This is a genomic window from Lysobacter daejeonensis GH1-9, assembly GCF_000768355.1.
Lineage (GTDB): Bacteria > Pseudomonadota > Gammaproteobacteria > Xanthomonadales > Xanthomonadaceae > Aerolutibacter > Aerolutibacter daejeonensis.
This window is the reverse complement of sequence record NZ_AVPU01000020.1, coordinates 1-57,130: the sequence shown is the minus strand read 5'-3', so window position 1 is coordinate 57,130 and position 57,130 is coordinate 1. Positions and strand designations below refer to the sequence as shown.

The window sequence follows — 57,130 nt, the reverse complement described above, 5'->3', positions numbered from 1 at the left end:
CCAATGAAGAAGAACATGCAAGGCTTCACCCTGATCGAACTGATGATCGTCATCGCGATCCTGGGCATCCTGCTGGCCATCGCGATCCCGGCCTACCAGGACTATTCGATCCGCGCTAAGGTCTCCGAGTGCGCCAATCTGCTCGCCCCCTCGAAGACTGCCTTTGCTGAGTACCGCTCGGCCAAGACTGCATTCCCGACCTCGATGGCGGCTGCTGGCGTCGACACCCAAGCCAGCACTTACTGCGATGCGCCGACTCTGGCTAGCAGCAGCGCAACCAGCGCCGTGCTGAACATCGTTGCCCCGGCCACCAAGACCGGCGGCAGCGGCGACGTGACCCTGGTCCTCACCGGCAACCGCAACGCCACCTCGGGCGACATCCAGTGGGTCTGCACCTCGACCGGTACCACCAAGTACGCGCCGGGCTCCTGCCGCTAATGCTTGATCGCAGTACCGCTGCACAAGGAGCCCCGCATTCGCGGGGCTCCTTTTTGATAGCACGCAGCCCACTGCTTGCGGCCCTGATCCTGACCATTCTTTGCGCGGCCCCGTTCGCTCCAGGACTGACGGGGCCGTTCCTGCTGGATGACTGGGGCAACCTCGAGCCCCTGCTCAATGTAAATCCGAGCCTCGAGTCGATCTACGCCGCAGTGTTCAACAACGCTTCCGGTGTGTTGCTGCGACCAGTATCCAACCTGTCGTTCGCCATGAACCTGCTGCTGGCAGGACCTTATCCCCTCCCTTTCAAGCTTACCAACCTCGCGATTCATCTCATCACGGGCGGACTCGCGTTCTTTGTCAGCCAGAGCCTGCTGCGCATACTCGCGCCTGCCGCCAGTGAACGCCGCGTCCTGCTGTCGGCGCTCTTCGCCGCCATCATCTGGGCCGTGCACCCCTTGCAGGTCAGCACGGTGCTTTATGTCGTGCAACGGATGACGATGCTATCCGCGCTGTTCATGCTCATCGCCATACTTGTTGCCACGAGATTTCTGACGGACACCACCAAGCATGGGGCCCGTCATTGGCTCAAGTCGTTCGTGTTGTATGCCGCGGCTACTTTCCTTGCGGTGCTGAGCAAGGAAAACGGTGCACTGGTCCCGTTGATCCTGTTGGCCATCTTCCTGGCTGCACCGCCGGAAGCACGCGCCACATTATTCGGTACACGCGAGAAAAAGCTGTTCTGGCTCGGGGGCGTCGTCGCCCCAATGATGGTCGCTGTCGTCTGCCTGCTTATCGGGTGGAACTCCCTCATGGGTTTCAGCGGACGCAGCTTCACCTTGGTTGAGCGGCTGCTTACCGAGCCCTTCGTACTGATGGGTTACGTCCGGACGATCCTCATTCCGGCCCCGAGCGTGATGGGCCTGTTTCTCGACGACACCCCCATCAGGAGCGCGGCCGATCCACTGGCATGGGCAACTCTGGTGGCCTTCCTTGCCATCCCGGTGATTGCAGTCCGCCTTCACAAGCGGTTCCCGATGTTTGCATTCGCAATCCTTTGGTTCCTAGCTTGCCACGCCATGGAATCTACGGTACTCCCGCTTGAATTGGCGTTCGAGCACCGCAACTATCTGGCGTTGCTAGGTCCCGCGATTGCCACGGCCTACGGTTTACTCGGACTCTTCGAGCACTACAGCCCCCGACTCACCGGTGCCGCGGTGCTGGCCACCGTCGCAGCCTTGGGATTCACCACCTTCCACCGTGCAAGTCAGTGGTCCTCTGAAGAGACATTCGCGCTAACGGAGGCAAGGAACCATCCAGATTCGATCCGAGCGCAGAACCTTGCAGGCATCGTCGAAAGGCGGCGGGGAAACATGACCAGTGCCATCGCGCGCATGGACGCGATGAAGAAGGCTCATCCGAATGAGTTCTTCCCGTTCGCAATGGACATGGATTTCGCCTGCGATAGCACCGGACACGAGGTTGACTGGGCCGGGATCCACAGGACTGCCGCCCGCGACATCGGCGGTAGCGAAGTGCTTGGCTACTTCAACCATATCTCCATCGTCGTGGCCAACGGAAGTTGCCAGGGGATTTCGTGGCGTCAGTTGGACGCGCACTTGGTCAGGCTGGCGGATGAGGCCAAGCGCCAACGCTCCACGTGGGCACAGCAGTACTTCACCGTACTTCGCGCTTCGCTGCGCGAAAACATCGACCCACCGGCTGCCAGCGAACTGTTTTATCAAGCCGCCGACCTCGACCCGAAGGCAAAGGACATCTGGACGAGGATCGCCATGTTCGAGATTGCGCAGAACAACCGTGCGCAGGCGCTGGTCGCCCTGAATACTGCCGAGTCCCAAACGCCGACATGGAGCCCCTCCGCCAAAAGGCTAGCGCAACTGCGAGCCACCGCAGAGTCGTTACAGCGGTAGAACCGCGACCGCTTTTTCGGATTCACAAAGTCGCTGGGGTGCGCGACCTTAACCCGCCCCTGCGACCAAGCTCTACGAGTATTCGATTTGGCATACTTCTGACTCTAATAGCTCCCTTCCAGACGGGCATAAAGCGCGCAGCCATCACCGGCATTGCTGCAAAGGACGGCACCGATCTCGCCGAATCTCTACCACCCGAACCATGCCGCCACACAGAACGCGCGCTCTAGATGCGATATACACCCCGTCAACTGAGTACATTGATTGCACGCAGCCCTGATTTTCTCGCCGCCCTGAGAAATATCAGTTGGCTCGCTACCGACCGGGTGGTGCAGATGGCACTCGGCTTAACGGTCGGAGCCTGGGTGGCGCGCTATTTGGGGCCCGAGCAGTTCGGATTACTCAGTTTTGCTACTGCGGTCGTCGCAATATTCAGCTCCGTATCAACGGCTGGACTCGAAGGAGTCGCCGTTCGTGAAATTGTCCGACGACCACACGACGCCAACACTGTTCTGGGCTCAGCCTTCTCAGCACAACTCATTGGAGGCTTGGCCGCCTACATTCTGGCTGTCACATTTACGATCGCACTAAGGCCAGGCGACAGTGAAGCCCGGTTGGTAGTAGCCATCATAGGGTTTGGCTCGATCCTCAGGGCTACGGAGGTAATGACATATTGGTTCGAATCGCATACGCGCTCGAAGCGCCCCGTACTTGCGAAGAACGCAAACTATGTTGCGATGGCGATACTCAAGATCTGGTTGATCCTAATCGAAGCGCCATTGCTCGCCTTCGTCTGGCTGACCCTACTCGGGACCGTGAGCACCGGGTTCTCGTTGTGGTTTGTCTACCGCCAGAGTGGCCAGAAAATCAGCAAATGGCATGCCAGCGTCAGAACAACCTGCTCGTTACTATCCCAAAGCTGGCCACTTGCGCTTTCCGGCGTGACGGTGATGATCCAGGCACGATTGGATCAAGTTATGCTCGGAAGCATTATCGGAGACGGTGAAGTCGGTCAATATTCCGTGGCCATGCAACTGATTGATGCAGTTACATTCATTCCCGCCATCATAGTAAGCACATTTGCCCCTCACATCGTAAGGGCCAAGGCCGTCGATAGAGACCTCTATCATTCGTGGCTCCTTAACGTATACAGACTGATGGTTCTGCTCTTTCTCGCCATCGCCGCGCCGACACTCCTGTTTGGAGAATATTTCGTCCTGGTGCTATTTGGCCCAGATTACGCCAGGGCCGGCGCTTTGCTGCCGCTGTTTGTACTTCGACTCTTCTTTGCCTACTTCGGAATAGCCCGGACACTGTTCATAATGAACGAAGGGCTTTTCAAGCATGCACTGGTTACCACGTCGGCCGGCACGATCGTCAATGCACTGCTTAACTACATGCTCATTCCAGCATTCCAATCTGAAGGCGCCATAGTTGCAGCAATCGTTTCATTTGCAATAACGATATTTATCATGGACGCATTTCGCCCGGACACCAGGATCAACTTCAAATTGATGCTCCATGCAGTTCTTACGCCCAACAAGACTGGATTCATGCGACTCTTGGGCGCCACCCCACCACCGCCGACCACGCCTGCCGGGACATGAAACAGCATGGCTGACCACCATCACCACAATTAATTTCAAAGCAATCATGTCAGCGCTGTGGTTTCATGACCGCGCCGGACGGCAAGCAGCCAAACACTATCACCAGAACAAGTAGATGCCTCGAAATACCTCCATCGCAAGGAAGATCAAGCGCTGGGCCTCGCTACTGCTGGTCCTGATTCGGCCGTCCACGATAAGGAATACGGCATGGTTCGTTCTGGATTACGCTGAACTCAAGCGCCAATGCCGCACTCAGGCGAATGGTGGCCAACAGTTCCTGCTTTACCCGTGCTTGAATGACAGAACAACTTTCACCCCAGTGGAACCGACCTACTTTTTTCAAGACACGTGGGCTGCCCGAAAGATATTCCTCAAAAAGCCCACCGAGCACTACGACATCGGATCGTCGGCCAAGACGATTGGCATCATTTCTCAGTTTGTACCCACTACCATGATCGACATCCGCCCGATCGACCTTCATCTGGATGGACTGAACTTCCTTGAAGGGTCGATTCTTGCAATACCCGCGGAAAATGACAGCTTGAAGAGCATTTCATCTCTATGCGTCGTAGAGCACATTGGCTTGGGCCGCTATGGCGATCCCATAGATGCGACGGGAAGCGAGAAAGCTGCGAAGGAGTTGCAGCGCGTGCTGGCAGTTGGCGGCGACCTGTACTTCTCCGTGCCGGTCGATGATGCCTGCAAGATCTACTTCAACGCTCATCGGGCGTTTACTCGGGATTACATCATCTCGTTGTTTGACAAGCTAACCCTGGTTGACGAGAAGTATCACTATGGTCGCGAAATGCTTAGCGGGTATGACGCTGGAAGAGGATTTGGAACCGGCTTGTTTCATTTTACAAAGACGAAAGCCTGCGGCCCCCGATAGGCAGCCCATGACAACCCGCGCTTCCTTCAAGGCTCCGACTTGCTCAGCGGACATCCTCCCAAGGATGGATGAGCAGCGACCGCGGAAGAGTCAGCAAGCGGCATGATCATTTTTTTTGAAAGCGGGCGCCTAGGCAATCAACTTTTCCAGTATTCGGCACTGAAGACAGTGGCGAAGGACGAACGCCTGTTCTTGGTCGGTTTTGATGACATAAGAGCCGTTTTTGACGGATTGGAAGCCTGTTTCCCTGCTCCAAGAGGCTCCGCAATGTATCAAATCTGCCAGCGACTGAGACCTGCCGCTAACCGCCGCCTGCCGATGTCAAGATTGGTCGGCATCGTCCGAGAGAATAGCGCCCCAGGCGGCATTGCAGTCGATGCATCATCGGGCCTGATCAATAGAATCAAATACGCGCCGACCGCCTACTTTCAGTCAGAACAAGCCTTTGACCCAGCGGCCATAAGTGGCCTAATGATGAAGGATCAACTGATCAACCGCGCGAAAGCATTAATCGACGAGGTATGCCATGCCAACCAGCAGCCCATCTTCGTGCACGTTCGCCGGCGCGATTATCTCGAGTTTCCCTCGCGCGAAAACCCTGCAGTGCTCCCTGCCACTTGGTATCGCCGGCGACTTGATGAATTCAGAAGCGAGTACAGCAACCCGATTTTTCTTTTCCTAACCGACGACCTGCATTATGCACACGACGTGTTCGGTGAAACTCTCGACGGACATATTCTTGACACAGATCCGCCAACGGCGCTCGCCACGATGAGCCTTTGTGAAGGAGGCATTTTGTCGGCCAGCTCTTTTGCTTGGTGGGGTGCTTACTTTGCGCGCCAGCGTAGCCATGAGGGCTTGTTCACAGCGCCGCTGCACTGGGTTGGACATCGGACAGGAGAATGGCATCCGCCATTCATCGAGTCAAGCTTCTTGAAGTATGCCTAAAGTGCAGCCCAGTCAATCGCCTCGTTACTTGAGCACCGTTATGGACGAGACTCAGCAATTGCAGGATCAGGAGTATTGCTTCCCTTATCATTATGTCACTCGCTTCAGGGGCAACTTCAGCCAGAGCTTCACCGATTCTTGGGGCGCAAACTATGCCACTACCATCGAGTATGTGTTGAGTCAACTTGACGGGCTTGACTTCAATTCCATCGTAGACATCGGCTGTGGCGATGGTCGACTAACTCGCGAGATGGCAATTCGCTATCCGGACAGGCTTGTTCTCGGCATTGATTATTCGCCGCGAGCCATTCGCCTCGCCGAGGCAATGAATCAGGACGTCGAATCAGCCAACTTTATGTGCTGCGACATTGCGCAAGACAAGATCGAGAAGCGCTTCGACGTCGCAGTCCTCATGGAAGTCTTTGAGCACGTACCCTGCGAACGGGCGGCGTCATTCCTGGACGGAGTGAGAATGCTTCTGCGGCCTGGCGCCGACCTTTTGCTGACCGTGCCTCATGTAAACAAGCCCGTCGAGCCGAAGCATTTCAGACACTTCAATGTCGCCACTCTTCGCGAGCAACTAGAGGATCATTTCGACATCCTGAGTGTTGTCCCATTCGAGCGCATCTCAATCATGCGAACCATCCTGGCCAAGACGCTCCACAACGGCCTATTTAGCCTGACCAGCAGACGCGCCCTAAACTGGATATACAGCTACCAGAAAGACCATCTTTTCCGGTGCTCCGATGAAAGCGAATGCCAACGGATCTTCGTCCACGCAAGGGCCCGATGAACGTTACCGCATCCATTGTTATTCCAACAAGAAACAGAGCTGAGACGCTTTACGCGTGCCTCAACTCTCTGGTCAATCAAACAATCCCTACAGAACAATTTGAGGTCATCGTCGTAGACAATGGCTCCAATGACCACACATCGGATGTCGTCAGTGAATATGCCAACGCGCTGAATCTTTCCTACGTATATACGCGGGTGCTCGGCTTGCACGTTGGTCGGCATGAGGGCATGCGTCGGGCAAAGGCCGACATCCTCATATTCGCAGACGACGACATTGAGGCCAACCCGAACTGGATTCGAACCATTGTAGACAGCTTTGATGCGCCGGAAGTTGCCCTTGTCGGTGGAAACAATCACCCAATGTTCGAGTGCGCCCCCCCCGATTGGCTTATGCGCTGGTGGCAGCGTCCCGTACACAAAGGGCGTGCCTTGGGATATCTCAGCATTCTGGATTTCGGCCGGGGCCAATTCGAGATTGACCCTGGTTATATATGGGGCTGCAATTTCTCCATTCGCCGCGACGTATTGCTGGCGGCAGGCGGCTTCCATCCCGACGCGCTACCTAGCGATCGCCTGCGCTTTCGTGGTGATGGCGAAACCCATGTCTCGAACTATATTCGGAAGTCCAAACATCTAGCCCTGTTCAATTCCGACGCGAGTGTTCGACACCGCGTACCCGCAGCACGCATGAGACCCGATTACATCGCCCAGCGCGCCTATGCACAGGGAATTTCTGATTCATACACCCACGCCAGATCATCCGGCGGGCCCGAATCAGGGCCCTCGCAGGTGGCAAGACGCTTGACACGCCTACGCTCGCACCTGCAACAACGTCTGAAGGGTCTACTGCCCAACGATGAGGTGGGCCGCGTGCTTTGGGCCACCCAGCTGACAGCTCGATCGGCCTATCATCAAGGCTACAACTTCCATCAGCGTGAGTTGAGGCGCGATCCAGCCCTGCTCGAATGGGTGCTGAGGAAGGACTATCTGTGATGCACGAGTTCGCCCGCCGAATCATCAAGCCCGGAAAGGCCACCTTGGCACGCTCCGCCTTAAGGTGGGTCGTACGCCGCTACTTTCAATTGCGCTGGGCCTTTGCCCCCACTTATCGATCGCCGACAGACGAAGAACTGGCACAGATTGAACGGGACTTGGTCGCGAACGGAATCCATTGCCAGGATTTCGCGGTGGACGCCGCCGAGTTCCGGCGTTTCAAGGAAACGGCCGGATTCCAGCACGTCTACCACGGCGGCAAGGTTGGGGGCGTGTTCAACGAAAAGAATCTTGAGCACTTCGTGGCGTGGAAGCTTATCGGCCTTGAGCGGCTCCAAGCCGCGCCATATCTAGACATTGCGGCCTGTGCCAGCCCATGGGCGCGCCTATTACGCGAGCGGGGAATAGAGGCTTTCGCCATTGACCTTGAGTTGCCGGAGCCCCAGGCCCACCTGACCTACTACCGTCAGGAAGACGCCACCCGTACTAGTTTCGAAGATGCCTCCATCGGGGGAGCCTCTTTGCAATGTGCATATGAGATGTTTGTTGGCAATCATGATATTGCGCTGGTCCATGAATTATCCCGCATCATGAAGCCTGGCGGGCGAGTGGTTATCTCACCGCTATATACCCACACTCATCCGTGCTATTACCAGACTCCAGACTACTTCGGCCGCTCCCTCGGCGACACTGGTGCGACAGGCTACATACGTCGCGACTGTTGGGGAGTTGCCGCATCGCGCAAGTACAGCGTGGATACATTGCAACGTAGAGTCTGGGACACCGCCATAGCCGTTGGCCTCACGCCATCCTTGTTGGTGTTGCGCAACAAAAAGGAGATCGGCAGTGACATCTACCTGCATTTCATCCTACTGCTGGACAAGCCCGACCATGCCATCCACTGACACCCCAAGCCACGCGTTGATCGAGCGCGTCCAGCACGAAGGACGTGAACTTGCCTTGGTTGTTCGCCATTCCTTTCGAAAGGATGGCATTGAGTTTTTCACTCCAGGCAGTTATTCGCAGCAGATCGGCTATATGAATCGTCCAACTGGATACGTTATCGAGCCCCACGTGCACAATCCCGTTCCGCGTGAAGTGCACTACACGAACGAAGTGTTGTTTATTCGAAGCGGCCGGCTTCGGGTAGATTTCTATTCTGACCGGAAGGAATATTTGGAGAGTGCGATTCTTGAAGCAGGAGACCTTATCCTCCTTGCACATGGAGGGCATGGCTTTGAAATGTTGGAGCCCACCGAGATCATTGAAGTGAAACAGGGCCCATATGCCGGCGATCAGGACAAGACGCGCTTCGAGCCGACCCTCCCGGACCGCATAAAGCTCAAGGGGATGCGGCGATGATTCCGGTCAACCAGCCACTTTTGGACGGCAACGAAAAAAAATACTTGCTTGAATGCATCGATACTGGGTGGATTTCCTCTGAAGGCCCGTTCGTCAAACAGTTCGAAGATGGCTTCGCGGCGCGCGTTCGGCGACGACACGGCGTCGCCGTATGCAACGGCACTGCTGCGCTGGATGCGGCGATTGAAGCGCTGGGCATTGGCCCCGGGGACGAAGTTATCCTGCCGACGTTCACGATCATCTCCTGCATCATCCAGATCGTCCGCGCGGGAGCCACGCCCGTCTTGGTGGATAGCGACCCGGCCACCTGGAACATGGACACGGACCAGATCGAAGCGAAGATATCGTCACGTACCAAGGCCATCATGGTGGTTCATACCTATGGCCTGCCCGTGGACATGGACCCCGTGCTGGATATCGCCCGCAGGTACGGACTTAGAGTGATCGAGGATGCGGCCGAAATGCACGGCCAAACCTACAAGGGTCGGCCATGCGGCAGTTTTGGCGACGTAAGCACGTTTAGCTTCTACCCCAACAAGCATGTAACCACGGGGGAAGGGGGTATGGTGCTTGTCGACGATGACAGCCTGGCAGACGACTGCCGAAGCCTTCGCAATCTTTGCTTCCAACCGCACAAACGGTTCGTCCATGAACGCTTGGGCTGGAATCTCCGCATGACAAACATGCAGGCCGCCCTAGGGTTAGCCCAATTGGAACGTCTTGACGAGTTTGTGGCGCGGAAGCGGCACATCGGCGCCCGCTACAGTGCCGGTCTCGCTGACCTGCCGAGCGCTCGGTTGCCGCTGGCCGGCACTCATTACGCTGACAACATCTATTGGGTCTTCGGCCTGGTGATCGACGAAGAAAAAGGCATGGATGCGGAAGATGTCATGAAACGCCTTGCTTCCGAGGGCGTCGGAACACGTCCATTTTTCTGTCCCATGCATCAGCAGCCTGTGCTGCGGCGGATGGGGCTGTTTGAAAACGATCGGCATCCTGTCGCCGAGCTCATGTATCGCCAAGGATTCTACTTGCCGAGCGGCATGGCTTTGTCCGACGGCGATATCGACCGCACGATCGAAGCGGTGTGGAAGGTACTTGGATGAACCCCATTTTCGATGCATACGCCGCGTACTACGATCTCTTGTATCAGGGCAAGGACTATACCGGCGAAGCCTCTTATGTACTCGAACTGCTGGCCGAGCAGGGGCTCACTACCGGGAGCATATTGGAACTAGGTTGCGGCACGGGAAAACATTCAACGGCGTTTGCCCATGCCGGGTTCGACGTCGAGGGCATCGACCTGAGCCAGCAGATGATTGACCGGGCCATTCAGCTCAACGGTGGCAGCACACCCAATGCCATATTTTCCGTAGGCGACGCACGAACCCTGCGAACCGGCAAAAAATATGATGCGGTCCTGGCTTTGTTTCACGTAGCAAGCTATCAGACCAGCAATCGCGATATCTCGCAGATGTTCGACACAGCCGCAGCCCATCTGGATGAGGGCGGGATATTCATATTCGACTACTGGCACGGTCCAGGCGTATTGACAGACTTACCCGAAATCCGAAAGAAAGTCCTGGAAGACGCCACGTGCGAAATTGTGCGAATCGCCACACCAACGATGCATCCGTCGAAAAACGTGGTCGATGTTGACTATCATATCGAGGCGAGAAGAAAAGGCGAGTCAAGAGTAGACTCCGCAGCAGAGCGCCACAGCATGCGATATTTCTTCGAACCTGAACTTGAAGTCCTGCTTGAATTGTCAGGCCTATGCAAGATAGGTACGTTCGAGTTCCTGACAAAGAGTGCGCCAAGCCTGAAAACCTGGCAAGCCATCACGATCTCCTCGCTACTCAAGCGCGACAGCACTCAGCATACGTGACCAAGAAGCGCGTACTGATAATTCATGATGAGGGGAATTATCAAAACAACCCTTCACTGAAGGCGATTATCGACCTGCTTGTCGATGAAGGCCATTGCTGCACGATAAGATGTCGTGATCGCCATCTCTCGTCATCGCGTCCCGTGCCAGGGGTCTCGCTCCTGACCTACGGAAAGCTCTTCAGGACGCTCAAGCGGATCGTTTACGACGTCGCATGCATCAAGGCGGCAGTGAGATTGTTGACGTCGCTGGAGCGGCTCCTTGTTTACCGCAATTACGATCTCATTCTCGGCGTGGACCGTATGGGGCTCATCGAGGCCGCCGCGCTTCATGACGCCACGGGCACACCCTACATTTTCCTGTCCTTCGAGATAATGTTCGAAGAGGAAACTTCCCCGAGGTTCAAACGTCTTGAAATCGACGCATCGAAAAATTGCCGCTTGTGGGTCGTACAGGACCCCATGAGGTCGGAAAAGCTGGTGGCGCAGAACCAGCTTGACATTCACAAACAATTCATCCTGCCCCTCGCATCACCTGGACTGGCACCGCCATCAGGCCACAGGTTACGCGACGCGCTTGGAATACCAACCTCCAAGAAGGTTGCCATTTCCATCGGCTCAATTGCTCCTTGGACAATGACCAAGGACATCATTGAAGGTGTTCGACTCTGGCCATCCGACTGGGCCTTGATCATCCATGACCGCTACGGGAAAACTAGGTCCGAACTGTCCAGACTCGGAGTAGACACTTCAGGGCTGGAAGAACGGCTTTACTTCAGCGAACACGCTCCGTCGATGATCGATCACCTTGAGTCTGTACTGGGCGGCATATCATTGGGCATTGCGTTCTATCAACCCACGTACGACTCGCCTTACACGGGCAGAAACCTTCGTTTTGTGGGGCACTCATCTGGAAAAATCAGCACCTACCTTCGGCATGGCGTTCCCGTGGCAATGAACGAAAATGGAGTATTTTCCTATGACGCCTTGGAGTACGGTTTTGGGATTGTTCTCGAACATCCATCGCAGATCGGGCGCGCGTTGAAGGTCATAAGCGCCACACACGCGACCCGGGCCAGTGACTATTTTGCCAATAGACTTGACTTCAATATCTGGAAGGAACCGCTACTGAGGGAACTGTACAAACACATGAGCTGAGCACGCGAAGCATTCGGACATCCACAGCAGCCATTGGGCGCTTCTTCCTTCGCCGCAGGCACGATCGAAACGAACCGCATCTCTTGGCTTCGACACGTCCACAAGAACTCTCTCGAACAATGATGCAACGCCAAGCACACCCAATGTTCTCCATTATTTCTGTCGTGTTAAACGGCGCGGAACACTTGGAGACATGCTTGGAGAGCGTGGCATGTCAGCGAGACGTGTTGGTGGAGCACATCGTAATAGACGGCGGATCCACTGATGGCTCAGTCGACATTCTTCGCCAGTGGTCCAACCGGCTCGCCTTCTGGTGCTCTGAGCCCGACGATGGCATTTCCGCCGCCATGAACAAAGGCGTCATTCACGCCAAAGGCGATTGGATCATCTTTGTCCATGCTGACGACTATCTGACGGGACCAAATATCCTTGCACAAGTGCGAGGGGCGCTTGACGAGCGCTGTGACATCGCGGCCTTTCCTGTGTTGTTCGGAAGCCCGCCTCAACTGCAGCTACTGCAACCTCGCAAAGCGGGCATTTTGCTCAATCTAAAGATGGGCATGTGCCATCAGGGCATGGCGACCAGACGAGCATTGTTTGATCGCATTGGCCTGTTCGACGGTAGCTATCGGATAGGCATGGACTATGACTTTCTACTCAGAGCATATCGATGCGAAACCCGCATCAAAACATGCTCCGCGCCTGTATTGTCTACAATGCGCGACACCGGAATCAGCAGCCAACGCGGTTGGCCAGTATTGCAAAGGCGACTCTCCGAGGAGCGTCGCATTCACTTCCAACACACCAGCAACGCGTTACAGCGCCTTGGCTACTCTGTGTATTGGCATGTCTACCTCATGTATCGTCGATGGCTGAGCAGCCTCCGGAAGTAATTGCCGACACATGCGGCCAGCCGTCGAATCAGAGCACCCTCTCGTATACGTCGATATACGATGCAATCGCGCGCTCTTCCGTGTAATTTTCGACAACTCGTTGACGCCCCATCTCGCCATACCGCGCCACTAGGCTGCGATCCATCGCCATCGCGTAAATTGCTTCTTGTATGGCAGGAACATCGTTCAAGGGAGCAAGCAACTCCGCATTGGCTTCTCCACATACTTCTTTCAAAGCACCGCAATCGAATCCAATCACCGGACGAGCGCACGCCATCGCCTCAGCCGCAACATATCCAAATCCCTCGTATCGCGACGGCATAAGCACCACATCACATTCCGCATAGAGCGCGGGCATCTGGACAGCAGATTGCTTGGCGAAAAATTTCATGTCCGAGCGATAGTGTCCCAATCCATTGCGGAAGTCGCTGCGGCACCAGAACTCAATGCCCGGGTGTTCTTCCGCGACCAACGCCCGAAGCACATCGAACCCTTTGCGGAAGGATCTGGTGCCTGCATAGAGGACGCGGAGACGTCCATTCCGCCGCGCGCGCGTCGATGGCTTGAATTGCGTTATATCGACCCAGTTAGGGATGACCGCCACGGTCCGCGAACAGAACGGCCGCATCTGGCGCGCCAAGTAGTGGCTGACCGCAGTTACCGCAGTACAGCCTTCAAGCGACGCACGCACGTACCTGCCGATCAACAGGTTGTGGTAAATGCGTTGCGGTCTGGACTTGATTCTTACGAAGGCCGGGTCGTGGACAAATCCGTGGTCGGTGGCCACAGTCGGCAACCCATGGTCGGTGTACGCGAAGGCAGACCAAGAATTGGCGTGGATGAGTGTGGTGCCCGCAGGGGGACGAAGACGGGCAGCGGGGGGATAGAGCTCAAACCCGTGCTTTAGCCAGGAAACAATCACCTCGCAACCATGACGTCGTAGTCCTTGTGCAAGACGTTCAGCAAACACATCCGTGCCACTGCCTGCACGAACGGTCGGCAACCAGACCCTCATACGAGATTGGCCCTTAGCTGCTTACCAAACCTTTCCCAACTGAACAGGCGAGCTGCTTCGATGCATGCAGAGGCGACCCTACGGTCCTCGCGTCGGGAAATCCACTCCACCACCTTGTCCGCGAACCGAAGGTAGTCTCCCTCTGCCACCAAACTGCCGCTGCGGCCCTCTACCACGGCGTCGGCTACGCCGCCAACGGCAAATGCGACGGTCGGCAGTCCATGCGCCGCAGCCTCGATCGCGACCATCCCAAATCCCTCCACGTCGCCGGGGACCGAACGGATCGGGAACACATGTACGTCCGCCGAACAATAAGCCATTGCCAGCGTCGCGTCGCTGCACGGAGGCAGCATGTGCAATGCATGATCGATGCCTGCGCGGACTGCGGCGTCCCGTATCCGTTGACACTGTGAACCAGGGACGCTGCTCAATGCGTCATGGGCATCAGCACCGATCACCACTAGCAATGCATCGGGCTGCGCCTTCAGCACCTCAGGGAACACATCAAGCACAAACTCGACAAGCCCCTTGCGCGGCGTCAGGCGTCCAACGGACAGAAGGATGGGGCGATCACCGAATCCATGGATGGCGCGGAATTCACTGGACAGCGCCGAATCGTGGCCCGGCACTTTGGTTCCCGGGTGTAATACCGAAACCCTGGAGCTCGTCACCCCGCACCTCATCGCGAGTTGTGCGGTGTTCACGCTGTTCGCTAGCACCATGTCGGCATGCCTGATGAACGGGAGCCAAAACACCCTGTACACCGGATGGGTCGCGACCAGATCAAGGCCGTGCACATATACGATGCAGCGAGCGCCCGCCAGACGGGCTACGAGCCAGGCGATGGGCGCTGTCAGTCCGCTGCCGGCGAGCACGATGAGTGGACGGGCGCGCCACGCCAGACGAAACGAAGCCCAAAGTGCGCCCAACATGAATCGCAGCAACGGTCTGTGCGGCACTTCGCTGCAATCACGACGCGCAGCCGGCAGGTGCGCTGCGCAACCGGTCGGACCAACGATGGCAACCTCGTATTCCCCGACCAAGGACGACACAAGATGGAGATTCAACCGCTCCATGCCACCGCGCAAGGGCGGCAGATTGCGGGTGATCAACAGCACGCGATTACGCATGCACACCATTCACTCATGACGCCGATAAGTCAACGAGGTAATCTGCTCGGAGACCAGTCCGACCAAGAAAATTATCACGGAGGCGCTGAGAAGCAAGGCGCTCATGTTGGTAAAGCGCCCCATAGTGGCAAACGTCCAACCGTAATACCCTGCTCCGAGCAGGAAAAAGAACAACGATGCTGGGGCAAAAAGCTTCACCGGTGAATACAGTGTTGCAATTTTGAATATGATCAACAGAAAGCGCACTCCGTCTTTTACCGGACGGATATGGCTGGCAGAGCCTACTCGTTTGTTAACCGAAACTGGCACGTAAGCAACCGGATATGCGCTGCGGAAGAAGGCCATCGTGCTGGTTGTCGGGTAGCTGAACCCATTGGGTAGAAGATATAGGAACTCGCGGAAGCGTTCCGCCCGCACGGCGCGAAACCCTGAAGTCAGGTCCAGCACATCGTGCCCGGTAACCCAAGTGGCCAAGCAGTTGTAGAAACGATTGGCCATGCCCCGGTGCATATTGGCTTGACCGCACATGTCACGCGCGGCAACCACCATGTCATACCCTTCGCCCAATCTGTCGAGCAGCAAGCAGATGTGTTCAGGATCGTGCTGTCCATCGGCATCCATGAAGACGATCACGTCACCGGAAGCCAATCTGGCACCCCGTTTTATGGAGGCGCCATTCCCCATCGAATACGGGGAGGACGCCACGGTCACCCCGTGCTCCCGTGCGAGGCTGGCAGTTGAATCCGTCGACCCGTCATCCACCACAATGATTTCGGCATCGGGCCAAAGAGCATTCAGTCTTGGCAATGTCCTGGCCAAGCCCTCAGCTTCGTTTTTTGCCGGTAGTACGACAGATAAGCGCATGACCCCTCCCCATTCACCAAGAGTAGGCGATGATGAGCGCACCCGGAAGGGCAGCCAGTCGCATAATCTGGGGGCGGGAATGCGCTAAAGTCACACTAGGGGACAACTCGGATCTACCATGAATACCGCAGCCACGGCCAACCTGGTTGGCATCACCGGCATCGCTCGACGCTTGGTTTTGGACGGAGCTTTGGATGAACATCACGCCCGTGATGCCATGGTGGCTGCAACAGCGGACCGTAAGCCGCTGGCCCTGTATCTGACCGAGAACAGGCTAGTTACACCCAGCCAGCTGGCTGCGGCGAATTCTATAGAATTTGGCACCCCACTATTTGACGTCACCGCCTTGGATCCGGCTCAAGCCGCAGTCAAGCTGGTGGACGAAGAACTGGTGCGAAAGCACAGCGTACTGCCCCTGTTCAGACGAGGCAATCGTTTGTTCATGGGAGTATCTGACCCCACCAACACTGCGGCACTGGACGCCATCAAGTTCCAGACCAATTTGGCGGTTGAAGCTGTGCTGGTGGACGAGGACCGCATCCGCCGCACATTGGACCAGTGGGTGGCCGCCGCCGACGCCCTGGCCGGCGACATGGACGAAAGCGAAGGCTTGGACAAGCTGGACATCTCCAGCGGTGACGACGACCTTGCTGGCGGCGACTCTGGGGTGGACGCCAAGATTGACGACACTCCCGTCGTCAAGTTCGTCAACAAGGTCCTGGTCGACGCCATCCGCCGGGGCGCGTCTGACATTCACTTTGAGCCCTACGAGACCGAATACCGGGTCCGCCTGCGCATCGACGGTTTGCTCAAACAGGTGGCCAAAGTCCCGCCCAAGCTGTCCCCTCGCATTTCCGCCCGCCTCAAGGTCATGGCCCAGCTGGACATTGCCGAAAAGCGGGTGCCGCAGGACGGCCGCATCAAGCTGAACCTGAGCAAGTCCAAGCAGATCGACTTCCGCGTCAGCACCCTCCCCACCCTGTTCGGCGAGAAGGTGGTGCTGCGTATCCTGGACGGCGGTGCTGCCAAACTGGGCATCGACAAGCTGGGCTACGAGGAGGAGCAGAAGGCCGCCTTTCTGGAGGCCATCCACAAGCCCTATGGCATGGTGCTGGTCACCGGCCCCACCGGCTCAGGCAAGACCGTGTCGTTGTATACAGCCCTGAATATCCTGAACGACGAGCACCGCAACATCTCCACGGTGGAGGACCCTGTGGAGATTCGGGTGCCGGGGATCAACCAGGTACAGATGAACCTGAAGCGCGGAATGACCTTTGCCGCGGCCCTGCGCAGCTTCCTGCGTCAGGACCCGGATGTGATCATGGTCGGCGAAATCCGCGACCTGGAGACCGCCGAAATTGGCATCAAGGCCGCCCAGACCGGCCACATGGTGCTGTCCACCCTGCACACCAACGATGCCCCCCAGACCATTGCCCGCCTGATGAACATGGGTGTGGCCCCGTTCAACATCACCAGTTCGGTCACCCTGGTCATTGCCCAGCGCCTGGCCCGCCGCCTGCACGACTGCAAGCGCAAGGTGGACCTGCCCGAACATGCCCTGCACGCCGAAGGCTACAGCCACGAGGAAATCGCGGCCGGACTCACGGTTTACGAGGCGGTGGGTTGCCCTGACTGCACGGAAGGGTATAAAGGGCGAACGGGCATTTACCAGGTGATGCCCATGACCGAGGAGATCCAGGAGATCATCCTCGCGGGGGGGAACGCAATGCAGATCGCCCAAGCCGCCGAGCGGTCAGGGGTCAGCGACCTGCGTCGGTCCGCCCTGCGCAAGGTCAAGGATGGCATCACCAGCCTCACCGAAATCAACCGTGTGACCAAGGATTAAGCCATGGCCGTGTCTCGAACCGCTGCCAAGCAGACCACAACGGTGCGTCGCAAGGACGCCCAGCCAATCTTTGTCTGGGAAGGCAAGGACAAGCGCGGCATCACCATGAAGGGCGAGCAGGTTGGCAAGAGTGCCAACGTCATCCGTGCGGAATTACGACGTCAGGGCATTACCCCCACGGTGGTGAAACCCAAGCCCAAGCCTCTATTCGGAAGTGCGGGGAAGCGGATCACGCAAGCCGAGATCGCGATCTTTAGCCGCCAAATTGCCACCATGATGAAGTCCGGCGTGCCGATCGTGACGTCGCTTGAAATCATGGCAGGCGGCCAGAAGAATCCCAAGATGAAGGAGATGCTCAACGGCATCCGGGCCGACATCGAAAGCGGTAGCGCCTTCAGCGAAGCTCTTGCCAAGCACCCGGTGCAGTTTGACCAGTTGTACCGTAACTTGGTGAAAGCCGGCGAGTCGGCGGGTGTGTTGGAAACCGTGCTGGATACTGTGGCCAGCTACAAGGAGAACATCGAAGCGCTGAAAGGCAAGATCAAGAAGGCGCTGTTCTACCCGGCCACGGTTATCGCGGTGGCCATTCTGGTAAGTGCGGTGTTGCTGATCTTTGTCGTGCCCCAGTTTCAAATGGTGTTCAAGAGTTTTGGCGCTGATCTGCCGGCATTCACCATGATGATCATCGGTGCCAGTGACTTCTTGATTGCCTATTGGTGGGCCGTGCTCCTGGTTGTAGTAGGCACGATCACGGCGCTTGTCATGATCAAGAACCGTTCGCCGGCATTCGCCAACTTTATTGATCGAATGATGTTGAAATTGCCGATCGTAGGCAAAATCCTTCACGAGTCGTCGATTGCCCGCTTTGCCCGCACCTTGGCCGTTACCTTCAAGGCCGGCGTTCCGCTGGTGGAGGCGCTTGACACGGTCGCTGGCGCGACCGGCAATCAGGTGTACGAGAACGCAGTGCACCGCATTCGCGACGACGTATCAGTGGGTTATCAGGTCAATATGGCCATGAAGCAGGTCAACCTGTTCCCACACATGGTCATCCAGATGGTGGCTATCGGCGAAGAGGCCGGTGCACTGGACGCGATGCTGTTCAAGGTTGCGGAGTTCTACGAGCAGGAGGTCAACAACGCAGTGGATGCGTTGTCCAGCCTTCTTGAGCCGATGATCATGATCATTCTCGGCGGTATCGTCGGCTCAATGGTCATCGGCATGTACCTCCCGATCTTCAAGCTCGCCGCGGCGATGTAACCAGTAGGGCACAACAACGCAATGGCCTTCCTCGACCAGAATCCCGCCATCGGTTTTCCGCTGGCGGCCGGCCTCGGCCTGCTTGTCGGCAGCTTCCTGAACGTGGTCATCCTGCGGCTGCCGCGCCGCATGGAATGGCAGTGGAAGCGCGACAGCCGCGAGATCCTCGGCGAACCCGACACCTATGACCCGCCTCCGCCCGGCATCGTGGTGGAGCGCTCGCACTGCCCGCAGTGCAAGGCGCAACTGAGCTGGTACGAGAACATCCCGGTGTTCAGCTGGCTGGCGCTGGGCGGCAAGTGCCGGCACTGCAAAGCGCCCATCTCCGCCCAGTACCCGCTGGTGGAGCTGCTGACCATGCTGCTGTTCGTGGCCTGCGCCTGGCGCTTCGGGTTCGGCTGGCAGGGCTTCGGGGCGATGGTGTTCACCGGGTTCCTGATTTCCATGTCAGGCATCGACCTGCGCACCCAACTGCTACCCGACCAGCTCACCCTGCCCCTGATGTGGCTGGGGCTCATCGCGGCGTCGGACAACCTGTACATGTCGGCCAAGCCGGCGTTGCTGGGCGCGGTGGCCGGCTACGTGAGCCTCTGGAGCGTGTGGTGGGTGTTCAAGCAACTCACCGGCAAAGAGGGCATGGGCCACGGCGACTTCAAGTTGCTGGCGGCCATCGGTGCGTGGACGGGGCTGAAGGGCATCCTGCCGACGATCCTGTTGTCGTCGCTGGTCGGTGCCATCATCGGGTCGATCTGGCTGGCAGCCAAGGGCCGCGACCGGGCCACGCCGATTCCATTCGGCCCCTACCTGGCCATCGCAGGGTGGATTACCTTCGTTTGGGGCGATCAACTGGTGGACGGTTACCTCAGGCTGGCCGGCCTCGCCTGAGGCCCTACGCCGTCGCCAGCCGCCGGTACAACCGATCCAGCGCTTCCACGTGCGCCTGGAGCGTCTGCAGGGGGCCATCGTTGACGATGATGTCGTCGGCCAAGCCCAATCGCTGCTCACGCGTGGCCTGCGCGGCGATCATGCGCTGGGCGAGCGCCGCATCAGCCCCATCGCGCTGCATGAGCCGGGATTGCTGGACCTCCGCCGGCACGTCGACGACCAGGATCCGGTCCGCCCACGGGTAGGACTCACGGCCACCGCCCTCGGCCAACAGGGGGATGGCGGCAATCGCATAGGGGCCGGGCGCCGCGGCGCACATGGCGCGTAGTTGCGCGCGCACCCGGGGATGGATGATGGCCTCGAGTTGGCGCCGGGCGGCTTCGTCGCCAAACACGCGCTGGCGCATGGCGGCGCGGTCCAAAGTGCCATCGGCGGCCAGCACGCCGCTCCCGAAGGCCGCGACCACTTCCGCCAGGCCCGCGGAGCCGCGGGCGACCGCGTCGCGGGCCGCGACGTCGGCATCGGCCACGGCCACGCCCAAGGCTTCGAAACGCCGGGTGACTTCGCTCTTGCCCGAGGCGATGCCGCCGGTGACGGCCACGATGTAGTCGCTCATGCGCCGATGATAGGTCAGCGCCACCACGCACGGATGGCAGCAACGCCCTGCGCGCCGTGGCGGCGCGCTTCCGGCAGGTCGGCAGAGTCGAGGCCACCGATGGCATACAGGGGCAGCGAGACCGTCTCGCGCAGGCGGGCGAAGCCATCCCAGCCGATGCCGGGTTCCCCCGGGTGGCTGGGAGTGGGCAGGAGGGTGCCGACCACGGCGAAGTCACAGCCCAGATCCTGCGCGCGACGCAGCTCGTCCGCCGTGTGGCAGGACGCCGCGACGAGCACCTCGTCGGCCATGGGCCGTTGCGTCAACTGGGACAGCTGTGCGGCGCGCAGATGCAGGCCCACACCCAATTGGGCGGCCAGGGCGGCATCGCCGTTGAGCAGCACCTCGGCCTTGGCCGTGCGGCAGCGCATGACCGCGGCGGCGGCGAGCACGGGCCAGCGGGCGGGGTCATGGCCATGCGCCCGCAGTTGGATGCGGCGGATGCCACCGGCCAGCGCCCGATCCAGGGCCTGCAGCCAACGCTGCTCGGTCGGATTGAGCGGCACGCTGTCGCGGCGCAGGCGCTGGCCGATGGGCTCCAGCAGGGGGTCGAGGGAGCCGAACACGCGATCCACGGCCGTGCGCATGCTCGCGGCGGCGGACCGGCCGAGGTCGAAGGCGCTGCCCACCGGCCCCGACAGGCGGTTGGCAACGGAACCCTCTTCGACGGCCCCGGCGGCGGACGCACTGGCCACTGATTGGCCCACCGTCGCCATCGCCGTGGGTTCGGGCGTCACCAGATAACGATCCGGCTGCCCGAGCGCGGCCACCACCGGCACGTCCGCCGGCGGCATCTGGTAGGCGGGCAGCTTGTGTGGCGGCACCCACACCAGCGCCTGGCCCTCCCGGCCGCGAGCGGTGCCGCTGAACGTACGCACTTCGCGCACGTCCAGGGTCAGGCGCTTGTCGGGGTATTGCTGCGGGACGGTGATGAGGTGGTCGCCCACCTCGGCCTCGATGCCCAGTTCCTCGCGCAGCTCGCGCACCAGGGCGCCTTCGGGCGATTCGCCGGGCTCGCGCTTGCCGCCAGGGAACTCCCACAGGCCGGCCAAGTCACGGCCCTCGGTACGCCGCGCCAGCAGGATGCGCCCGCGGGCATCGCGGATGACGCCGGCCACCACGTCGATGCTTCGGCTCATGGGCTCAACACGTCCATACGACAACGCCCATGCGCCGCAGTGCGGGCATGGGCGCCGTGTTGCTTCGTGCTCGCCGCCGGCCCGTGGTTAGCGGACCGGTGACGGATGCGGCCAGGGCGCGCTCGCTCAGGCCAACTGCCCATGACAGTGCTTGTACTTCTTGCCGCTGCCGCATGGGCACGGATCGTTGCGGCTGACGTTGGCGAAGGCGGCCTCGCTGACCTGCGCGGCCTCCTCGTCGGCGCCAAAGCCGCCGGCGTCGGCATGCTGGAACTGCATCTGCCGGGCCTGCGCCTCGGCCTGGGCGCGCTCCTGTGCCTCCAACTGCGCGATCTCTTCCTCGCTCTGGATGCGCACGCGCGCCAGGAAGGTGGTCACCTCGCGCTTGACCTTCTCCAGCATGTCGGAGAACAGCTCGAAGGCTTCCTTCTTGTACTCCTGCTTGGGCTGCTTCTGCGCATAGCCGCGCAGGTGGATGCCCTGGCGCAGGTAGTCCATGCGCGCCAGGTGCTCCTTCCAGTTCTGGTCGAGCACGTTGAGCATGATGTGGCGCTCGAGCATGCGCATGGTTTCCGCGCCCAGCGACTGCTCGCGGCTGCTGAAATACTCGTCCACCGCCTTGCGCACGTGCTCGGCGATGCCTTCGGCATCCAGCTCCTCGTGCTGCTTGACCAGGCCCTGCAGGTCCACGCGCACACCGAGGTCCTCGGCCAGGGTGGCCTCCAGGCCCGGCAGGTCCCACTGCTCGTCGACCGAGTTCATCGGCACGTAGCGCTGCACGATGTCGCCCACCACGTCGTCGCGGATGCCCAGGATGTTGTCCTGGATGTCCTCGGCGTCCAGCAGCTCGTTGCGCTGGCCGTAGATGACCTTGCGCTGGTCGTTGTTGACGTCGTCGAAGTCGAGCAGGTTCTTGCGGATGTCGAAGTTGTGGGCCTCGACCTTGCGCTGCGCATTGGCGATCTGCTTGGTGACCAGGCCGCTCTCGATGACGTCGTCTTCCTTCAGGCCCATGCGCGCCATCACCTTCTGCACCCAATCGGCGGCGAAGATGCGCATCAGGTTGTCTTCCAGCGACAGGTAGAAGCGGGACGAGCCCGGGTCACCCTGGCGGCCGGCGCGGCCGCGCAGCTGGTTGTCGATGCGGCGGCTCTCGTGGCGCTCGGTGCCGACGATATGCAGGCCGCCGGCGGCCTTGACCGCATCATGGCGCTGCTGCCACTCGGCCTTGATGCGGGCCTTGGTCGCCTCGCTCACTTCACCCTCGGCTTCCAGGGCAGCCAGTTCGGCTTCCAGCGAGCCGCCCAGCACGATGTCGGTGCCGCGGCCGGCCATGTTGGTGGCGATGGTGATCGCACCCGGACGACCGGCCTGCGCCACGATCTGCGCCTCGCGCTCGTGCTGCTTGGCGTTGAGCACCTCATGCACGATGCCGGCTTCGGTCAGCTGCTGGCTCAGCAGCTCGGACACCTCGATCGAGGTGGTGCCCACCAGCACCGGCTGGCCCTTGGCATTGGCCGCCTTGATCTCGTTGACCACCGCGCGGTACTTGCCGGGGCGGTTGAGAAACACCGCATCCGGGTAGTCCTTGCGCTGCACCGGCTTGTTGGTCGGGATCACGATCACTTCCAGGCCATAGATGCTCTGGAACTCGTAGGCCTCGGTGTCCGCGGTGCCGGTCATGCCGGCCAGCTTGCCGTACATGCGGAACAGGTTCTGGAAGGTGATGCTGGCCAGCGTCTGGTTCTCGCGCTGTACCGGCACGCCTTCCTTTGCTTCCACCGCCTGGTGCAGGCCATCGGACCAGCGACGGCCTGCCAGCGTGCGGCCGGTGAACTCGTCGACGATGATCACTTCGCCGTCGCGCACGATGTAGTCCACGTCACGCTGGTAGATGGCGTGCGCGCGCATCGCGGCGTTGAGGTGATGCACCACGCTGAGGTTGCGCGGATCGTACAGGTCCTCGTCCTCGCCGAGGATGCCAGCGGCGCGCAACAGCGACTCCGCATGCTCCTGGCCGGCTTCGGACATGTGCACCTGCTTGCCCTTCTCGTCCACCCAGAAGTCACCTTCGCCCTCTTCGGTGGCCTGGCGGGTGAGCTGCGGGACGATGCGGTTGACCTTGATGTACAGCTCCGGCGATTCGTCGGCCGGGCCGGAGATGATCAGCGGGGTGCGCGCCTCGTCGATCAGGATCGAGTCCACTTCGTCGACGATGGCGTAGTTGAGGCCGCGCTGGAAACGGTCTTCCTTGGCCAGCGCCATGTTGTCGCGCAGGTAGTCGAAACCGAATTCGTTGTTGGTGCCGTAGGTGATGTCGGCAGCGTAGGCGGCGGCCTTGTCGCTGTGCGGCATGCCCGGGTACACCACGCCCACGCTCAGGCCCAGCCAGTTGTACAGCTTGCCCATCCACGCCGAGTCGCGGCGGGCCAGGTAGTCGTTGACGGTGACCACGTGCACGCCCTTGCCCTCGAGCGCGTTGAGGTACACGGGCAGCGTGCCGACCAGGGTCTTGCCTTCACCGGTGCGCATCTCGGCGATCTTGCCCAGGTGCAGCACCATGCCGCCGATCAGCTGCACATCGTAGTGGCGCATGCCCAGCACGCGCTTGGCGGCCTCGCGGCACACGGCAAACGCTTCGGGCAGGATCTTGTCGAGCGCCTCGCCGTCGGCGATGCGCCTCTGGAATTCGGGGGTCTTGGCCTGCAGCTCGCTGTCGCTGAGCTTCTGGACCTCGGGCTCGAGCGCGTTGATCTTGTTGACGGTGCGTTGCAGTTGGCGCAGCAGGCGTTCGTTGCGACTGCCGAAAACGCGGGTAAGCAGGCTGTTGAGCATGGAGGGGTCCGAAGCGGAAAAGAAAACAGGGCGCTGGGCGCCCTGTCTTGGCGAACATTCATTCTAGCGTGGTGGCGGGTGAACGCGCTTTCAAGCGCCCCGCCGCCGGCCTCAGCCGCGGACCTTGACCTTGAGCGGGGATTGCTGGCTCAGGAAGTTGCGCGGATTGACCACGGCGCCGTTCTGCCAGACCTCGAAGTGCACGTGGGCGCCGGTGGAGCGGCCCGACGAGCCGGCCTTGGCGATCTCGGCGCCGGCGCGGACCAGTTCGCCGACGCGGCGGGTCAGGCGCGAGTTGTGCGCGTAGCGGGTGACGTAGCCGTTGCCGTGGTCGACTTCCACGGTGTGGCCGTAGCCGGAGCGGTCGCCGGAAAAGCTGACCACGCCGTCGGCCACCGCCAGCACCGGGTCGCCGATGTCGGCTTCGAAATCGATGCCCTTGTGGAACTGGCGACCGCCCTTGATCGGGTCGGCGCGACCACCGAAATTGGAGGTGATGTAGCTGTCGCGGATCGGCTCACGCGACGGTACGGCATTGAGGTCGAGCTGGCGGTTGAACAGCAGCGACTCCAGCACCGACAGTTGCTCGCCGGAGGCGACGAACTTGCGCTTGAGGTCGTCCATGCCGTCGGCGAGCTCGCCTACCGGCATGTCCTCGACGGCGTCGCCACCGCCCACGCCGACCGGCTTGTCGAAGTCGAACTCGCCGTCCTGCAACTGGCCCATGCGGGTCAGGCGCTCGCCCAGGGCATTGAGGCGGTTGGCCTCGGCCTGCAGCTCGCCCATGCGGGCGGCCAGGGCATTGACCTCGCGCTGGGCCTCACGGCGGATCTTGTCGGTTTCGGCCTGCTGCTGGCGCACGTCGGCGCGCATGGCGGCGGTGACCGCAAGGCTGGCACCACCACCGAGGGCGATGCCGGAGCCCAGCAGGATCGCGATGGCCAGCAACGGCCGGCGCGCGCCCTTGTGGGCCATCTGGTGCAGGAACCTGGAGAAAGGCCCATGCGACTTGTATAGGATGGAGTGATAGGTCATATGTCCGATGTCTGATTACCGATCCCCGCCCTCCCCGCCTTCGCCCCAGGACGCACTTGATGTGCTCATGGCGGCGCCGGCCGGAAACACGTTGCGTCGCGCCTTGTGGCTCGACAGCGTGGACCGTCGGTTACGTCCCCATCTGCCCCCTTCATTGGCCGCGCATGCGCGACTGGCCAACCTTGAACGCGGCAGACTCGTGTTCGTCGTCGATGCCCCGGTGTGGCACGCCAAGCTTCGGCTTGCCTCCCCCCAGATCCTCGACGCGGCCCGTTCCCTCGGACTCGACGTGGCCGAAGTCGTCGTCAAGACAACTCCCCCCGTTGCACCGCCTGGGCAGTCAACGCGGAAGGCCATCCCCATGTCCGCGGCTGCACAGAAAGACCTGCAGGCGGCATTGGCATCACTCAAAAACCCTGACCCCACAGGGTCCGACTGATACCGACCGGTCCTGGCTGGCATGGCACGCAACCTGCGTACCGGCCACCCTTTTCCGGAGGGACGGGGAATCCTAGCCGCCCTCCCCCCTGCTTTTGTTAAGCAGTTGGAAGGGTTTCGGAAATATATCGTTAAAAAATGGTTAAGGCGTCACGGGATGTTCACGTCCGTGACCGGCTCGACAGTTCAATTACGTATGCGGGCCGGGGTCCGCCGTGACGGCCGGATCGGCGCATCTCACGCCCCGGTGGCGGACCGGTCCCGTACTACCGAGCGCCTCAGACCGGGGCCGGGATCCCGTAGGTCACCGGGGCCGGGGCCTCGTCGGCGAAGGTCACCTCTTCCCAGGCCGACTGCTCGGCCAGCAGGGCGCGGACCAGCTTGTTGTTGAGGGCGTGGCCGGACTTGTAGCCCTCGAAGGCGCCGATGATCGGGCGGCCGGCGAGGTACAGGTCACCCACCGCATCGAGGATCTTGTGGCGCACGAACTCGTCGGCGTAGCGCAGGCCGTCGTCGTTGAGCACACGGAACTCGTCCAGGACGATGGCGTTGTCCATCGAACCGCCCAGGCCCAGGTTGCGCTCACGCATGTACTCCAGGTCGCGCATGAAGCCGAAGGTCCGCGCGCGGCTGACCTCCTTCACGTACGAGGCGGAGGAGAACTCGATCTCGGCGCGCGACTGCGAGGCAGGGATGGCCGGGTGGTCGAACTGCACGGTGAAGCCGATGCGGAAGCCGTCGTGCGGCTCGAAACGGGCGACCTTGTCGCCGTCGCGCACTTCCACCGCGTGCTTGATGCGGATGAAACGCTTGGGCGCGTCCTGCTCGGCGATGCCGGCCGACTGCAGCAGGAACACGAACGGGCCGGCCGAGCCGTCCATGATCGGCACTTCCGGCGCGGACAGGTCGATGTAGGCGTTGTCCACGCCCAGGCCGGCGAGCGCCGACAGCAGGTGCTCCACCGTCTGGATCTTGGCCGGGCCGCAACTCAAGCCGGTGCACAGGGTGGTCTCGGTAACCAGGTCGGCACGTGCCGGTATTTCCAGCACCGGATCCAAGTCCACGCGCCGGAACACGATCCCGGTATCCACGGCGGCCGGACGCAGGGTGAGAAAGACCTTCTCGCCGCTGTGCAGGCCCACGCCGGTGGCGCGGATCACGTTCTTGAGGGTGCGTTGGCGGGGCATCGGTGGGGAAAGGGCCTTGGAATTCGGTTGTACTGGCCGGCTGGCACTGGATGACGCGCGGCTCCGCGAGGACGGAACGGGCGGATGAGAACCAATCCCATGTTCAGCCGCGGAAGAGTAGCACGCTGCTGGCTGAATACCGGCCGAAACCGGGGATGCTCCGTTTCGCCATTGTGACCAACCGCAGAAAGACGGGCCGGCGGACCGCCCCCCGGAGGGTGACGGTCGCCGACCCAATTCCCTGCTCGCAGGCAGAGGCAAGGTGTTGCTGTGCCCGGCGGCAAGTCCGCACGGGCATGGACAGGACACGGCCCTTACCGGGGCCAACCGGATGCCGCTGGCGACGGCACCCGGGGTGTTGCGGCGATCAGTCCGCCTGGCGGCGGAGGAAGGCCGGGATATCGAGGTAGCTGTCGAAGTCCGCCGCGCCGGTGGACGCCGCCGGCTCGGCCGCCGGACGCGCCGCGTTGCTGCGCAGGCTGCCGCCGAAGCTCGGGATGGTCGGGTTGGCGGTCGGCGCGAAAGCGTTGGTGCCGTCGTCGATCGGCAGACCGGTCGTGCCGTCCAGGCGCGCGGTGCTGCGCACCAGCTCCACCTGCGGCCGGCGCTGGGTCTGGAAGCCAGAGTCGCGGCCAGCATCGCGTACCGACTGGCGGGCGACCGCGCGGTTCAGGCCGGTGGCCACCACGGTGACCTTGACCTCGTCCTGCATGTCCGGGTCCAGCACGGTGCCGATGACCACAGTGGCGTCCTCGGAGGCGAAGCCTTCGATGGTGCGGCCCACTTCGTCGAACTCGGCCATGGTGAAATCCGGACCGGCGGTGATGTTGACCAGGATGCCGTTGGCGCCCGAGAGGTTCACGTCGTCCAGCAACGGGTTCTGGATCGCGGCCTCGGCGGCGGCCTGGGCGCGGTCGTCGCCGCGGGCGGCGCCGGTACCCATCATGGCCAGGCCCATCTCGCTCATCACGGTGCGCACGTCGGCGAAGTCGACGTTGATCAGGCCCGGGCGCACGATCAGGTCGGCGATGCCCTGCACGGCGCCGAGCAGCACGTCATTGGCGGCGCGGAAGGCCTGGATCATGGTGGCGTTGCGGCCGAGGACGGTGATCAGCTTCTCGTTGGGGATGGTGATCAGCGAGTCGCAGTGGTGGCTCAGTTCCTCGATGCCCTTGAGCGCGACCTGCATGCGGCGGCGACCTTCGAACGGGAACGGCTTGGTGACCACGGCCACGGTCAGGATGCCCATCTCCTTGGCCAGCTGCGCAACGACCGGCGCGGCGCCGGTGCCGGTGCCGCCGCCCATGCCGGCGGTGATGAACACCATGTCGGCGCCCTGCAGGGCGTCCATCAGGCGCTCGCGGTCTTCCAGCGCGGCCTGGCGGCCGACTTCCGGGTTGGCGCCTGCGCCCAGGCCCTTGGTGACATTGCTGCCCAGCTGCAGTTGCAGCTTGGCCCCACAGTTCTTGATGGCCTGCGAGTCGGTGTTGGCGGTGATGAACTCCACGCCGTCAACGCTGCCACTGACCATGTGCGCGACCGCGTTGCCGCCGCCGCCGCCCACGCCGATGACCTTGATCACCGCATTCGGGGCCATCTGTTCAACCAGTTCAAAGTGCGCCATGTCCGTGTCCTCGATTGTCTAGTTATGTGTGCTGCTGTTGTTGTTGCGTTGCCTCGGGAGTCGCCCGTGCGGGCGCTGCATCCCTGCCGATGACTGCCTTCCAACCACGATTCGTCCCGCCTTCCCCGTTCCCCGACCGCCGCGCCCTCGCGCCGACCGTGCCTTGCAACCCCGGCGTCAGAACTCGCCGCGGTACCAGTTCTTCAACTTGCTCAGGAACCCGCCCGCGCGCCCGGTGGGCAGCACCGGCCGGCGCGGGTTCTCGATCTGGCTGCCCATCAGCAGCAGGCCCACGCCGGTGGCGTGCACCGGGTTGCCGACCACTTCGCCCAAGCCGGTGACGTGCTGCGGGATACCCACGCGCACCGGCATCTGCAGCATCTCTTCGGCCAGCTCGACCACGCCTTCCATCTTCGCGGCGCCACCGGTCAGCACCATGCCGGCGCGGACGTGCTGCTCGAAGCCGCTGCGGCGCAGTTCGGCCTGCACCATCTCGAAGATTTCCTCGTAGCGGGCCTGCACGGCCTGCGCCAGCGAGGCGCGCGGCATGCGGCGCGGCGGGCGGTCGCCCACCGACGGCACCTGGATGGATTCCTCGGCGGTGGCCATCTGCGCCAGCGCGCAGGCATAACGCACCTTGATCTGTTCGGCCTCGGGCGTGGGCGTGCGCAGCATGTGCGCGATGTCCTCGGTGACCTTGTCGCCGGCGATCGGCAGGCTGGCCGAGTGGGCAATCGCGCCGCCGACGAACACCGCGATGTCGGTGGTGCCCGCACCCATGTCCACCAGCACCACGCCCAGCTCGCGCTCGTCGCTGGTGAGCACCGCGTTGCTGGACGCCAGCACGCCGAGGATCAGGTCATCGACCTGCAGCCCGCACTTCTGCACGCACTTGGTGATGTTGGCGGCAGCCGCGCCGGCGCAGGTGACCAGGTGGGCGTGCACTTCCAGTCGCACGCCGGTCATGCCGACCGGGTTGCGGATGCCTTCCTGCGAGCCGTCGAGCACGTAGTCGCGGGGGATGGCGTGCAGGATCTTCTGGTCGGCGGGGATGGCGACGGCCTTGGCCGCCTCGAGCACGCGGTCGAGGTCGGCAAGCGTGACTTCGCCGTCGCGGATTGGCGCCACGCCCTGCGAATTGCGGCACTGGATGTGGCTGCCGGAGATGGATGCGTACACCGAGCGGATCTCGCAGCCGGCCATCAACTCGGCCTCTTCGATGGCGCGCTGGATGGACTGCACGGTGGAGTCGATGTCCACCACCACGCCGCGACGCATGCCGCGCGACTCGTGCGAGCCGATGCCGATCACCTCGATCGGATTGCCCGGGGAGTACTCGCCGACCAGGGCCACCACCTTGGAGGTGCCGATGTCCAGGCCAACGATCAGGGATTTGTCACCCTTGCGGTTCATGTCTGTCCTTGCTGCGTGGTGCTGCCGCCGGGCTGTGCCGGAGCGGTAAAGGAAACGGGGGCGTCTTCGGCGTCCGGCTTGGGCGCCGGAGCCCAGGTCAGGGCGAAGCCGTTGGTGTAGCGGAGGTCGGCGCGGGTCAGCACCTTCTCCTGTTGCGCGAGCAACTGCGGCATCAGGCGGACGAAGCGCTTGAGGCGGGCCCGGGCTTCATTGCGACCCACGACCACCTCGGCGCCTGCGGCGATCTCGGCGGTGCGGCCCCGGTCGTGCAACGTGAGACTCCAACTGCCACGCGGGTCGATTCGCAGTGCCTCCACGTTGAAGCCGATCGGCGCGAACAGCTCGCGCGATTCGTTGTAGAGCGCGACCACATCCGGCACCCGCGACTCGGGGCCACCCAGCTGCGGCAGCCCCTCGGGCACCTGCACGCCCTTGGCGGGGAACAGGCGTCCTTGCTGCGACAACAGGCGGTCATCGCCCCAGCGGGCGAAAGGGTGATGCTCGGTCACGCGGACTTCCAGGATGTCGGGCCAGCGCTTGCGCACGTCGGCTGATTCCACCCACGGCAACCGCGCCACGGCATTGCGCGCGCCTTCCAGGTCGACGGAGAAGAAGCCGCGCTGCGCATACGGCATCAGCGTTTTCTGCAGCAGCGCGCCGTCCACCCGCTCGAACTCACCGGTCACACGCAGCTTGGACAGCGGCCACTGGCCTGCGCCCACCCAACCGTTGACCACGGCGACCACCGGCAGCACCACGAGTGCTACCGCCAGCAACCATCCGGCGAGTCGCAGCAGGGCATTCACGCTGCCGCACCCCCTTGCAGGCTCGACTCCAGCACGCGCCAACACAGGTCCTCGAACCCAATGCCGACCTGGCGCGCCGCCTTGGGCACCAGTGAGTGGCTGGTCATGCCCGGCGCGGTATTCACTTCCAGCAGGTAGAACTGGCCGGTGGCGCGGTCGCGCATCACGTCCACGCGACCCCAGCCGTTGCACCCGGCGGCAATGAACGCGGCCAGTGCGATGCGGCGGATCTCCGTTTCGGCCTCGCCCTCCAGGCCGGGGCAGAGGTACTGGGTATCCTCGGCGATGTACTTGGCGTTGTAGTCGTACCACTCGCCCTTGGGCACGATGCGGATCGACGGCAGCGCGGTGTGGCCCTCGCCGTTGGCGAGGATGCCGACGGTGAGCTCGTCGCCCACCACCAACTGCTCCATCAGCATCTCGCCGGGGTAGCGTGCGGCCAGCGCGACGGCCTCGGCGAGGCCGGCCTCGTCATGCACGCGCGAGACGCCGACACTGGAGCCCTCGCACGAGGGCTTGATGATCAGCGGCAGGCCAATCTGGCGGGCCGCGGCATGCACGTCATCACCCTTGGCCAGGCGGACGTAACGCGGCGTGGGCAGGCCCACGCTCAGCCACACCTGCTTGGTTCGGATCTTGTCCATGGCCAGCGCCGAGCCGAGCACGTCGGAGCCGGTGAACGGCACGCCGAGCGCGGTCAGCAGGCCCTGTAGCACGCCATCCTCGCCACCGCCCTTGTTGCCGTGGAGGATGTTGAACACGCGATCCACCTTGCCGGCGCGGATCGCGTCGACGAGCGCGGGGATGCCATCGACCGCGAAGGCATCGACGCCACGGGCCCGCAGCGCGTCGAGCACGTTGCGGCCAGAGTCGAGCGAGACTTCGCGCTCTGAGCTGGTGCCACCCATCAGCACGGCGACACGACCGAACACGGCCGGATCGGTGGCCCGCGGGTCGGCGAATTGCACGGTGGCCGGCACGTTCACTTGGTCTCTCCTTGCGCAGCCGGGTCCGCGAAACCGGACCGGGCAATGTGTTGGGCGGCGTGGCCGATGTCGCCCGCGCCCATCATCAGCAGCAGGTCGCCGTCGGCGAGGATGTCGGGCAGCACCTGCGCGAGCTCGGCGGCGGACCCCACCACCACGGGGTCGATGCGGCCGCGGGCGCGGATGGCACGGGCCAGCGACTTGGCGTCGGCGCCAGCGATCGGCGCTTCGCCGGCCGGGTAGACCTCGGTCAGGACCAGCGCGTCGACGGATGACAGCACTGCAGCGAAGTCATCGAACAAATCGCGGGTGCGGCTGTAGCGGTGCGGCTGGAACGCGGCCACCAGTCGACGATCGGGCCAACCGCCGCGCGCGGCGGCAAACACCGCCTCCAGTTCCTTCGGGTGGTGGCCGTAATCGTCGACCAGCGTGACCTTCGCCCCCTTGGCCGTGGTTGGCTCGGCCAGCAGGTTGAACCGGCGGCCGATGCCAGCGAAGGACTGCAGCGCCCTGGCGATGGCCTCAGGGCTGACGCCCAACTGCCAGCCCACTGCTGCCGCGGCCAGCGAGTTGAGGACGTTGTGGCGGCCGGGCAGCGCCAGCGTGACCGGGGTGCGTGTGCCATCCGGCAGGCAAAGGGTGTAGCGCATGTGCGGGCCCGCCTGCTCGACCTCGACCGCGCGGACGTCGGCGTGCTCGACAAAGCCATAGGTCATCACGTGGCGTGACGTCTTGGCGGCCAGCGCGGCGACCTCAGGGTCTTCGATGCACAGCACGGCCAAGCCATAGAACGGCAGCCGGTGTAGGAATTCGTCGAACGCGGCCTGCACCTTGGCGAAGTCGCCGCCGTAGTTTTCCAGATGGTCGGCGTCGATGTTGGTGACGACGGCGATCTGCGGATTCAGGCGCAGGAAGCTGCCGTCGCTTTCATCGGCCTCGGCCACCAGCCAGTCGCCCTTGCCCAGGCGCGCATTGGCGCCAGCGGCAAGCAGCTGCCCACCGATGACAAAGGTCGGGTCGATCCCGCCCTCGCCCAGCACGCTCGCCGTGAGCGAGGTGGTGGTGGTCTTGCCATGGGTGCCGGCGACCGCGATACCGCGCTTGAAGCGCATCAGCTCGGCCAGCATCTCCGCGCGCGGCACCACCGGGATGCGCTGCGCACGGGCTTCCATCAGCTCGGGGTTGTCGGCCTTGATCGCGCTGGACACCACCACGCAGTCGGTGCCCAGCACGTTGGCGGCGGCATGGCCCTTCTGCACGCTGATGCCGAGCGAGGCGAGGCGGCGGGTGACCGCATTGTCGGCGTTGTCGGAACCCGAGACCTGATAGCCCAGGGTGCACATCACCTCGGCGATGCCACTCATGCCCACGCCGCCGATGCCGACGAAGTGAACGCGCGGGAAGGCCTTGGCGAGGTCGCCGGTGTGCTGCAGGCGGCGGCGAAGGGCCGAACTCATGCGGTGTGCTCCAGGACGATGTCGGCGACGCGGTCAGCCGCATCGGGTTTGGCGAGGGCGCGCGCGGCCTTGGCCATGCGCAGCAGATCTTCGCGCTCGCTCAGGATTTCGAGGGTGGCGCTCAGACGCTGGGCGAGGTCTTCGCCCTGCGGCAACAGTTGCGCCGCGCCGCGTTCCACCAGGTACTGCGCATTCTTGGTCTGGTGGTCGTCCACGGCCTGAGGGAACGGCACCAGCAGGCTGGCCACGCCCACCGCGCACAACTCGGCGAGGGTCAGCGCACCGGCACGGCACACCACCACGTCAGCCCAGGCGTAAGCGGCGGCCATGTCGGCGATGAACGGTTCCACCGATGCCGCCACGCCCGCGTCGGCGTAGGCCTGCCCGGCGTCGGCGCGCATCTTCTCGCCGCACTGGTGGCGTACTTCAAAGGCAACCGTGCCATGCAGCGCGGCGATCGCCTTCGGCACGGACGTGTTCAACGCGCGCGCCCCTTGGCTGCCGCCGAGCACCAGCAAACGCAGCGGGCCCTGTCGACCAGCGAAACGCTGTTCCGGGGGGGGCACGGCGGAAATCTCCGCGCGCACAGGATTACCGACCACTTCTTCCTTCACGGCATGGAAGGTGTCCGGGAATCCGGTCAGCACATGGCGCGCCAGCCGCGACAGCACGCGGTTGGTCATGCCCGGCGCACGGTTCTGCTCGTGCACGATCAGCGGAATGCCGGCCAGACGCGCCGCCAGGCCGCCAGGTCCCGCCGCGTAACCACCAAAACTGATCACTGCGCGCGGTTGGCGCTGGCGCAGTACCTGCGCCGCGGCGCGCACCGTGCCCAGCAGCTTGAACGGTGCGGCCAGCAGCGTCGTGACGCCCTTGCCGCGCACGCCACGCACCGCGATGGTGTCGATAGCGATGTCGTGCTGTGGCACCAGGCGCGTTTCCATGCCGCCCTCGGCGCCGAGCCAGAGCACCGGCTGGCCGCGCTCGCGCAACGCACGCGCCACGGCGAGACCCGGGAAGATGTGGCCGCCCGTGCCACCGGCGAGGATCATCACCGGATGCAGGTCGGTATCGGTTGCGGCGGGCTTCATGCGCCCCTCCCCAGGATGGGCTCGATGCGCTGCCGCAGGCGGCTGGTGCCGCGTGTCGCATCCGCGCCCTTGGACACGGCCACGCGCGCGGCCGATGCCATGCTCGGCAATGGCTGCGCGGTGGGCGGAATGTAGGCCGACCTCCCGCTGGTGGCGGCCGCACTTTCGCCTCGGCGCAGTGCCACCTGGCGCTGGGCACGATCGAGCTCATAGGACACGCGCAGCAGCAGGCCCACCGCGACGCAGGTCATCATCACGCTCGAGCCGCCGTAGGAGATCAGCGGCAGGGTCAAGCCCTTGGTCGGCAGCAGGCCGAGGTTCACGCCGATCGACACCAGCGCCTGCAGCCCGATCCAGAGACCGATGCCGAACGCGCAGTAGCCGGCAAAGTGGCGGCGCATCTCCACGCACTTGTAGCCCACCCAGAAGGCACGGCCCACGAACGCGGTGAACAGGCCGACCACCAGCACCACGCCGAGGAAGCCAAACTCCTCGGCGATGACCGCCATGATGAAGTCGGTGTGCGCCTCCGGCAGGTAGGAGAGCTTCTGCACCGAAGCGCCCAGGCCCACGCCCAGCCACTCCCCGCGGCCCACCGCCATCAAGGCGTTGGCGAGCTGGTAGCCCGCGCCGAACGGATCGTCGAAGGGATTGGTGAACGAAGTGATGCGGCGCATGCGGTACGGCTCGGCGATGGCGATGACCGCCAGCATCGGCAAACCGATCAGCACCGGCGCGAACATGCGCGGCATGTTGACCCCGCCCAACACCAGCATGCCGGCGGTGATCGCGAGCAGCAGCGACGACGAGCCGAAGTCCGGCTGCATCAGCAGGATGACCACCAACGCGACGGCCACGCCCAGCGGCTTGAGCATCGCCGGCCATGTGGCGCTGACCTCTTCGCTGAAGCGCTTGAGGTAGCTCGCCATCCAGATGATGAAGCACAGCTTGACCGCTTCCACCGCCTGGAAGCCGGCGATACCCAGGTTGAGCCAACGCCGCGCGCCGTTGACCGTCTTGCCGATGCCGGGCACGAACACCAGCAGCAACAGCACGAAGCAGGCCAACAGCAGCCACCAGCTGTGCTGCTCGATCGTCTTGAGCTCGGTGCGCGCGATCCAGGCGGCCAGCACCAGCCCGCCGCAGATGAACACGGAATGGCGGATCAGGTAGTAGTACGGGCTGGAACCTTCGACCTCGGCGATGGCCACCGACGCCGAGCCCACCATCACCACGCCCAGGCACACCAATGCCAAAGCGATGCCCAGCAGCCAGGGGTCGAAGCGCCCCTGGATGGCATCGTAGCGGGTGGCCTGGCGGGCGACGGCGTCCATGTCAGCGCACCTTGAGCGTCGCGAGGCCGACCAGCACGAGCACGACCGAGATGATCCAGAAGCGCACGATCACGCGCGGCTCCGGCCAGCCCTTGAGCTCGAAGTGGTGGTGGATGGGCGCCATGCGGAACACGCGCTTGCCGGTGAGCTTGAAGCTGCCCACCTGGATCATCACCGACAGCGTCTCGATGACGAAGATGCCGCCCATGATGACCAGCACCAGTTCCTGGCGCACGATCACCGCGATGGTGCCCAGCACTGCGCCCAGCGCCAGCGCGCCGATGTCGCCCATGAACACCATCGCCGGGTAGGTGTTGAACCACAGGAAGCCGAGGCCCGCGCCGGCGATGGCGGCGCAGATCACCACCAGTTCGCCCGCGCCCGGTACCGCCGGGATCTGCAGGTACTTCGAGAACTCGGCGTGGCCCGAGGCGTAGGCGAACACGCCCAGCGCCGAGGCCACCAGCACCGTGGGCATGATGGCAAGGCCGTCCAGGCCATCGGTCAGGTTGACCGCGTTGGAGAACCCGACGATCCACAGGTAGGCGATGGCGACAAAGCCAACGCCCGCCAGCGGCAAGGCCACGGCCTTGAAGAACGGCACGTAGAACGTGGTGGCCGCCGGCACGTCGGCGTACAGGTACAGGTACAGGCCGGCGCCCAGGCCGAACAGCGACTGCAGCGCGTACTTGGTGCGCGACTTCATGCCGTTGGGATCGCGCTTGACGATCTTGATCCAGTCGTCCCACCAGCCGATCCAGCCGAAGGCGATCATCACCGCCAGCACCACCCACACGTACTTGTTGCGCAGGTCGCCCCACAGCAGCACCGAGGCCAGCACCGTGAGCAGGATCAGCGCGCCGCCCATGGTTGGCGTGCCGGCCTTGGAGAAGTGCGACTGCGGGCCGTCCTTGCGGATCGGCTGGCCGCCCTTGAGCTGACCGAGGCGGCGGATCACCGCCGGTCCCCACCACAGCGACAGCGCCAGCGCGGTCAGGGCGCTGAGGATGCCGCGGAAGGTGAGGTAGTTGAACAGGCCGAACAGGCTCTGCAGCTGCTCCAGCCAACGCGCGAGTTCAAGCAGCATGGGTGCCCCCCTTTTCCGCGCCCACGAGCGCGGTCACGATCTTGTCCATCGCGCTGCCGCGCGAGCCTTTGACCAGCACGCGCACGCCATCGCGCAGGTCGGCGCGCAGCGCCGCCGCCAGTGCGTCATGGCTGTCGTACTGCGAAGCGCCTTCCCCGAAGGCGCTGGCCGCGGCCGCACTCAGCGGCCCCAGCGCGTACAACCGGCGCAGGCCCGCGGCCTTGGCACGACGACCGGCTTCGGCATGCATGGCCTCGGCGTCTTCGCCCAGTTCGCGCATGTCGCCCAGCACCAACCAGCCTTCGCTGCTGCTGGCAGCCAGGGTGTCGATGGCGGCGGCCAGCGATCCGGGGTTGGCGTTGTAGCTGTCGTCGATCAGCACCGCGCCGCTGGGCAGCGTGTGCGCGATCAGGCGGCCGGCGACCTGTTCGGCCGCGGTCAGCCCCTCGGCGATCACCTCCAGCGGTACGTCCAGCGCCCCCGCCATCGCTGCGGCGGCCAGTGCGTTGCGCACGTTGTGGCGACCCGGCATAGCCAGGCGCACGGCGGCCTCGCCCTGTGCCGTGACCAGCGTGAAGCGCGAGCCCTCGACGTCGAGCACGATGTCGCGCGCAGTGACGTCGGCGTCGTGGTCCAGGCCGAAGTACACCAGCTGGCGGCCGTGAGCGCGCTCGGCGAAGTACGGGGCGAACGCGTCGTCGGCATTGATCACTGCGGTGCCTTCCGCCGGCAGCGCATCGTAGATGGCAGCCTTGGTATCGGCTACGGCCAACAGACTGCCCATGCGCTCCAGGTGCGCCGGCGCGATGTTGTTGACCAGCGAAACGTCAGGTCGCGCTACTTGCGTGAGGTAAGCGATGTCGCCCGGCTTGCCGGCGCCCATTTCGTACACGGCGAAGCGCGCGTCGTCCGGCGCATCGATCACCGCGAGCGGCAGGCCGATCTCGTTGTTGCGGTTGCCGGGGTTGGCATAGGTCTTGCCGGCGCGCTCGAGGATGGACACCACCAGCGTCTTCACGCTGGTCTTGCCATTGCTGCCGGTGATGGCCACCACCTTGCCGCCCACGCGGTCGTGCTGCAACGCCGCCGCCAGGTCGGCCAGTGCGCGTTCGGTGTCGGGTACGACCACTTGCGGCAGGTCCCAGCCGGCCACGCGTGCGGGCATGTGCCGCGACACAAGGGCGGCCGTGGCACCGGCTTCCGCCGCGGCCTGCAGGTGCTCGTGGCCGTCGAAGCGCTCGCCCTTGAGCGCGATGAACAGCACGCCGTCGCCGCTGAACAGCGTGCGTGTATCCGTCGATACGGCGAAGACCTGGCGGTCCTCGCCCTCCAGGTGCCCGCCCACCATGCGTGCGATCGTCGAGAGCCACAGCGTCTTCATGCGCGTGCCTCCAGCGCGGCGCGGGCCACGTCCGTGTCGTCGAAGGGATGCTTCACGCCGCTGATCTCCTGGTACGGCTCGTGCCCCTTGCCGGCGACGAGCACGATGTCGTCCGCGGCGGCGGCGGCCACGGCGAAGGCAATCGCCTTCGCCCGGTCGCGCTGCACGTGGACGGCCTGCGGCGCGGCGAAGCCGGCCATGATGTCCTGTACGATCCGGTCGCCGTTCTCGGCACGCGGATTGTCGTCGGTGACAACCACCACATCCGCCAGGCGCTCGGCAATGGCCGCCATCTGCGGGCGCTTGCCACGGTCACGCTCGCCACCGCAGCCGAACACGCACAACAGGCGCGCCTGGGCGTGGCCACGCAGCGACGCCAGCGCCTGCTCCAGTGCGTCCGGGGTGTGGGCATAGTCGACCACCACGAGCGGACGGTGTCCCATCGGGGCTGCATCGCCACCGAGACGGTTCATGCGACCGTGGATAGGCTGAAGCTTTGCCAGGGTTGCCGCGATGTCAGCCGGCGCCTGGCCCAGCGCGTACAGCGTCGCCGCAACCGCCAACAGGTTGTCGATGTTGAAACGGCCCAGCAATGGCGAATGCACTGGATGGGATTCGCCGTGCACCACCAGATCGAAGTGGATGCCACCGGCATCCAGGTGCAGCGCTTCGGCACGCACCACCGCATCGGCGTGGCCGCGCGAGCTGAAGCCCACGCACCGCACGCCTGCGGCCAGCAGACCCGGCAGCGTGGCGCCGAAGGCGTCATCGAGATTGATCGCCGCCCCCTTCAACCCCGGCCACTGGAACAAGCGCGCCTTGGCCGCGCCGTAGCTGTCCATGTCGCCGTGGTAATCGAGGTGGTCGCGGGTGAGGTTGGTGAATACCGCCACGTCGTAATGCAGGCCCGCCACGCGGCCCTGGTCGAGGGCGTGCGAGCTCACTTCCATCGCCACGGCCTGCGCACCGGCATCGTGCAGCTCGGCCAGCAGGCCGTGCGTGCGCAGCACCAGCGGCGTGGTGAAGCCGGTCGGCACTACCTGGCCGTACAGGCCCGCGCCCAACGTGCCCACGGTGCCTGCCGTGGTGCCCTGCAGCGTCCACGCCTGAGCCAACAGCTGCACGGTTGACGTCTTGCCGTTGGTGCCCGTCACGCCGACCAGCGTCATCGCGTCAGTGACACGGTCGTGAAACGCGTCGGCCAGTTCACCCAGGCGCGCACGCAGGTTGGGCACGGCGATCGCGCCGGCCGGCGCGACCTGGTCGGCCGGAGCCGGCGGCTCGAACAGCACTGCGACCGCACCGGACGCCAGCGCCTGTTCGGCGAACTGCAGCCCGTGGGCACCAAAGCCGGCAATGGCGACGAAGGCGCAGCCTGGCGTCACTTCGCGGCTGTCCATCACCAGTGCGGAGATGCGCAGATCGCCGGGGATGCCGGCGACGTCGGGGAGCAGGTTGGCGAGGCGCTTGCCGGGGCTCATGGCAGCCCTCCCAGCAGCGGCTCCGGCAGCTCCGTGGCGACCTGTTCCGTGGACGGCAACACGGGCGCATCGTTGGCCGGCTTGCCGCCGTTGGCCCGGGTGCGCTTGGCATCGGCCTCGGCCTGTGCGGCGAGCCAGGTGTCGATGTCGTCGGGTGCAACGTCCATCAGGCGCAACGCGCCCTCCATGACGTTCTTGAACACTGGCGCGGACACAAGCCCGCCGAAATAGCCCTTGCCCGGATCCGGGTCGTCCACCACCACCACCATCGAGAAGCGGGGACGGTCGACCGGCACCAGCCCCGCAAAGAAAGACACATAGCGGCGCGAGTAGCCGCCGGTGCTGTTGAACTTGCGCGCCGTGCCGGATTTGCCGGCAACGTGGTACCCCAGAATCGCGGCCTGGGTGGCAGTACCGCCGGTTTCGGTCACGGTCTGCATCATGCGCAGCACTTCATGGGCGATGGCCGGATCCAGCACCTGCCGTGACTCGCGCTCTTCGCCTTTCACGAATGTGGGACGAATCAGCTTGCCGCCGTTGCCCAGCGCCGCGTACGCCACCGCGATCTGCAGCGGCGTGGCCGACAGGCCGTAACCGTAGGACATGGTCGCCTTCGTGGTGCCCGACCACTTGGCCGGCGGCGACAACAGGCCGGGCGACTCGCCGGGGAAACCACTGTGCGGCACCTGGCCATAGCCGAACCCGCGAACGAAATCGTAGTAGTACTGGCTATCCAACTTGTTGACGATCTTCACCGCGCCCAGGTTGGAACTCTTGGTGATGATGCCGGTGGTGGTCTGGATGCCGTAGTTGCGGTGGTCGCGGATGGTGTAACGGCGATCCAGCGCCATGTACCCCGGGTTGAGGTCGAACACCGTATTGGGCGTGATCACGCCCGCCTTCAGCCCGGCCGCAACGGTCAGCGGCTTCATGGTCGAGCCAGGCTCGACCACGTCGGTCACCGCACGGTTGCGATGGGCGTCGATGTTGGTGCCGCCACCCGCATTCGGGTTGTAGGTGGGCAGGTTGGCCATCGCCAGCACTTCGCCGGTGGCCACGTCCAGCACCACCACCGAACCCGCGCTGGCGCCAGTGCGCAGCAAGGCGCTACGCAACTCGCGATGCGCCAGGAACTGGATCCGGCGGTCGATGGTCAGCGTCAGGTCCTTGCCCGGCTCGGCCGGGGTGACCAGGTCCACGCTCTCGACGATGTTGCCCTGGCGGTCACGGATCACCCGCTTGCTGCCCGGCGTGCCGCGCAGCCAGTCCTCGAAGGCCAGCTCCAGCCCTTCCTGGCCGCGGTCGTCGACGTTGGTGAAGCCCAGCACGTGCGCCATCGCCTCACCCTGCGGGTAGAAGCGGCGGTACTCGCGCTGCGACGCCACGCCCGGGATCTTCAGCGCGAGGATGCGCCTGGCCTCGTCCGGGTTGATGCGGCGCTTGAGATAGACGAATTCCTTGCTGGCCTTCTGCCCCACCTTGCGCGCGAGGTAATCGGCCGGCACGCCCAGCGCCTTCGCCAGCTCGGGAATTCGCGCGGGATTCTTCAGCAGCTCCTGCGGATTGGCCCAGATCGACTCCACCGGAGTGGAGACGGCGAGCGGCTCGCCATTGCGGTCGGTGATCATGCCGCGCGAGGTCGGAATCGGCAGTTCACGCTTGAAGCGCGCCTCGCCCTGTTCGCGGTAGAACTCGTTGTGCACCACCTGCAGGTCGAACGCACGGCCGACCAGCACCACCGAGCACAGGCCCAGCGCGCCGCCGACCATCAGCAGGCGACCGCGCAGGTCGAAGCCATTGCGGCCACGCCCGCGGCCGCGGCCACCGTCACCGCGCAGCGCCTGCAGGCGCGAACGGACCGCGGCCAGCAGGCGCTGGCCGGGAGTGACGTGCGGTTGTGCGTCGCGGCGGGTCATGGCCGGATCACCACGGTTTCGGCGCCTTCGGGAAACTTCATGCCGAGGCGGTCACGGGCCACCTGGTCGATGCGGTTGCTCTCCGCCCAGGTCGCCTGCTCCAACTGGAGCCTTCCGAATTCGATATTGAGGTCGTCGCGCGCCTTTTCCAGTTGGCTGAACTGGATGAACAGGCGACGATGCTGGTGGCGTGCCTGCACCACCATCAGCGCCGAGACGATATTGGCCACGACCAGCGCGACAAGGGCGATGCGCAGGCTCATGCGGCCACCTCCAGCTTCTCGGCCACGCGCAGCACCGCGCTGCGGGCGCGCGGATTGGCGGCGGTCTCTTCGTCCGTGGCTTTCTGCGCGCCATCGATGGCCAGCAGCGTGGGCGTGAACGACTGCTCCACCGGCATGCGGCGGTTGGCCGGCGGCGCCTTGGCGTGCCTGGCAATGAATTGCTTGACGATGCGGTCTTCCAGCGAATGGAAGCTGATCACCGCCAGCCGGCCGCCGGGCTTGAGCCGGGCCATCGCCGCGTCCAACCCGGCCTCGAGGTCGGCCAATTCGCGGTTGATGAAGATGCGGATGGCCTGGAAGCTGCGCGTGGCCGGGTGGATCTTGCTGTCGCCCCGCGGCATGACCGAGGCGATCAGGTCTGCCAGTTGTGCGGTGCGGAGCAGCGGCTGCGCGTCACGACGGGCCACGATGGCACGGGCGATCTTGCGGCTCTGCCGCTCCTCGCCGTAGGTCCACAGCACGTCGGCGATCTCGCGCTCGTCGGCGCGGGCCAGCCACGCCGCAGCGCTTTCGCCGGAGTCCGGATCCATGCGCATGTCCAGCGGACCGTCCTTGCCGAACGAGAAGCCGCGCTCAGCCACGTCCAACTGCGGCGAGGACACGCCCAGGTCGAACAGCACGCCGTCCAGACCCTCGGCGGTGGCCGGCCACTGCGCCAGCTCGGCGAAGCTGCCGCGGTAGATCGCGACGCGCGCGTCCGGGCCGAACTCACGTTCGGCCACGGCGATCGCCTCGGGATCCTTGTCCATCACCAGCAGCTTCCCCTTGGGCCCCAACTGCGCCAGCACGCCGCGGGCGTGTCCGCCCCGGCCGAACGTGCCATCCAGGTACGTGCCATCACCGACCACCCGCAGGCCTTCCAGCACCTGCGCGTACATGACCGGAAGGTGGCCGGAAGCCGCATGCGTGCGGTCCATGCCACCGCGCGTCACAACTGCAAATCGAGCAGCTCGTCGCTCAGATCCTCGTCAGTGATGACCTGACGGATCTGCTCGTGATGCGCGTGCTCGCTCCACAACTCGAACTTGTCGCCCATGCCCAGCAGCACGGCTTTCTTCTCGATGCCGACGGCGCTGCGGTGGCTGGGGGGAATGGTGATGCGGCTGTTGCCGTCCAGCTCGACGAAGTGGGCCGCACCCACCAGCTTGAGCTGCATCACCCGGCTGAACTTCTTCACGCGCGGGAGCTTGTTGACGTCGTCGCGGACGCGCTCCCACACATGCTGCGGATAGATGTAGAGGGACCCGGATTCGAACGGGTTGTAGGTGATGACCAGCTTGTTGCCGCAATCACGCGCGACGAGGTCGCGATAGGCGGTGGGCACCGCCAATCGGCCCTTCTCGTCAATCGTGATGGCGGTCTCGCCCTGGAACATTGAGCACCTTGTGTGCGCCACCTCTAAGCGGGCAGCTTCGCCACTGGAAAACCACAAAAAACCCGGATTTCCCTCTGATGCCCACCTTAGGCAGACCCCAAGGGGTTGTCAACAACTTTCCGGCGGGAATTTCACTTGGCGCATCAAGGGCTTAAGACAAACTTCACACTCTTATTCAAGACTTATCCACTAAGTCTTGTTTCGTCTCACCTTTTGAGATTGGGCGGCCCTTCACATCCAGATAACAATCACTTGCGCGATGCCGTTGGAGCGCGGCCACAGGTGCCCGGGCGGCATGCTGCACTGCGCAATAGGCAGATCAAAGCACGCCGCCGGCGGCCCCCGCTGGGGCGGGCCATGAAGGGGAGTGGCGGAGCCGGCCGATAAGCCGGGTTCTGTCGTGGACAGTCATTCCTCTAGGCGCATCGTCACCGATACGCTCAAGCAACCTACCCGGAGACACCGCGGGCCGCGGCATTGCCTCCCTATTTGGTCTTGCTCCCGGTGGGGTTTGCCGTGCCGGTCTGTTGCCAGACTCGCGGTGCGCTCTTACCGCACCGTTTCACCCTTGCCACGCATCCCGAAGGACCGTTCGGCGGTCTGCTCTCTGTTGCACTTTCCGTCGGCTCGCGCCGCCCAGGCGTTACCTGGCACCGTGCCCTGTGGAGCCCGGACTTTCCTCGGCATCCTTTCGAATGACGCGACTGTCTGGCCGGCTCCGCCATCGCCATTGTCGCATGGTTCGTGGGTTGGGTCGGGCGGCGGGGCGAGCAGGAGGAAAAGCGAAAGCAACAGCAAGACCGACCCGGCCCGAAGCCAACCCGACCCCTAGGCTCCGTACAGCGCCTTCCGCGGCGCCCCGCTGAGCTCGGCGGCCAGCTTGGCCGCGGTGGAGGGCGGCAGATGCTCGGCCAGTTTGGCGTACAGGCGCTTGCCCTCGACCAGGCGCGCATCGGCGTCGTCACCCGCGCCTTCGACCATGACCACGAATTCGCCCTTGCGCTGGTTCGGGTCGGCCTGCACCTTGGCCAGCAGCTCGGCCAGCGTGCCGTCGAGCACCGTTTCGAACAGCTTGGTCAGCTCACGCGCCAGCACGGCAGGCCGCTGTGAGCCGAAGGCGGTGGCCATGTCTTCCAGCGCTTCATCGATGCGGTGCGCGGACTCGTAGAACAGCAGCGTGCGCGGCTCGGCGGCCAGGCGCGACAGGCGCTCGCGGCGCGCGGACACCTTGGCCGGCAGGAAGCCCTCGAAGGCGAAGCGGTCGGATGGCAGCCCGGCCACGCTCAGGGCGGCGATGGCCGCGCAGGCGCCGGGCACCGGCGAGACCTTGATCCCCGCCGCGCGGGCGGCGCGCACCACGCGGAAGCCAGGGTCGCTGACCAGCGGCGTGCCGGCGTCCGAGACCAGCGCCAGCGATTCGCCGGCCTGCAGCCGGGCGACCAGTTGCGCGGCCTGCGCGTCCTCGTTGTGCTGGTGCAGGGCCACCAACGGTCGCTCCAGCCCGAAATGGGCCAGCAACTGGCGGGTGTGGCGGGTGTCTTCGGCACAGACCGCGGCGACCGTGCGCAGGGTAGCGAGCGCGCGCGGGGAAAGGTCGCCGAGGTTGCCGATAGGCGTGGCGACGACATGGAGGGTGCCGGGGGTCTGCATCGTGCTTCCACAGGGGGGACGGGTAGAATCGTAACCCGGTCCCCCCCAAACGCCGCGTGGCGGCGCCTGCATGCCGATGATGACTGTGTCGAGGAAGTGGATGTTCGCGCCGGTGCTGTTGGCCGCGCTGGCCGGTGGTTGTGCCACGGTGCCGACCGGGGGTGCGCGCACCGAACAGGTGAGTCGCTCGCCGCTGGTGCAGCAGGCGCATGCGCTCGCCGTGACGGCGGCCGGCATGACCGGCGCTGCGCGCAAGGCGCAGGACGACCAGATCGAGCGCCTGTTGGCCCAACTGGACAACGCCACGCTGGCGCGCGAAGCCGCGGCCCTGCCGGCCGGTGACCCGCTGTACAACTACGCAGGCCGTGCCCTGCTGGTGCGCGGCCTACCGTTGCCCCGCCCGTTTGATCGCAGCGCATGGAAGTTTGACGCCGGCAACCGGCCGGCCGCCGACCGCGACGGCTACCGTCCGCCGGTGAAGCTGGCGGTGCTGCTGCCGTTGTCGGGCAGTCTGGCCAATGCCGCGGCGCCGGTGCGTGACGGCCTGCTGGCGGGATATTTCGGCGAAGTGCGGGCCAAGCCGGAAGTGCAGTTCTACGACACCGCCGCCGGCGTAGGCGCGGCGTATGACCGCGCCGTGGCCGAAGGCAACGACTTCGTGGTCGGTCCGCTGGGTCGCGATGAGGTCACCAGCATCTTCTCCCGCCCATCGCTGCCGGTGCCGCTGCTGGCGCTGAACCGCGGCGATGTGCCACCGCCGGCCGGCAATGCCAGCTTCTCGCTGTCGCCGGAAGACGAGGGCGAGGCCGCCGCCGAGTGGCTGCTGGGCCGCAAGGCCTCGCGGGTGCTGGTGGTGAGTGGCGAGGATGACACCCAGCGCCGCGCCGTCACCGCGTTGCGCGAGCGCCTGGCCGAACGCGGCGCCACCATCGTCGACGTGGCGGGCAGCGGCACCGTCGACTTCGCCCCATTTGCCCAGAAGGGCGTGGACGCGGTGTTCCTGGCTGTGCGCGGCAGCACCGCTCGCGGGGTGATCCCCAAGCTTGCTTTGGCCGGCCTGAGTGGCAAGCCGCTCGTGGCCACGTCGCAATTGCTGTCAGGCACCGGCAACGCCGCCGAAGACACCACTCTGGATGGCATCGCCTTCCCATCGGAGACCTGGACCACACACGGTACCCGCGGCCTGCCCGCTGCTTCGGTTGCCGCGCAGATGCTGCCCAACGCCCGCGGCGCGGCCGCGCGCCTGTTCGCCTTTGGTCACGACGCGTGGCAGCTCGCGGCTTATCTGGAGCGGCTGGCGGTCTCGGCCGATGGCCACATCGAAGGCGCCACCGGCACCCTGCGCATCGACGGATTCGGCAACGTGCAGCGCACCCCGGCGTGGTCGACATTTCGTGGCGGCGTCGCCGTACCGCTCTGAGACGGCCGCACCCCGCGACCGGCGCGCCCTCGGTGCGTCGGTCGAGGCAGCCGCGCGTGATTATCTGGTTGCGCAGGGCCTGGTGCCGATAGCGGCCAACGTCGGCTACCGCCTCGGTGAGCTGGACCTGGTGATGCGCGATGGCGATGGCCTGGTCTTCGTCGAGGTGCGCTACCGCCGCGACGACCGCTACGGCGGTGGCGCCGCTTCGGTCGACTGGCGCAAATGCCGCAAGCTGGTGCGCGCCGCGCAACTGTTCCTGATGCACCACCCACGCTGGGCCGATGCCCCCTGCCGCTTCGACGTGGTCGACGCCGAAGGCGATGCCGCGGCACCAAGACTGACCTGGCTGCGCGATGCCTTCCGCGTGGATGACGTGATGTGAGCGCGTCTCCGCTCCCCGCCGCGCTCGACGCTGAACTGCACGCGCTGCTCGGCGACGCCTGGCTTACCGATGCCAGCGAGCGACTGGCCTACGCCTTCGACAATTCGCGACGCGAAGCGCTGCCCGATGCGGTGGCGCTGCCAACCACGCGCGAACAGGTCGTGGCACTGGTGCGCGCATGCCGCGCGCACCGCGTGCCACTGGTGGCGCGCGGCCGCGGCACCAACACCACCGGTGCCACGGTGCCGATTTCCGGCGGCGTGGTGGTGTCGTTCGAGCGCATGAACCGGATCGTCGACATCCGCCCCGGCGACCGCTGCGCGGTGGTGGAACCGGGCGTACTCAACGGCGACCTGCAGGCCGCGTTGCAGCCGCATGGCCTGTTCTGGCCGCCGGACCCGACCAGTGCGGTGTTCAGCACGGTCGGCGGCAACCTCGCCTGCAATGCGGGCGGCCCGCGCGCGGTGAAGTACGGCGCCAGCCGCGACAACGTGCTCGCACTCACCGCGGTCACCGGCGCGGGCGAACTGATCGAGTGCGGCACGGCGACCACCAAGGGCGCCACCGGCTACGACCTGCACCGCCTGCTGGTGGGCAGCGAGGGCACCCTGGCGCTGATCGTCGAGGCCAGCCTGCGGCTGACGCCCGCGCCCGCGACCCGGCGCGCGCTGCGCGCGATCTACCGCGACGTGTCCAGCGCGGCGCTGGCGGTTGCGCGTCTGATGGCGCAGCCGGTGACGCCATCGATGCTCGAATTCATGGACGCGCACGCGGTGCGCCTGGCCCGCGACGTGGGCGGCGCCGACCTGCCGGCCGATGCCGGCGCGCTGCTGATGATCGAGGCCGATGGCGACGCCGACACCTTGCCGCACGACATCGAAGCCCTGGCCCGCGCAGCGGAAGGCGACGGCCTCGTCTCGCTGGACGACGCCGCCGACGAAGCCGCCCGCGCCAAACTGTGGACTGCCCGAAAGGCGCTGTCGCCAGCGCTGCGCACGCTGGCCCCGGGCAAGATCAACGAGGACGTGGTGGTGCCGGTATCGCGCATCCCCGCGCTGGTCGACGGCGTGCAGGCACTCGCACGCGAGTTCAACCTGCCCATTGTCTGCTTCGGCCACGCCGGCAACGGCAACCTGCACGTCAACCTGGTGTACGACCCGGCCGACGGTGCGCAGGCCCAGCGCGCGCGCGGCGCGATGGCGCGAGTGTTCACGTTGGCGGTATCGCTGGGTGGCACGTTGTCGGGCGAGCACGGCATCGGCCTGGCCAAGCGCGACTTCATGCCGCAGGCGGTGACGCCAGCCACGCTGGCCGTCATGCGGCAGTTGAAGGCGGTGTTCGACCCCGACGGCATCCTCAACCCTGGCAAGCTGCTGCCACCCTGAGCGTCGTGCAGGTCACGCCATGGCCACACTGCCTGCAGCACCCAAAGGGGTAACCTGCGTGGGCCGCTCCTCCCGAGTCCAGCCCACGTGAGCCACCCACTGGAATGCCTGCTGCGCGACATCCGTGCCTGCCGCATCTGCGAGGCACATTTGCCGCTGGGCCCGAACCCGGTGCTGCGTGCCAGTGCGACCGCTCGCCTGCTGGTCGTTGGCCAGGCCCCTGGCACCAAAGTGCACGCCACCGGCATCCCGTGGAACGACGCCAGCGGCCAACGCCTGCGCCAGTGGCTGGGTTTGGATGCGGGGCAGTTCTACGACGAGCGCCGTGTGGCCATCGTGCCGATGGGGTTCTGCTATCCGGGCCGAGGTCCTTCCGGCGACCTGCCGCCACGGCCCGAATGCCGCGCGACGTGGCATCCGAAACTGTTGCCCCTGCTGCCGGAAATCCGCCTGACATTGCTGATCGGCCAGTACGCGCAGGCGTATTTCCTCGATGCTCGACGCAAGGCCACGCTTACCGAGACGGTGCACGCCTGGCGCGAATACCTGCCCGGCTACCTGCCCCTGCCCCACCCCAGCCCACGCAACGTCGGCTGGTTCAAGGCCAATCCGTGGTTCGAAGCGGAGGTGTTGCCGGCACTGCGGGAGCGCGTACACGCTCTACTGGGCTGAGCGCGGTTGATGGGCTCTGGCGCTTCGCGGTGCTAGCCGGCGAAATGCTCGTAACCGGCGCGCGGCGGGAGCCACTCTGTCCCGTCCGCTGCCAACAGGCGGACCTGTCCGGCCGCGGACGTCACGGTGCCGATGCGCGTGAGGGGTAACTGCAGCTCGCTGGCGATGCGCGCCACGGCAGCGCGTGACGCGGTGGGCGCGGTGAAGCACAACTCGTAGTCGTCGCCACCGGTGGCCTGCAGGCGCAGCTGCTCCTGCGCGGCAAACGCCATCGCCAGCGCCTCAGACGCCGGCAGGTCCGGGCAATGCAGGTCGATTCCCACGTTGCTGGCGACGGCCACATGTGCGAGGTCGGCCGCCAATCCGTCGGACACGTCGATGCAGGCATCAGCCAGACCCACCAGCGCGCATCCCAGCGCAACACGCGGCGTGGGCCGATCCAGCCGGTCGCGCAGCGCCGCCGTCATCGGTTGTCCGGCGTTCCATTGGGTCAATGCGCCCGCGGCGTCGCCCACGGTACCGCTTAGCCAGACATCGTCGCCCACGCGCGCGCCATCGCGGCGCAGCGCCTGCCCCGGCGCGACGAAGCCGTGCACGGTGACGCATACCGACAGCGGACCACGCGTGGTATCGCCCCCAACCAGCACGACGCCGTGCGTGCGGGCCAGCTCAAGAAAACCATCAAGAAAACCGTCGACCCACGCCGTATCGCTGCCCGGCAACGACAGCGACAACGTGCACCACGCAGGGGTCGCCCCCATCGCGGCCAGGTCGGACAGATTGACTGCCAGCGCCTTCCAGCCGATGTCGCCCGGCGCGGTTTCCGACGGGAAGTGCACGCCCGCGTTGAGCGTGTCCATGGCCACCACCAGGTGCTGGCCGGCCGGCGGCTGCAGGATGGCGGCGTCGTCTCCGATGCCCAGCACGACGTCGCCGCGGGACCCCACGCGCTGCGCGATGCGGGCGATCAGGTCGAACTCTGGCAAGGCACCCGCGCGCGGCTTACTTGCCGCGCCCGGCCCCCACTTCCACGGCGCGCCACGCGGCAGCGGCATGGTCGAGCACGCCGTTGACGTAGGTGTGACCGTGCTCGGCGCCAAAACGCTTGACCGACTCGATGGCTTCGTTGATGACCACGCGGTACGGCACGTCCGGGCGCTGGCGCAATTCGTAGGCGGCGATGCGCAGTGCGGCACGCTCCACCGGATCCACCTGTTCCACCTCGCGATCGAGGAACGGGGCGAGTGCCTGGTCGAGGTCTTTCACGTGCTCATCCACGCCGCGGACCAGGTCCTCGAAATACACCAGATCGGCCGGCTCCTTGGCCTGCTCGTGGGCGAACTGGGCGATCACGTCGTTGACCTTGGCGCCTGACAGCTGCCAGGCGTACACGGCCTGCAGCGCGCGGCGACGCGCACGCGAACGGGCGACGGGGTCCACGCCATCGGGACGGCGGCGGTTCATTCCAGCACCTCCAGCAGGTCGTGGGCGGCGGGCAGCTGGTCCAGCAGGTGACACATCTCGATCACCACCAGCGCGGCTTCCTCGCCCTTGTTGCCATGGCTGCCGCCGGCGCGGGCCTCGGCATCCTCGAAGCGGTCCACGGCGAGCACGCCGTTGGCCACGGGCAGGCCGTAGTCCAGCGCGACGCGCATCAGGCCTTCGGAACAGCCGTCGGCCACCTGCTCGTAGTGGCGGGTGTCGCCGCGCACCACGCAGCCCAGCGCCACCACGGCGGCGTGCTGGCCGGCCGCGGCGATGCGGGCAGCGGTCACCGGAATCTCCCACGCGCCAGGCACGCGGATCACGTCCACCGCCTCCTCGGCCACGCCGTTCTCGGTGAAGGTCTTGCGAGCGCCCGCCACCAGGGTGTCGGTGATGCGCGGGTTCCAGCGGCTGGCGATGATGGCGTAGCGCGCGCCGGTCGGGCTGCGCAGGTCGCCTTCGATATGGGGCATGGAGGGGCCGGTGGTGGGGGTGAAGAGGATTAGTTTAGCCGCTGGGGGCCGGTGGCGTGGCATCAGTATCCAGAGCGACGACGCGGCACGGGTGGCCCAGCTTGACCCGCTGGGCCTTGGGACCCTTGCACCACCAGGCGGCAGGAACCCATCAGAGCGCGTGCGGATCCACGTACTCGACGACCTCCAGGCCGAAGCCGGCCAAGCCGATCTGCTTGCGCGGTGTGCCCACCACGCGCAGCTTGCCCAGGCCCAGGTCGGCCAGGATCTGCGCGCCGGCGCCAGTGCGGCGCCACTCGGTCAGGGCATGACCCGCGCCAGGGGTCAGCTCCTCGTGGTGGGCCGGCTCGCGCAGTCGGGCGAGCAACGCGTCGGGCGTCGCCGTGTCGGCGAGAACCACCAGCACGCCACGGCCCTCGCGGGCGATGGCCGCCAGGACGTCGCCCACCGCCGGTCCGAAGTCCGCTCGGCGCCAATGCAGCGCGTCAGCCAGCGGGTTCTGCACATGCACGCGCACCAGCGTCGGCGCGGCCATGTCCGGGGTGCCGCGCTGCAGGGCGAAGTGCAGCGCGTGGCTGAGGCGGTCGCGGTAGGTGGTCAGCTGGAATGGACCGTGTCCGGTGTCGATCTCGCGGCTGTCCACGCGCTCGACGGTGTGCTCGGTGGCCAGGCGGTAGCGGATCAGTTCCTCGATCGAACCGATCTTCAGGCCGTGCTCCTTGGCGAATGCCTCCAACTGCGGGCGGCGCGCCATGCTGCCGTCAGCGTTGAGGATCTCCACCAGCACGCCAGATGGCTCCAGCCCCGCCAGCAGCGCCAGGTCACTGGCCGCCTCGGTGTGTCCAGCGCGGTTGAGCACGCCGCCCGGCTGCGCCTGCAGCGGGAAGATGTGGCCGGGCTGGCTGAGGTCTTCCGGGCTAGCGTCGGGGCGCACCGCGGTGCGCACGGTGTGGGCGCGGTCGTAGGCACTGATGCCGGTGGTGACGCCTTCGGCCGCCTCGATGCTGACGGTGAAGTTGGTGTGGTGCGGCGAGGTGTTGTCACGCACCATCGGCGGCAGGCCCAGCTGCCGGCAACGTTCGCGGGTCAACGACAGGCACACCAGGCCACGGGCGTGGGTGACCATGAAGTTGATGTCCTGCGGCCGCACCAGTTCGGCGGCCATGATCAGGTCGCCTTCGTTCTCGCGGTCTTCGTCGTCGACGATGACGACCATGCGGCCGGCGCGGATTTCCTCGAGGATCTCGGGGATGGGGGCAAAGCTCATGCGGGCTCTCCAGCGGCGGTACCGCTTGCGAAATGGTCGTCAGGGGTGGTGGCGCGGTGGGCGAACAGGCGCTCGGCATAGCGCGCAACCAGGTCCACCTCGAGATTGACCGCATCGCCCACGCGGGTCTGCTGGAACGCGGTGTGCGCCACGGTGTGCGGGATCAATGCCACGTCGAAGCCGGCGTCGTCCACCTCGTTGACGGTGAGGCTGACGCCATCGACGCAGATCGAGCCCTTCTTGGCGACGTAGCGCAGCAGCGCGTTGGGCGCGCTGAAACGCCAGCGCAGCGCGCGCGCGTCCTCGGTGATGCGTTCGACGCGGCCCACGCCATCGACGTGGCCGCTGACGATGTGGCCGCCGAGGCGATCGGTGGGGCGCATCGCGCGCTCCAGGTTGACCATGGCGCCGAGCGGCAGCGCACCCAACGTGGTCAGCGCGAGGGTCTCGGTGGAGGCATCGGCGTCGAACGAGGTGGCGTCGAATGCGATGACGGTCAGACAGGTGCCGTTGACCGCGATGCTTTCGCCCAGGCGCACGTCGTCGAACGGCAGGCTGCCGACCTCGATGCGCAGTCGGGCGTCGCCGCCGTGCAGGTCTCGCGCGGCCAGGCGGCCAACGCCTTCGATGATCCCGGTGAACATCAGGCAGCTCCCATGGACAGGCAACGGCCGCAGCCCACCGCGAAAGCGGGGACGCCGCCACCGGCATGACCGGTGACGTGGCGACTGAAGGGGGCGAACAGCAATGAAGGCATGGCACGTTTCCCGCGATGTGGGCGAGCGAAAAACGTCGCAAGGCAGTGGCATGCGCGCCCGCCACGACCGCAGGGCGGCCGCCAGGGCTCCGCCACGCGCACGGTCGCGGCAGCGGATGCGCACGCCGTCTTCTTTCATCCGGACTATGACCGTCGGCTCCGGCATTGGACCGGATCTGCTGACCTTGCCGATGCCTGAGGCGTCGGGAAGCGCTCGCGGGCTTGTGGCACGACCGGGGCCGTGCGACCTACCGCCGGTGGGGAATTGCACCCCGCCCTGAAGACGTCGCGTTATGCCGCCGAGGCGGCGCCGGCATTCTACCACCCCCGGTGCGCACGCCCCCTGCGCAGCGCACCACACCCGTGGAACGCAGTGTTGGCGGGGCGCCGGCCCCCCTCACCGTCGGCGGCGGGCCGCAGCCGTCGTCAGGGCTTCTGCCGCAGGTGCAGGAACAGGGGCCAGCTGATCGTGCGCAGGTCCGCGGTATCGCCCCAGCTTTCGGCCAGGGCCGGTGCATGGTGGGCCACGGGGTCGATGCCGGTGGCCGCGAGGCAGCGGGCGCTGGCCGACATGCTGGACAGGTAGCGCAGGAAGTGGCGGAGCGACCACTCCGACTCCAGCCACAGCGTGGGCGTTGGCAACGCGGGGAACGGCCATTCATAACCCGCGTAGCGCGCATCGATCTGCGCACGCTCCGGGGGCCAGTACGGTTCGATGCGGGCGCGGAAAGCCGCCACGGCGTCCAGCATGCCCTCGGGGGCCACGAAGTCCGGATACCCCCAGGCTGCGAGCACGCCTCCGGGCGCAAGCACGCGCTGGCACTCGGCAAAGAACTTCGGCCGGTCGAACCAGTGCAGCGCCTGTGCGACGGCGATCAGCTGCACCGAGGCTTCGGCCAGGTCGGTGCGCTCGCCGGGCTCGACCGCCAGCGATACGCGTGGATCGGACGAGCGCAAGGGCCCTGGATGGGTGGACACATCGTGGCCCGGAGACGTCGCCGCCCCCAGCCCCCCGTCATCCGCACACGCCCAGTGTTGCGCCAGTTGCCGGGCACTGGGGTCGGTGGCGTGTACGTGCGCGAAACGGGCGACCAGCCCGCGCGTGGCCTGCCCGCTGCCGCAACCCGGCTCCCATACCCGCGCGGTGGCCGGCACGTGCAGGGCAATCGCGTCGAACAGCGCGTCTGGGTATTCCGGTCGCGCGGCCGCATAGGCATCGGCGATGCCGGAGAAATGATCCTTGAAATCGCCCGTGATCACCCGGTGTGGACCGGCTGCAGCAACAGCCGCACGTCGTGGCCGATGTAGCGCGACTCGACGATGCGCAGGTGATGGCGTTCGGCCATGGTGGAGATGCCCAGGCCATCGAACATTGGCCGGGCGTTCTCGCCCAGCAGCACCGGCGCCACGTACAGCAGGATCTCGTCCACCAGCCCCGCAGCCAAGAACGCACCAGCCAAGGTCGCGCCGGCTTCGATCTGTACCTCGTTGATCTCGCGCGCGGCCAACAACTTGAGCACCGCCTCGAGGTCGAACAGCCCGCCCTTCACCGGCGCGGGCGCGACCTGGGTGGTCAGTCCGCGCGGCAGTTTGGCATCGGGCGCGTGGATGTACAGCGTCGGCGCATCGCCCTCGCGCACACGGCCGCGGGCAACCGTGGCCAGGCCGGGGTCGAGCACCACGCGCAGCGGTGGCAGGAACGGCGTGTCATCGCCGAGGCGCACGGTCAACGAGGGATCGTCGGCGAGCACCGTGCCGGCACCGGTGAGGATGGCGCCGGCACGCGCACGCCAGTGCTGCACATCCTGCCGTGAAGCCTCGCCGCTGATCCATTTGGACTCGCCGTTGTTGAGTGCACTGCGACCATCGAGGCTGGTGGCCAGCTTGACCCGCACCCAAGGCCGGCCGCGCTCCTGGCGTGACAGGTAGCCACGGTTGAGCACGCGCGCGTCGCCCGCCATCAGTCCGCTTTCCACCGTGATGCCTGCGGCCTGCAGCTTGTCGAAACCGGCGCCGTCGACCTGCGGGAACGGATCGCGCATCGCCGCCACCACCCGCGACACACCTGCGGCCACCAGCGCGTCGGCGCAGGGGCCAGTACGTCCGGTGTGCGCGCAGGGCTCAAGCGAGACGTACACCGTCGCCCCCTTGGCGCGATCGCCGGCATGCTGCAGCGCGTGCACCTCGGCATGGGCTTCGCCGGCACGCACGTGCCAGCCCTCCCCAACGACTTCGTCGCCGTGGGCGATGACGCAGCCCACCATCGGATTGGGGCGGGTGGTGTAGGCGCCACGTTCGGCCAGGCGGATGGCACGGGCCATCATGGCGTGGTCGGCGGCGGAAAACTGCGTCATGTCTGCTCCAGGAGGGGGACCCTTCGGCAACCGTCATGGCGCCGACGGCATGCAACTACAAGGGAATGTCAGCGCTTGCGGCCCTTGGCGGCCGGCTCGGACTCGCCTTCCAACAGCGGCAACTGCCCCTCGCCGCCCTGATCGCTCTCCAGCCGGTCGAGCTCCTCGCGGAAGTCGGCCACGTCCTGGAAATCGCGGTACACCGAGGCGAAGCGCACGTAGCCCACGTGGTCGAGCTTGCGCAACTCGGCCATCACGAACTCGCCCAGCCGCCGCGACGGCAACTCGCGCTCGGCGGTCATGCGCGCGCGATGCACCACCGCGCGTACCGCCGCTTCAATCTGTTCTTCCGACACCGGGCGCTTCTGCAGCGCGCGGTCGAAACCACCCCGCAACTTGCGCGCATCGAACGCCTCGCGACGGCCATCGCTCTTCACGATGACCGGCAGCTTCAGCTCGATGGTCTCCAGCGTCGAGAAGCGCTCACCGCATGCCTCGCACACCCGGCGCCGGCGGATGGTCGCGCCGTCGTCGGACACCCGCGAGTCGATCACGCGGGTGTCCGGGTGCTGGCAGAACGGGCAGTGCATGCGTCCGCGTCAGCCGTAGACCGGGAACTGCCGGCACTGCTTGCTGACGTTCTCGCGCACCCCGGCGATGACCTTGTCGTCACTGGGGTTGTCCAGCACGTCGCAGATCCACTCGGCCAGCGCCACGCAATCGGCTTCCTTGTAGCCGCGGGTGGTGACGGCCGGGGTGCCGATGCGGAGGCCCGAGGTCACGAACGGCGAGCGCGGGTCGTTGGGCACCGAGTTCTTGTTGACGGTGATGTGGGCCTTGCCGAGCGCCGCCTCCGCGTCCTTGCCGCTGACGTCCTTGCCGATCATGTCGATCAGCATCAGGTGGTTCTCGGTGCCGCCGGAGACGATCTTGTAGCCGCGCGCCATGATGGTCTTGGCCATCGCCTGCGCGTTCTTGACCACCTGCTCCTGGTAGGCCTTGAACTCCGGCTGCAGCGCTTCCTTGAACGCTACCGCCTTGGCCGCGATCACGTGCATCAGCGGACCGCCCTGGATGCCCGGGAAGACGATGCTCTGCAGCTTCTTCACCAGCTCCTCGGAGGCACCTTGGGCGACGATGATGCCGCCGCGCGGGCCGCGCAGGGTCTTGTGCGTGGTCGAGGTGACCACGTGGGCGTGCGGCAGCGGGTTCGGGTACACGCCAGCGGCGACCAGGCCGGCGACGTGTGCCATGTCCACGAACAGGTAGGCGCCGACCTTGTCGGCAATCGCGCGGAAGCGTGCCCAGTCGATCTTCTGCGAGTAGGCGGAGAAGCCGGCCACGACCATCTTCGGCTTGTGTTCCAGCGCCAGGCGCTCGACTTCGTCGTAATCGATCAGGCCCTGGTCGTTGACGCCGTACTGCACGGCGTTGAGCAGCTTGCCGGAGATGTTGACCTTGGCGCCATGGGTCAGGTGGCCGCCGTGGGCCAGCGACATGCCGAGGATGGTGTCGCCCGGGTTGAGCAGGGCGAAGTACACGGCCTGGTTGGCCTGCGAGCCGGAGTGCGGCTGCACGTTGGCATAGTCGGCGCCGAACAGCTGCTTCAGGCGCTCGATGGCCAGGTTCTCGGCGACGTCGACGTACTCGCAACCGCCGTAGTACCGCTTGCCCGGGTAACCCTCGGCGTACTTGTTGGTCAGCTGGCTGCCCTGGGCCTCCATCACCAGCGGGCTGGCGTAGTTCTCGGAGGCGATCAGTTCGACGTGGTCTTCCTGGCGGCGGGTCTCGTCGGCAATGGCCTTGGCGAGTTCGGGGTCAAAGGCTTCGATACGGGCATTGCGCTGGAACATCGCC

The 57,130-nt window shown here is 64.9% G+C and carries 50 protein-coding genes, 1 other RNA gene, 4 pseudogenes and 1 riboswitch; of the genes and pseudogenes, 21 read left to right on the top strand and 34 right to left on the bottom strand.

The features are described 5' to 3' along the window. Nucleotides 1-3 precede the first annotated feature (3 nt). The 13 genes from N800_RS11275 (at nt 4) to N800_RS11220 (ending at nt 12,901) form a co-directional block, all read left to right on the top strand. A complete protein-coding gene (locus tag N800_RS11275) occupies nt 4-438 on the top strand; it encodes a pilin (protein ID WP_036138483.1) in 435 nt (144 codons plus the stop codon). Further along, nucleotides 438-2,369, top strand: coding sequence for a tetratricopeptide repeat protein (locus N800_RS11270; protein ID WP_156962973.1), 1,932 nt, complete (start codon nt 438-440; stop codon nt 2,367-2,369). The genes N800_RS11275 and N800_RS11270 overlap by 1 nt, the downstream gene beginning before the upstream one ends. A gap of 230 nt (nt 2,370-2,599) precedes the next feature. Further along, nucleotides 2,600-3,976 carry a flippase gene (locus N800_RS11265; protein ID WP_084087550.1) on the top strand — a complete coding sequence of 459 codons (1,377 nt, stop codon included), beginning with the start codon at nt 2,600-2,602 and terminating at the stop codon, nt 3,974-3,976. A 115-nt stretch (nt 3,977-4,091) separates the two neighbouring features. Then, on the top strand, nt 4,092-4,865 hold the full coding sequence (locus N800_RS11260) for a DUF268 domain-containing protein (protein ID WP_052108177.1): 774 nt from the start codon (nt 4,092-4,094) through the stop codon (nt 4,863-4,865). A gap of 102 nt (nt 4,866-4,967) precedes the next feature. Further along, entirely contained in the window at nt 4,968-5,813 is an 846-nt protein-coding gene (locus N800_RS15670; RefSeq protein ID WP_084087548.1) for an alpha-1,2-fucosyltransferase, read from the top strand. Nucleotides 5,814-5,853: 40 nt separating this feature from the next. Then, the gene (locus tag N800_RS11250; RefSeq protein ID WP_198032530.1) at nt 5,854-6,606 is read left to right on the top strand and encodes a class I SAM-dependent methyltransferase; all 753 of its coding nucleotides are present in this window, start codon (nt 5,854-5,856) and stop codon (nt 6,604-6,606) included. Next, nucleotides 6,603-7,601: a glycosyltransferase family 2 protein gene (locus N800_RS15665; RefSeq protein WP_198032529.1), complete on the top strand. Its 999-nt coding sequence runs from the start codon at nt 6,603-6,605 to the stop codon at nt 7,599-7,601. The genes N800_RS11250 and N800_RS15665 overlap by 4 nt, the downstream gene beginning before the upstream one ends. Continuing rightward, complete coding sequence (locus N800_RS11245; RefSeq protein WP_084087542.1) at nt 7,601-8,506, top strand: methyltransferase domain-containing protein; 906 nt, start codon at nt 7,601-7,603, stop codon at nt 8,504-8,506. The genes N800_RS15665 and N800_RS11245 overlap by 1 nt, the downstream gene beginning before the upstream one ends. After that, nucleotides 8,493-8,963, top strand: a complete 471-nt coding sequence (locus tag N800_RS11240) for a cupin domain-containing protein (RefSeq protein ID WP_232227623.1) — start codon at nt 8,493-8,495, stop codon at nt 8,961-8,963. The genes N800_RS11245 and N800_RS11240 overlap by 14 nt, the downstream gene beginning before the upstream one ends. Beyond that, a complete protein-coding gene (locus N800_RS11235) occupies nt 8,960-10,069 on the top strand; it encodes a DegT/DnrJ/EryC1/StrS family aminotransferase (RefSeq protein ID WP_036138466.1) in 1,110 nt (369 codons plus the stop codon). The genes N800_RS11240 and N800_RS11235 overlap by 4 nt, the downstream gene beginning before the upstream one ends. Then, complete coding sequence (locus tag N800_RS11230) at nt 10,066-10,851, top strand: class I SAM-dependent DNA methyltransferase (protein WP_036138464.1); 786 nt, start codon at nt 10,066-10,068, stop codon at nt 10,849-10,851. The genes N800_RS11235 and N800_RS11230 overlap by 4 nt, the downstream gene beginning before the upstream one ends. Further along, nucleotides 10,848-12,008 carry a glycosyltransferase family protein gene (locus N800_RS11225; protein ID WP_156962972.1) on the top strand — a complete coding sequence of 387 codons (1,161 nt, stop codon included), beginning with the start codon at nt 10,848-10,850 and terminating at the stop codon, nt 12,006-12,008. Before N800_RS11230 ends, N800_RS11225 begins: the two co-directional genes overlap by 4 nt. 122 nt (nt 12,009-12,130) lie before the next feature. After that, nucleotides 12,131-12,901 carry a glycosyltransferase family 2 protein gene (locus N800_RS11220; RefSeq protein WP_198032528.1) on the top strand — a complete coding sequence of 257 codons (771 nt, stop codon included), beginning with the start codon at nt 12,131-12,133 and terminating at the stop codon, nt 12,899-12,901. 28 nt (nt 12,902-12,929) lie between these two features. On the opposite strand, the gene N800_RS11215 is transcribed toward N800_RS11220, so the two are convergent. From N800_RS11215 to N800_RS11205, 3 genes are read right to left on the bottom strand one after another with little or no spacing between them, the layout of a single operon-like run. After that, a complete protein-coding gene (locus tag N800_RS11215) occupies nt 12,930-13,904 on the bottom strand; it encodes a glycosyltransferase family 4 protein (RefSeq protein WP_198032527.1) in 975 nt (324 codons plus the stop codon). Nucleotides 13,905-13,912: 8 nt separating this feature from the next. Then, nucleotides 13,913-15,046 (bottom strand): glycosyltransferase family 4 protein, encoded by a 1,134-nt coding sequence (locus tag N800_RS11210; protein WP_232227621.1) that lies wholly within the window; start codon nt 15,044-15,046, stop codon nt 13,913-13,915. 9 nt (nt 15,047-15,055) lie between these two features. Then, a complete protein-coding gene (locus tag N800_RS11205; protein ID WP_036138451.1) occupies nt 15,056-15,910 on the bottom strand; it encodes a glycosyltransferase family 2 protein in 855 nt (284 codons plus the stop codon). A gap of 118 nt (nt 15,911-16,028) precedes the next feature. Here N800_RS11205 and pilB point away from each other — a divergent pair, with 118 nt between their 5' ends. From pilB to N800_RS11190, 3 genes are read left to right on the top strand one after another with little or no spacing between them, the layout of a single operon-like run. Then, nucleotides 16,029-17,756, top strand: a complete 1,728-nt coding sequence (pilB, locus tag N800_RS11200; RefSeq protein WP_036138448.1) for a type IV-A pilus assembly ATPase PilB — start codon at nt 16,029-16,031, stop codon at nt 17,754-17,756. 3 nt (nt 17,757-17,759) lie between these two features. Next, entirely contained in the window at nt 17,760-19,016 is a 1,257-nt protein-coding gene (locus N800_RS11195) for a type II secretion system F family protein (RefSeq protein ID WP_036138446.1), read from the top strand. Nucleotides 19,017-19,037: 21 nt separating this feature from the next. After that, nucleotides 19,038-19,901 carry a prepilin peptidase gene (locus tag N800_RS11190; protein ID WP_036138444.1) on the top strand — a complete coding sequence of 288 codons (864 nt, stop codon included), beginning with the start codon at nt 19,038-19,040 and terminating at the stop codon, nt 19,899-19,901. Nucleotides 19,902-19,905: 4 nt separating this feature from the next. On the opposite strand, the gene coaE is transcribed toward N800_RS11190, so the two are convergent. The 5 genes and pseudogenes from coaE to N800_RS11170 all read right to left on the bottom strand — a co-directional run bounded on the left by coaE (nt 19,906) and on the right by N800_RS11170 (nt 25,565). Continuing rightward, on the bottom strand, nt 19,906-20,517 hold the full coding sequence (gene coaE / locus N800_RS11185) for a dephospho-CoA kinase (RefSeq protein WP_036138511.1): 612 nt from the start codon (nt 20,515-20,517) through the stop codon (nt 19,906-19,908). Between the two features lie 14 nt (nt 20,518-20,531). After that, nucleotides 20,532-21,032 (bottom strand): annotated as a pseudogene (locus N800_RS15660) (thiamine phosphate synthase); the annotation flags it as partial. Nucleotides 21,033-21,278: 246 nt separating this feature from the next. Next, nucleotides 21,279-21,695, bottom strand: a pseudogene (gene mutT, locus N800_RS16340) (8-oxo-dGTP diphosphatase MutT); the annotation flags it as partial. Nucleotides 21,696-21,821: 126 nt separating this feature from the next. After that, the gene (secA, locus tag N800_RS11175) at nt 21,822-24,530 is read right to left on the bottom strand and encodes a preprotein translocase subunit SecA (RefSeq protein WP_036138439.1); all 2,709 of its coding nucleotides are present in this window, start codon (nt 24,528-24,530) and stop codon (nt 21,822-21,824) included. Between the two features lie 111 nt (nt 24,531-24,641). After that, nucleotides 24,642-25,565, bottom strand: coding sequence for a peptidoglycan DD-metalloendopeptidase family protein (locus N800_RS11170; protein ID WP_084087536.1), 924 nt, complete (start codon nt 25,563-25,565; stop codon nt 24,642-24,644). A gap of 67 nt (nt 25,566-25,632) precedes the next feature. Here N800_RS11170 and N800_RS15650 point away from each other — a divergent pair, with 67 nt between their 5' ends. Next, nucleotides 25,633-26,004, top strand: a complete 372-nt coding sequence (locus N800_RS15650) for a DciA family protein (protein WP_425476513.1) — start codon at nt 25,633-25,635, stop codon at nt 26,002-26,004. Between the two features lie 277 nt (nt 26,005-26,281). Here the strand turns inward: N800_RS15650 and lpxC are convergent, their stop codons facing one another. The 17 genes and pseudogenes from lpxC to rsmI all read right to left on the bottom strand — a co-directional run bounded on the left by lpxC (nt 26,282) and on the right by rsmI (nt 45,075). Beyond that, nucleotides 26,282-27,190 carry a UDP-3-O-acyl-N-acetylglucosamine deacetylase gene (gene lpxC / locus N800_RS11165; protein WP_036138437.1) on the bottom strand — a complete coding sequence of 303 codons (909 nt, stop codon included), beginning with the start codon at nt 27,188-27,190 and terminating at the stop codon, nt 26,282-26,284. Between the two features lie 367 nt (nt 27,191-27,557). Then, nucleotides 27,558-28,814: a cell division protein FtsZ gene (ftsZ, locus tag N800_RS11160; protein WP_036138435.1), complete on the bottom strand. Its 1,257-nt coding sequence runs from the start codon at nt 28,812-28,814 to the stop codon at nt 27,558-27,560. Between the two features lie 177 nt (nt 28,815-28,991). Continuing rightward, nucleotides 28,992-30,227, bottom strand: a complete 1,236-nt coding sequence (ftsA, locus tag N800_RS11155; RefSeq protein WP_036138431.1) for a cell division protein FtsA — start codon at nt 30,225-30,227, stop codon at nt 28,992-28,994. Then, nucleotides 30,224-31,033, bottom strand: a complete 810-nt coding sequence (locus N800_RS11150; RefSeq protein ID WP_052108176.1) for a cell division protein FtsQ/DivIB — start codon at nt 31,031-31,033, stop codon at nt 30,224-30,226. The genes ftsA and N800_RS11150 overlap by 4 nt, the downstream gene beginning before the upstream one ends. Then, a complete protein-coding gene (locus N800_RS11145) occupies nt 31,030-32,001 on the bottom strand; it encodes a D-alanine--D-alanine ligase (protein WP_036138504.1) in 972 nt (323 codons plus the stop codon). Before N800_RS11145 ends, N800_RS11150 begins: the two co-directional genes overlap by 4 nt. A gap of 14 nt (nt 32,002-32,015) precedes the next feature. Beyond that, nucleotides 32,016-33,476, bottom strand: a complete 1,461-nt coding sequence (gene murC / locus N800_RS11140; RefSeq protein ID WP_036138428.1) for a UDP-N-acetylmuramate--L-alanine ligase — start codon at nt 33,474-33,476, stop codon at nt 32,016-32,018. Then, nucleotides 33,473-34,567 carry an undecaprenyldiphospho-muramoylpentapeptide beta-N-acetylglucosaminyltransferase gene (gene murG, locus N800_RS11135; RefSeq protein ID WP_036138425.1) on the bottom strand — a complete coding sequence of 365 codons (1,095 nt, stop codon included), beginning with the start codon at nt 34,565-34,567 and terminating at the stop codon, nt 33,473-33,475. The genes murC and murG overlap by 4 nt, the downstream gene beginning before the upstream one ends. Then, on the bottom strand, nt 34,564-35,901 hold the full coding sequence (ftsW, locus tag N800_RS11130) for a putative lipid II flippase FtsW (RefSeq protein ID WP_036138423.1): 1,338 nt from the start codon (nt 35,899-35,901) through the stop codon (nt 34,564-34,566). Before ftsW ends, murG begins: the two co-directional genes overlap by 4 nt. Before the next feature lies 1 nt (nt 35,902). Then, complete coding sequence (gene mraY / locus N800_RS11125) at nt 35,903-36,988, bottom strand: phospho-N-acetylmuramoyl-pentapeptide-transferase (protein ID WP_036138421.1); 1,086 nt, start codon at nt 36,986-36,988, stop codon at nt 35,903-35,905. Beyond that, nucleotides 36,978-38,369, bottom strand: coding sequence for a UDP-N-acetylmuramoyl-tripeptide--D-alanyl-D-alanine ligase (locus tag N800_RS11120; protein WP_036138418.1), 1,392 nt, complete (start codon nt 38,367-38,369; stop codon nt 36,978-36,980). Before N800_RS11120 ends, mraY begins: the two co-directional genes overlap by 11 nt. Then, a complete protein-coding gene (locus N800_RS11115) occupies nt 38,366-39,790 on the bottom strand; it encodes a UDP-N-acetylmuramoyl-L-alanyl-D-glutamate--2,6-diaminopimelate ligase (RefSeq protein WP_425476514.1) in 1,425 nt (474 codons plus the stop codon). The genes N800_RS11120 and N800_RS11115 overlap by 4 nt, the downstream gene beginning before the upstream one ends. A gap of 25 nt (nt 39,791-39,815) precedes the next feature. Continuing rightward, nucleotides 39,816-41,619, bottom strand: a pseudogene (locus N800_RS11110) (peptidoglycan D,D-transpeptidase FtsI family protein); the annotation flags it as partial. A gap of 143 nt (nt 41,620-41,762) precedes the next feature. Then, the gene (ftsL, locus tag N800_RS11105; RefSeq protein ID WP_036138414.1) at nt 41,763-42,029 is read right to left on the bottom strand and encodes a cell division protein FtsL; all 267 of its coding nucleotides are present in this window, start codon (nt 42,027-42,029) and stop codon (nt 41,763-41,765) included. After that, a complete protein-coding gene (rsmH, locus tag N800_RS11100; RefSeq protein ID WP_036138411.1) occupies nt 42,026-42,967 on the bottom strand; it encodes a 16S rRNA (cytosine(1402)-N(4))-methyltransferase RsmH in 942 nt (313 codons plus the stop codon). Before rsmH ends, ftsL begins: the two co-directional genes overlap by 4 nt. A gap of 11 nt (nt 42,968-42,978) precedes the next feature. Continuing rightward, nucleotides 42,979-43,425, bottom strand: a complete 447-nt coding sequence (gene mraZ / locus N800_RS11095) for a division/cell wall cluster transcriptional repressor MraZ (protein ID WP_036138409.1) — start codon at nt 43,423-43,425, stop codon at nt 42,979-42,981. Between the two features lie 368 nt (nt 43,426-43,793). Then, an RNA gene (gene rnpB / locus N800_RS15405) (RNase P RNA component class A) lies at nt 43,794-44,145 on the bottom strand. A 108-nt stretch (nt 44,146-44,253) separates the two neighbouring features. Then, nucleotides 44,254-45,075: a 16S rRNA (cytidine(1402)-2'-O)-methyltransferase gene (rsmI, locus tag N800_RS11090; protein ID WP_036138406.1), complete on the bottom strand. Its 822-nt coding sequence runs from the start codon at nt 45,073-45,075 to the stop codon at nt 44,254-44,256. Between the two features lie 229 nt (nt 45,076-45,304). Between rsmI and N800_RS11085 the strand changes: the two are divergent. The 4 genes and pseudogenes from N800_RS11085 to N800_RS11070 all read left to right on the top strand — a co-directional run. Next, a pseudogene (locus tag N800_RS11085) lies at nt 45,305-46,495 on the top strand (penicillin-binding protein activator); the annotation flags it as partial. Further along, on the top strand, nt 46,470-46,880 hold the full coding sequence (locus N800_RS11080) for a YraN family protein (RefSeq protein WP_036138403.1): 411 nt from the start codon (nt 46,470-46,472) through the stop codon (nt 46,878-46,880). The pseudogene N800_RS11085 and the gene N800_RS11080, both read left to right, overlap by 26 nt. Beyond that, nucleotides 46,877-48,265, top strand: coding sequence for an FAD-binding oxidoreductase (locus tag N800_RS11075; RefSeq protein ID WP_036138401.1), 1,389 nt, complete (start codon nt 46,877-46,879; stop codon nt 48,263-48,265). Before N800_RS11080 ends, N800_RS11075 begins: the two co-directional genes overlap by 4 nt. 87 nt (nt 48,266-48,352) lie before the next feature. Further along, on the top strand, nt 48,353-48,937 hold the full coding sequence (locus N800_RS11070; RefSeq protein WP_036138399.1) for a uracil-DNA glycosylase family protein: 585 nt from the start codon (nt 48,353-48,355) through the stop codon (nt 48,935-48,937). A 32-nt stretch (nt 48,938-48,969) separates the two neighbouring features. Here the strand turns inward: N800_RS11070 and thiL are convergent, their stop codons facing one another. The 9 genes from thiL to glyA all read right to left on the bottom strand — a co-directional run bounded on the left by thiL (nt 48,970) and on the right by glyA (nt 57,126). Then, nucleotides 48,970-49,923, bottom strand: coding sequence for a thiamine-phosphate kinase (gene thiL / locus N800_RS11065; protein ID WP_036138495.1), 954 nt, complete (start codon nt 49,921-49,923; stop codon nt 48,970-48,972). A gap of 16 nt (nt 49,924-49,939) precedes the next feature. Further along, a complete protein-coding gene (gene nusB, locus N800_RS11060) occupies nt 49,940-50,401 on the bottom strand; it encodes a transcription antitermination factor NusB (protein WP_036138396.1) in 462 nt (153 codons plus the stop codon). After that, entirely contained in the window at nt 50,398-50,895 is a 498-nt protein-coding gene (gene ribH, locus N800_RS11055; RefSeq protein ID WP_036138393.1) for a 6,7-dimethyl-8-ribityllumazine synthase, read from the bottom strand. Before ribH ends, nusB begins: the two co-directional genes overlap by 4 nt. Nucleotides 50,896-51,046: 151 nt before the next feature. Then, a complete protein-coding gene (gene ribB, locus N800_RS11050) occupies nt 51,047-52,162 on the bottom strand; it encodes a 3,4-dihydroxy-2-butanone-4-phosphate synthase (protein ID WP_036138391.1) in 1,116 nt (371 codons plus the stop codon). Further along, complete coding sequence (locus N800_RS11045) at nt 52,159-52,806, bottom strand: riboflavin synthase (RefSeq protein ID WP_084087527.1); 648 nt, start codon at nt 52,804-52,806, stop codon at nt 52,159-52,161. The genes ribB and N800_RS11045 overlap by 4 nt, the downstream gene beginning before the upstream one ends. A gap of 236 nt (nt 52,807-53,042) precedes the next feature. After that, nucleotides 53,043-53,208, bottom strand: a riboswitch (FMN riboswitch). A gap of 137 nt (nt 53,209-53,345) precedes the next feature. Next, nucleotides 53,346-54,179, bottom strand: coding sequence for a class I SAM-dependent methyltransferase (locus N800_RS11040; protein WP_052108175.1), 834 nt, complete (start codon nt 54,177-54,179; stop codon nt 53,346-53,348). Then, nucleotides 54,176-55,273: a bifunctional diaminohydroxyphosphoribosylaminopyrimidine deaminase/5-amino-6-(5-phosphoribosylamino)uracil reductase RibD gene (gene ribD, locus N800_RS11035; RefSeq protein ID WP_036138389.1), complete on the bottom strand. Its 1,098-nt coding sequence runs from the start codon at nt 55,271-55,273 to the stop codon at nt 54,176-54,178. The genes N800_RS11040 and ribD overlap by 4 nt, the downstream gene beginning before the upstream one ends. 68 nt (nt 55,274-55,341) lie before the next feature. Then, nucleotides 55,342-55,863 (bottom strand): transcriptional regulator NrdR, encoded by a 522-nt coding sequence (gene nrdR, locus N800_RS11030; protein ID WP_036138386.1) that lies wholly within the window; start codon nt 55,861-55,863, stop codon nt 55,342-55,344. A gap of 9 nt (nt 55,864-55,872) precedes the next feature. Then, a complete protein-coding gene (glyA, locus tag N800_RS11025) occupies nt 55,873-57,126 on the bottom strand; it encodes a serine hydroxymethyltransferase (protein WP_036138486.1) in 1,254 nt (417 codons plus the stop codon). Nucleotides 57,127-57,130 lie beyond the last annotated feature (4 nt).

Coding starts and splice junctions, on each gene's coding strand:
- N800_RS15670 (WP_084087548.1), top strand. CDS start 4,968: ATGATCATTTTTTTTGAAAGCGGGCGCCTAGGCAATCAACTTTTCCAG.
- ribB (WP_036138391.1), bottom strand. CDS start 52,162: ATGAGCTTTGCCCCCATCCCCGAGATCCTCGAGGAAATCCGCGCCGGC.
- N800_RS15665 (WP_198032529.1), top strand. CDS start 6,603: ATGAACGTTACCGCATCCATTGTTATTCCAACAAGAAACAGAGCTGAG.
- N800_RS11265 (WP_084087550.1), top strand. CDS start 2,600: ATGCGATATACACCCCGTCAACTGAGTACATTGATTGCACGCAGCCCT.
- mraZ (WP_036138409.1), bottom strand. CDS start 43,425: ATGTTCCAGGGCGAGACCGCCATCACGATTGACGAGAAGGGCCGATTG.
- N800_RS11170 (WP_084087536.1), bottom strand. CDS start 25,565: ATGACCTATCACTCCATCCTATACAAGTCGCATGGGCCTTTCTCCAGG.
- coaE (WP_036138511.1), bottom strand. CDS start 20,517: ATGAGCGACTACATCGTGGCCGTCACCGGCGGCATCGCCTCGGGCAAG.
- N800_RS11190 (WP_036138444.1), top strand. CDS start 19,038: ATGGCCTTCCTCGACCAGAATCCCGCCATCGGTTTTCCGCTGGCGGCC.
- ftsZ (WP_036138435.1), bottom strand. CDS start 28,814: ATGGCGCACTTTGAACTGGTTGAACAGATGGCCCCGAATGCGGTGATC.
- rsmH (WP_036138411.1), bottom strand. CDS start 42,967: ATGGACCGCACGCATGCGGCTTCCGGCCACCTTCCGGTCATGTACGCG.
- nusB (WP_036138396.1), bottom strand. CDS start 50,401: ATGAACCGCCGCCGTCCCGATGGCGTGGACCCCGTCGCCCGTTCGCGT.
- pilB (WP_036138448.1), top strand. CDS start 16,029: ATGAATACCGCAGCCACGGCCAACCTGGTTGGCATCACCGGCATCGCT.
- murG (WP_036138425.1), bottom strand. CDS start 34,567: ATGAAGCCCGCCGCAACCGATACCGACCTGCATCCGGTGATGATCCTC.
- secA (WP_036138439.1), bottom strand. CDS start 24,530: ATGCTCAACAGCCTGCTTACCCGCGTTTTCGGCAGTCGCAACGAACGC.
- N800_RS11210 (WP_232227621.1), bottom strand. CDS start 15,046: ATGCGTAATCGCGTGCTGTTGATCACCCGCAATCTGCCGCCCTTGCGC.
- N800_RS11120 (WP_036138418.1), bottom strand. CDS start 38,369: ATGAAGACGCTGTGGCTCTCGACGATCGCACGCATGGTGGGCGGGCAC.
- N800_RS11275 (WP_036138483.1), top strand. CDS start 4: ATGAAGAAGAACATGCAAGGCTTCACCCTGATCGAACTGATGATCGTC.
- N800_RS11205 (WP_036138451.1), bottom strand. CDS start 15,910: ATGCGCTTATCTGTCGTACTACCGGCAAAAAACGAAGCTGAGGGCTTG.
- N800_RS11270 (WP_156962973.1), top strand. CDS start 438: ATGCTTGATCGCAGTACCGCTGCACAAGGAGCCCCGCATTCGCGGGGC.
- nrdR (WP_036138386.1), bottom strand. CDS start 55,863: ATGCACTGCCCGTTCTGCCAGCACCCGGACACCCGCGTGATCGACTCG.
- rsmI (WP_036138406.1), bottom strand. CDS start 45,075: ATGCAGACCCCCGGCACCCTCCATGTCGTCGCCACGCCTATCGGCAAC.
- N800_RS11260 (WP_052108177.1), top strand. CDS start 4,092: ATGCCTCGAAATACCTCCATCGCAAGGAAGATCAAGCGCTGGGCCTCG.
- N800_RS11045 (WP_084087527.1), bottom strand. CDS start 52,806: ATGTTCACCGGGATCATCGAAGGCGTTGGCCGCCTGGCCGCGCGAGAC.
- ftsA (WP_036138431.1), bottom strand. CDS start 30,227: ATGAACCGCAAGGGTGACAAATCCCTGATCGTTGGCCTGGACATCGGC.
- N800_RS11235 (WP_036138466.1), top strand. CDS start 8,960: ATGATTCCGGTCAACCAGCCACTTTTGGACGGCAACGAAAAAAAATAC.
- N800_RS11230 (WP_036138464.1), top strand. CDS start 10,066: ATGAACCCCATTTTCGATGCATACGCCGCGTACTACGATCTCTTGTAT.
- ftsW (WP_036138423.1), bottom strand. CDS start 35,901: ATGGACGCCGTCGCCCGCCAGGCCACCCGCTACGATGCCATCCAGGGG.
- ftsL (WP_036138414.1), bottom strand. CDS start 42,029: ATGAGCCTGCGCATCGCCCTTGTCGCGCTGGTCGTGGCCAATATCGTC.
- murC (WP_036138428.1), bottom strand. CDS start 33,476: ATGAGTTCGGCCCTTCGCCGCCGCCTGCAGCACACCGGCGACCTCGCC.
- mraY (WP_036138421.1), bottom strand. CDS start 36,988: ATGCTGCTTGAACTCGCGCGTTGGCTGGAGCAGCTGCAGAGCCTGTTC.
- ribD (WP_036138389.1), bottom strand. CDS start 55,273: ATGACGCAGTTTTCCGCCGCCGACCACGCCATGATGGCCCGTGCCATC.
- N800_RS11220 (WP_198032528.1), top strand. CDS start 12,131: ATGCAACGCCAAGCACACCCAATGTTCTCCATTATTTCTGTCGTGTTA.
- lpxC (WP_036138437.1), bottom strand. CDS start 27,190: ATGCCCCGCCAACGCACCCTCAAGAACGTGATCCGCGCCACCGGCGTG.
- glyA (WP_036138486.1), bottom strand. CDS start 57,126: ATGTTCCAGCGCAATGCCCGTATCGAAGCCTTTGACCCCGAACTCGCC.
- N800_RS15650 (WP_425476513.1), top strand. CDS start 25,633: ATGGCGGCGCCGGCCGGAAACACGTTGCGTCGCGCCTTGTGGCTCGAC.
- N800_RS11240 (WP_232227623.1), top strand. CDS start 8,493: ATGCCATCCACTGACACCCCAAGCCACGCGTTGATCGAGCGCGTCCAG.
- N800_RS11250 (WP_198032530.1), top strand. CDS start 5,854: ATGGACGAGACTCAGCAATTGCAGGATCAGGAGTATTGCTTCCCTTAT.
- ribH (WP_036138393.1), bottom strand. CDS start 50,895: ATGCCCCATATCGAAGGCGACCTGCGCAGCCCGACCGGCGCGCGCTAC.
- N800_RS11245 (WP_084087542.1), top strand. CDS start 7,601: ATGCACGAGTTCGCCCGCCGAATCATCAAGCCCGGAAAGGCCACCTTG.
- N800_RS11195 (WP_036138446.1), top strand. CDS start 17,760: ATGGCCGTGTCTCGAACCGCTGCCAAGCAGACCACAACGGTGCGTCGC.